The sequence below is a fragment of the Bacteroides sp. An269 genome, from assembly GCF_002159755.1.
Taxonomy (GTDB): domain Bacteria; phylum Bacteroidota; class Bacteroidia; order Bacteroidales; family Bacteroidaceae; genus Phocaeicola; species Phocaeicola intestinalis.
In genome coordinates this window covers 1-56917 of sequence record NZ_NFJG01000006.1, presented here as the reverse complement: position 1 = coordinate 56917, position 56917 = coordinate 1, and the positions used below count along the sequence as shown (strand labels likewise).

At 47.6% G+C, this 56917-nt stretch carries 60 protein-coding genes (1 of these 60 cut by a window edge); 22 read left to right on the top strand and 38 right to left on the bottom strand.

Features of this window, described 5'->3' with window-relative positions:
- Positions 1-132, top strand: partial view of a helix-turn-helix domain-containing protein gene (locus tag B5F71_RS02860; RefSeq protein WP_087207574.1) — the 3' portion only. It extends 102 nt beyond the left edge of the window; the window shows 132 of its 234 coding nt (coding positions 103-234); the start codon falls outside the window, past its left edge; its stop codon occupies positions 130-132.
- A 62-nt stretch (positions 133-194) separates the two neighbouring features.
- On the opposite strand, the gene B5F71_RS02855 is transcribed toward B5F71_RS02860, so the two are convergent.
- From B5F71_RS02855 to B5F71_RS02840, 4 genes are all read right to left on the bottom strand, one after another.
- Positions 195-563 carry a hypothetical protein gene (locus B5F71_RS02855; RefSeq protein WP_087207572.1) on the bottom strand — a complete coding sequence of 123 codons (369 nt, stop codon included), beginning with the start codon at positions 561-563 and terminating at the stop codon, positions 195-197.
- A gap of 62 nt (positions 564-625) precedes the next feature.
- Entirely contained in the window at positions 626-988 is a 363-nt protein-coding gene (locus B5F71_RS02850; protein WP_087207570.1) for a hypothetical protein, read from the bottom strand.
- Position 989: 1 nt separating this feature from the next.
- Entirely contained in the window at positions 990-1157 is a 168-nt protein-coding gene (locus tag B5F71_RS02845; RefSeq protein ID WP_022384503.1) for a hypothetical protein, read from the bottom strand.
- A gap of 12 nt (positions 1158-1169) precedes the next feature.
- Positions 1170-1364, bottom strand: a complete 195-nt coding sequence (locus B5F71_RS02840) for a hypothetical protein (protein WP_087207568.1) — start codon at positions 1362-1364, stop codon at positions 1170-1172.
- Between the two features lie 681 nt (positions 1365-2045).
- On the opposite strand from B5F71_RS02840, the gene B5F71_RS02835 reads away from it, so the two are divergent.
- From B5F71_RS02835 to B5F71_RS02755, 17 genes are all read left to right on the top strand, one after another.
- The gene (locus B5F71_RS02835; protein ID WP_087207566.1) at positions 2046-2261 is read left to right on the top strand and encodes a helix-turn-helix transcriptional regulator; all 216 of its coding nucleotides are present in this window, start codon (positions 2046-2048) and stop codon (positions 2259-2261) included.
- Positions 2262-2270: 9 nt separating this feature from the next.
- A complete protein-coding gene (locus tag B5F71_RS02830; RefSeq protein WP_087207564.1) occupies positions 2271-2630 on the top strand; it encodes a TerY-C metal binding domain-containing protein in 360 nt (119 codons plus the stop codon).
- 27 nt (positions 2631-2657) lie between these two features.
- The gene (locus B5F71_RS02825) at positions 2658-3941 is read left to right on the top strand and encodes a serine/threonine-protein kinase (protein ID WP_087207562.1); all 1284 of its coding nucleotides are present in this window, start codon (positions 2658-2660) and stop codon (positions 3939-3941) included.
- Between the two features lie 11 nt (positions 3942-3952).
- Positions 3953-4702 (top strand): VWA domain-containing protein, encoded by a 750-nt coding sequence (locus B5F71_RS02820; protein WP_087207560.1) that lies wholly within the window; start codon positions 3953-3955, stop codon positions 4700-4702.
- A gap of 19 nt (positions 4703-4721) precedes the next feature.
- On the top strand, positions 4722-6080 hold the full coding sequence (locus tag B5F71_RS02815) for a PP2C family serine/threonine-protein phosphatase (protein ID WP_087207558.1): 1359 nt from the start codon (positions 4722-4724) through the stop codon (positions 6078-6080).
- Positions 6077-7510, top strand: coding sequence for a hypothetical protein (locus tag B5F71_RS02810; RefSeq protein WP_087207557.1), 1434 nt, complete (start codon positions 6077-6079; stop codon positions 7508-7510). The genes B5F71_RS02815 and B5F71_RS02810 overlap by 4 nt, the downstream gene beginning before the upstream one ends.
- Positions 7507-8412 (top strand): peptidoglycan-binding protein, encoded by a 906-nt coding sequence (locus tag B5F71_RS02805; RefSeq protein ID WP_087207555.1) that lies wholly within the window; start codon positions 7507-7509, stop codon positions 8410-8412. Before B5F71_RS02810 ends, B5F71_RS02805 begins: the two co-directional genes overlap by 4 nt.
- A gap of 4 nt (positions 8413-8416) precedes the next feature.
- On the top strand, positions 8417-8707 hold the full coding sequence (gene hxsD / locus B5F71_RS02800; protein ID WP_087207554.1) for a His-Xaa-Ser system protein HxsD: 291 nt from the start codon (positions 8417-8419) through the stop codon (positions 8705-8707).
- Positions 8697-10097: a His-Xaa-Ser system radical SAM maturase HxsB gene (hxsB, locus tag B5F71_RS02795; RefSeq protein ID WP_087207552.1), complete on the top strand. Its 1401-nt coding sequence runs from the start codon at positions 8697-8699 to the stop codon at positions 10095-10097. Before hxsD ends, hxsB begins: the two co-directional genes overlap by 11 nt.
- Positions 10094-10978, top strand: a complete 885-nt coding sequence (gene hxsC / locus B5F71_RS02790; protein ID WP_087207551.1) for a His-Xaa-Ser system radical SAM maturase HxsC — start codon at positions 10094-10096, stop codon at positions 10976-10978. Before hxsB ends, hxsC begins: the two co-directional genes overlap by 4 nt.
- A complete protein-coding gene (locus B5F71_RS02785; RefSeq protein ID WP_087207549.1) occupies positions 10971-12071 on the top strand; it encodes a hypothetical protein in 1101 nt (366 codons plus the stop codon). The genes hxsC and B5F71_RS02785 overlap by 8 nt, the downstream gene beginning before the upstream one ends.
- Before the next feature lie 11 nt (positions 12072-12082).
- Positions 12083-13435, top strand: coding sequence for a hypothetical protein (locus B5F71_RS02780; protein ID WP_087207547.1), 1353 nt, complete (start codon positions 12083-12085; stop codon positions 13433-13435).
- A 309-nt stretch (positions 13436-13744) separates the two neighbouring features.
- A complete protein-coding gene (locus tag B5F71_RS02775) occupies positions 13745-15415 on the top strand; it encodes a GDSL-type esterase/lipase family protein (protein ID WP_241148539.1) in 1671 nt (556 codons plus the stop codon).
- Positions 15412-16626 carry an MBOAT family O-acyltransferase gene (locus B5F71_RS02770; protein ID WP_087207544.1) on the top strand — a complete coding sequence of 405 codons (1215 nt, stop codon included), beginning with the start codon at positions 15412-15414 and terminating at the stop codon, positions 16624-16626. Before B5F71_RS02775 ends, B5F71_RS02770 begins: the two co-directional genes overlap by 4 nt.
- Complete coding sequence (locus B5F71_RS02765; RefSeq protein WP_241148538.1) at positions 16616-18343, top strand: carbamoyltransferase; 1728 nt, start codon at positions 16616-16618, stop codon at positions 18341-18343. Before B5F71_RS02770 ends, B5F71_RS02765 begins: the two co-directional genes overlap by 11 nt.
- Positions 18280-18486, top strand: coding sequence for a DUF5989 family protein (locus tag B5F71_RS20930; RefSeq protein WP_343285787.1), 207 nt, complete (start codon positions 18280-18282; stop codon positions 18484-18486). The genes B5F71_RS02765 and B5F71_RS20930 overlap by 64 nt, the downstream gene beginning before the upstream one ends.
- Before the next feature lie 178 nt (positions 18487-18664).
- A complete protein-coding gene (locus tag B5F71_RS02755) occupies positions 18665-19498 on the top strand; it encodes a DNA/RNA non-specific endonuclease (protein WP_087207538.1) in 834 nt (277 codons plus the stop codon).
- 155 nt (positions 19499-19653) lie between these two features.
- Here B5F71_RS02755 and B5F71_RS02750 read toward each other — a convergent pair whose 3' ends face one another.
- Genes B5F71_RS02750 through B5F71_RS02700 form a run of 12 tightly spaced genes read right to left on the bottom strand, consistent with a single transcriptional unit; the run spans position 19654 to position 28822 of the window.
- The gene (locus tag B5F71_RS02750; protein WP_087207537.1) at positions 19654-20931 is read right to left on the bottom strand and encodes a PcfJ domain-containing protein; all 1278 of its coding nucleotides are present in this window, start codon (positions 20929-20931) and stop codon (positions 19654-19656) included.
- A gap of 2 nt (positions 20932-20933) precedes the next feature.
- The gene (locus B5F71_RS02745; RefSeq protein ID WP_087207535.1) at positions 20934-21359 is read right to left on the bottom strand and encodes a PcfK-like family protein; all 426 of its coding nucleotides are present in this window, start codon (positions 21357-21359) and stop codon (positions 20934-20936) included.
- A 35-nt stretch (positions 21360-21394) separates the two neighbouring features.
- The gene (locus B5F71_RS02740; RefSeq protein ID WP_087207595.1) at positions 21395-21700 is read right to left on the bottom strand and encodes a hypothetical protein; all 306 of its coding nucleotides are present in this window, start codon (positions 21698-21700) and stop codon (positions 21395-21397) included.
- A 20-nt stretch (positions 21701-21720) separates the two neighbouring features.
- Positions 21721-21996, bottom strand: coding sequence for a hypothetical protein (locus tag B5F71_RS20090; protein ID WP_158098025.1), 276 nt, complete (start codon positions 21994-21996; stop codon positions 21721-21723).
- Positions 21997-22047: 51 nt separating this feature from the next.
- Positions 22048-22590 (bottom strand): hypothetical protein, encoded by a 543-nt coding sequence (locus B5F71_RS02735; RefSeq protein ID WP_087207533.1) that lies wholly within the window; start codon positions 22588-22590, stop codon positions 22048-22050.
- Entirely contained in the window at positions 22587-23132 is a 546-nt protein-coding gene (locus tag B5F71_RS02730) for a topoisomerase C-terminal repeat-containing protein (protein ID WP_087207532.1), read from the bottom strand. Before B5F71_RS02730 ends, B5F71_RS02735 begins: the two co-directional genes overlap by 4 nt.
- Positions 23133-23171: 39 nt before the next feature.
- A complete protein-coding gene (locus tag B5F71_RS02725) occupies positions 23172-23909 on the bottom strand; it encodes a hypothetical protein (protein WP_087207530.1) in 738 nt (245 codons plus the stop codon).
- Positions 23910-23926: 17 nt separating this feature from the next.
- Positions 23927-25108 carry a DUF3991 and TOPRIM domain-containing protein gene (locus tag B5F71_RS02720; protein WP_087207529.1) on the bottom strand — a complete coding sequence of 394 codons (1182 nt, stop codon included), beginning with the start codon at positions 25106-25108 and terminating at the stop codon, positions 23927-23929.
- A gap of 20 nt (positions 25109-25128) precedes the next feature.
- The gene (locus B5F71_RS02715; protein WP_087207527.1) at positions 25129-26457 is read right to left on the bottom strand and encodes an ArdC-like ssDNA-binding domain-containing protein; all 1329 of its coding nucleotides are present in this window, start codon (positions 26455-26457) and stop codon (positions 25129-25131) included.
- Positions 26441-26671, bottom strand: coding sequence for a hypothetical protein (locus tag B5F71_RS02710; protein WP_087207525.1), 231 nt, complete (start codon positions 26669-26671; stop codon positions 26441-26443). The genes B5F71_RS02715 and B5F71_RS02710 overlap by 17 nt, the downstream gene beginning before the upstream one ends.
- Before the next feature lie 36 nt (positions 26672-26707).
- On the bottom strand, positions 26708-28033 hold the full coding sequence (locus tag B5F71_RS02705; protein ID WP_087207524.1) for a DNA mismatch repair protein MutS: 1326 nt from the start codon (positions 28031-28033) through the stop codon (positions 26708-26710).
- A 12-nt stretch (positions 28034-28045) separates the two neighbouring features.
- On the bottom strand, positions 28046-28822 hold the full coding sequence (locus B5F71_RS02700) for a DUF4099 domain-containing protein (RefSeq protein ID WP_087207523.1): 777 nt from the start codon (positions 28820-28822) through the stop codon (positions 28046-28048).
- 89 nt (positions 28823-28911) lie between these two features.
- On the opposite strand from B5F71_RS02700, the gene B5F71_RS02695 reads away from it, so the two are divergent.
- The 3 genes from B5F71_RS02695 (at position 28912) to B5F71_RS02685 (ending at position 32930) form a co-directional block, all read left to right on the top strand.
- Positions 28912-29505 (top strand): glucosaminidase domain-containing protein, encoded by a 594-nt coding sequence (locus B5F71_RS02695; protein ID WP_087207521.1) that lies wholly within the window; start codon positions 28912-28914, stop codon positions 29503-29505.
- A gap of 85 nt (positions 29506-29590) precedes the next feature.
- A complete protein-coding gene (locus B5F71_RS02690) occupies positions 29591-31642 on the top strand; it encodes an AAA family ATPase (protein WP_087207520.1) in 2052 nt (683 codons plus the stop codon).
- Between the two features lie 37 nt (positions 31643-31679).
- Positions 31680-32930 (top strand): TonB-dependent receptor, encoded by a 1251-nt coding sequence (locus B5F71_RS02685; protein ID WP_158098024.1) that lies wholly within the window; start codon positions 31680-31682, stop codon positions 32928-32930.
- Here the strand turns inward: B5F71_RS02685 and B5F71_RS02680 are convergent.
- From B5F71_RS02680 to B5F71_RS02585, 20 genes are all read right to left on the bottom strand, one after another.
- Positions 32915-33622: a TraX family protein gene (locus tag B5F71_RS02680; protein WP_087207516.1), complete on the bottom strand. Its 708-nt coding sequence runs from the start codon at positions 33620-33622 to the stop codon at positions 32915-32917. The two genes, B5F71_RS02685 and B5F71_RS02680, sit on opposite strands and share 16 nt — an antisense overlap.
- A 42-nt stretch (positions 33623-33664) precedes the next feature.
- On the bottom strand, positions 33665-35974 hold the full coding sequence (locus B5F71_RS02675; protein ID WP_087207515.1) for a type IV secretory system conjugative DNA transfer family protein: 2310 nt from the start codon (positions 35972-35974) through the stop codon (positions 33665-33667).
- 48 nt (positions 35975-36022) lie between these two features.
- On the bottom strand, positions 36023-36484 hold the full coding sequence (locus B5F71_RS02670) for a hypothetical protein (RefSeq protein WP_087207512.1): 462 nt from the start codon (positions 36482-36484) through the stop codon (positions 36023-36025).
- The gene (gene traN / locus B5F71_RS02665) at positions 36481-37368 is read right to left on the bottom strand and encodes a conjugative transposon protein TraN (RefSeq protein ID WP_087207510.1); all 888 of its coding nucleotides are present in this window, start codon (positions 37366-37368) and stop codon (positions 36481-36483) included. Before traN ends, B5F71_RS02670 begins: the two co-directional genes overlap by 4 nt.
- Before the next feature lie 30 nt (positions 37369-37398).
- On the bottom strand, positions 37399-38613 hold the full coding sequence (locus B5F71_RS02660; protein ID WP_087207508.1) for a conjugative transposon protein TraM: 1215 nt from the start codon (positions 38611-38613) through the stop codon (positions 37399-37401).
- Positions 38606-39100 (bottom strand): hypothetical protein, encoded by a 495-nt coding sequence (locus B5F71_RS02655; RefSeq protein WP_087207507.1) that lies wholly within the window; start codon positions 39098-39100, stop codon positions 38606-38608. Before B5F71_RS02655 ends, B5F71_RS02660 begins: the two co-directional genes overlap by 8 nt.
- 13 nt (positions 39101-39113) lie before the next feature.
- On the bottom strand, positions 39114-39710 hold the full coding sequence (gene traK, locus B5F71_RS02650) for a conjugative transposon protein TraK (protein ID WP_087207505.1): 597 nt from the start codon (positions 39708-39710) through the stop codon (positions 39114-39116).
- A gap of 18 nt (positions 39711-39728) precedes the next feature.
- Entirely contained in the window at positions 39729-40847 is a 1119-nt protein-coding gene (locus B5F71_RS02645) for a hypothetical protein (protein WP_087207503.1), read from the bottom strand.
- 36 nt (positions 40848-40883) lie between these two features.
- Positions 40884-41561: a DUF5045 domain-containing protein gene (locus tag B5F71_RS02640; RefSeq protein ID WP_087207501.1), complete on the bottom strand. Its 678-nt coding sequence runs from the start codon at positions 41559-41561 to the stop codon at positions 40884-40886.
- Positions 41551-42216, bottom strand: coding sequence for a hypothetical protein (locus tag B5F71_RS02635; protein ID WP_087207592.1), 666 nt, complete (start codon positions 42214-42216; stop codon positions 41551-41553). The genes B5F71_RS02640 and B5F71_RS02635 overlap by 11 nt, the downstream gene beginning before the upstream one ends.
- 74 nt (positions 42217-42290) lie before the next feature.
- Complete coding sequence (locus B5F71_RS02630; protein WP_087207498.1) at positions 42291-43031, bottom strand: hypothetical protein; 741 nt, start codon at positions 43029-43031, stop codon at positions 42291-42293.
- A complete protein-coding gene (locus B5F71_RS02625) occupies positions 43019-45859 on the bottom strand; it encodes a TraG family conjugative transposon ATPase (RefSeq protein WP_087207496.1) in 2841 nt (946 codons plus the stop codon). The genes B5F71_RS02630 and B5F71_RS02625 overlap by 13 nt, the downstream gene beginning before the upstream one ends.
- A 37-nt stretch (positions 45860-45896) precedes the next feature.
- Entirely contained in the window at positions 45897-46196 is a 300-nt protein-coding gene (locus B5F71_RS02620; RefSeq protein WP_087207494.1) for a DUF4133 domain-containing protein, read from the bottom strand.
- A 3-nt stretch (positions 46197-46199) separates the two neighbouring features.
- Positions 46200-46556, bottom strand: a complete 357-nt coding sequence (locus tag B5F71_RS02615; protein ID WP_087207590.1) for a DUF4134 domain-containing protein — start codon at positions 46554-46556, stop codon at positions 46200-46202.
- Positions 46557-46624: 68 nt separating this feature from the next.
- A complete protein-coding gene (locus B5F71_RS02610) occupies positions 46625-47017 on the bottom strand; it encodes a hypothetical protein (protein ID WP_087207492.1) in 393 nt (130 codons plus the stop codon).
- A gap of 2 nt (positions 47018-47019) precedes the next feature.
- Positions 47020-47607, bottom strand: a complete 588-nt coding sequence (locus tag B5F71_RS02605; protein ID WP_177607989.1) for a MarR family transcriptional regulator — start codon at positions 47605-47607, stop codon at positions 47020-47022.
- Complete coding sequence (locus B5F71_RS02600) at positions 47600-47962, bottom strand: hypothetical protein (RefSeq protein ID WP_087207491.1); 363 nt, start codon at positions 47960-47962, stop codon at positions 47600-47602. Before B5F71_RS02600 ends, B5F71_RS02605 begins: the two co-directional genes overlap by 8 nt.
- A 10-nt stretch (positions 47963-47972) precedes the next feature.
- On the bottom strand, positions 47973-48683 hold the full coding sequence (locus B5F71_RS02595) for a ParA family protein (RefSeq protein WP_087207586.1): 711 nt from the start codon (positions 48681-48683) through the stop codon (positions 47973-47975).
- Between the two features lie 182 nt (positions 48684-48865).
- Complete coding sequence (locus B5F71_RS02590) at positions 48866-50425, bottom strand: relaxase/mobilization nuclease domain-containing protein (RefSeq protein ID WP_087207488.1); 1560 nt, start codon at positions 50423-50425, stop codon at positions 48866-48868.
- 39 nt (positions 50426-50464) lie between these two features.
- Positions 50465-50851: a hypothetical protein gene (locus tag B5F71_RS02585; protein ID WP_087207486.1), complete on the bottom strand. Its 387-nt coding sequence runs from the start codon at positions 50849-50851 to the stop codon at positions 50465-50467.
- An 839-nt stretch (positions 50852-51690) separates the two neighbouring features.
- Between B5F71_RS02585 and B5F71_RS02575 the strand changes: the two genes are divergently transcribed.
- On the top strand, positions 51691-51903 hold the full coding sequence (locus B5F71_RS02575; protein ID WP_087207585.1) for a hypothetical protein: 213 nt from the start codon (positions 51691-51693) through the stop codon (positions 51901-51903).
- A gap of 114 nt (positions 51904-52017) precedes the next feature.
- Here the strand turns inward: B5F71_RS02575 and B5F71_RS02570 are convergent, their stop codons facing one another.
- Positions 52018-53511, bottom strand: coding sequence for a phage integrase SAM-like domain-containing protein (locus B5F71_RS02570; RefSeq protein ID WP_087207482.1), 1494 nt, complete (start codon positions 53509-53511; stop codon positions 52018-52020).
- Positions 53512-53709: 198 nt separating this feature from the next.
- Positions 53710-56436, bottom strand: a complete 2727-nt coding sequence (gene ppdK / locus B5F71_RS02565) for a pyruvate, phosphate dikinase (protein ID WP_087207481.1) — start codon at positions 56434-56436, stop codon at positions 53710-53712.
- Positions 56437-56917 lie beyond the last annotated feature (481 nt).

Below are 56917 nucleotides of genomic sequence, written 5' to 3'. Positions count from 1 at the left end.
TACATTACCCATACGGAAAGGCCGTTGCCGTTCTTCCGGATGCAGGGCAATTTGAAAATACAGTTCCGTGGCAACGACCTGATTGCCTACAAGACCGCTGGACTACCGAAAAAAGGTCGTAAACGGAGATAGGATGAAAATTTCATAGCCTGCCACACCAATGGAGATATGGCAGGCCATGTTTGTATTTGTGTTCAACTTGTCAAGTCCCTGACCGCTTCAAGCAGCTTACTGACCATACCTTCTGCCGCTTCCATGTCGGCCAGCACATCCTTCATTCGGTAGGGTGCGCCGTTTTTGCCGTGTCCGTTGCTGTCCAGCCACAGATAGGCTTCCGCATCTGCATCAAAACCCTCGTAATACTCTTCCATGTCGTCGACCAGACTTTCAAGGCTACGTCCTTGCATAGTGGCCGAAAAGAAGAAATCCTGTCCGGCAGGAGTGAATTGGGAAAACTCAAAGATGACGATATTCTTGTCCTGATGCTTCTCTGCATCCACATGCCATCCGTTTGTCTCTGCACATTGTATGACTTCCTTTATAATCTTGTTTCTCGTTCGCATGGTTATTGATGTTTATGTCAGCCGTGGCACTCGGTTGATTGCACCATGGCTGACGGGTTATTTTAATGTTCAAATCTGGCTAAGAACTGTTGCAGACGGAAGTCCTGCAAGTTCTTTAACGGCGTAGGAGTAAAATTCTCCTGTAGCCTTACTTGTAGCTTACCCAAGCCTTGTGCCGTAAGGTCAAGCTCCACTTCCGACAATTCGTTAAGAGAGATATAGCCGTATTCGTCCTCCGCAAGTCCTACCACGATGCCAAAGAGGATAGTGTCGTTCTCTTCTCTCTCACCTTCAAGGATGAACCAGCGTACCGCTCCAAGAGCGAAGATGGCACGGCAAACCGCTTCTTTTCCCTTGCCGTCCTGGGAATAAAGGGGATAGCCTTCCAAGGCTTCCTCCAACCGGGGTGTCATCAGTCTGCTCATATCAGTCAAATTCTATTTCGTCGTCATACACTTCTATTTCCGCTCCGCTGCTGAACTGCACGATAAAGCCTTTTGCAGTCCTGCCCACAATCGTTCCGCGATGGTAGCCACGCCACGGTGTGACCAGTTCGCATTGCTGCCCGTATTCGGGAAAATCTGTTTCATACATAATTGAAAAGTTTTAGATGGTTGCTTGATAGTAAATTCTCAGTTCAGCGGAAACATTGTAGATGTAGCTGCCACAACGTACCAACAGGCAGTCCTTGCCGTAGTACAGCCGTTTCATGCCCCTGACGCTTCCGCTTTTGTGGAAGTTGGGAAAGCGGTCTATGCCTACTCTCCGGCCTTGCTTGATAGTCATTCTTCTTGTCCGCATAAATCCTTGTTTTTAAGAGTTGGTGAAATCTGATACTTTTCCCTTTTGTGAAGCTCCTTTGAGCTTCTTGGCAGGGAAGACCGTTTTACGTGCAAATAGCCACTGCGGACACAAGGGAGAATAAGGCAAGTATGAGGCCGGAGAGTGCGGACGGAATACCCCAATTTTGGAGGAACGAGAAAATTTGCGGAAGGTTTCTGTCAAGCCCTCCAGCCGAAAGCCCGTGGCGGTACTTGACATTTCTCCCGTACACAGTAGTTTTGCACGGTAAAACGTACCCGGCTAAGATGCCCAAAGAGGACTAAGAAAAACTCCATTTATAGGATAGCATCCAAGCCCAATCTGTTTTTCAAAGACCGTTGCCATTGTGAGAACCTGTGAAATGGAGCGTAGCGGAATCTTGCAGGCTCTCTCTATGGCAATGTATTGGAATACCCACTTAGCGGCAATAGCATATCAGCAGAACTTACTTGGTGCTGTAAGCATAGAGTAAGCCTGATGGGTGTTTCTGTTTAATAAAATGATATAATTTGCAGCCTAGCTGAAGATGAGGCATAAGTGCGCCCACACCTATTCATTTTTTTACCTGATTCGCCAATATCTTGAAAAATAGGCTCAAATAAATTTGAAGATTTGAAGCAAAAATCTTAAATTTGCAGGCGTATAATAGCATATTTTAAAATGGCACCACAAGAGAAGAAAAGCATAAATCGCATCAAAGCCGTTTTAGCAGAAAAATGCAAAACGAACAAATGGTTGGCTGAACAATTGCATAAAGATCAAGCAACTGTCTCGAAATGGTGCACTAATAAGGCTCAACCAGGTCTTGAAACTTTGACAGATATAGCAAAATGTTTAGATGTCGATAGTCGAGAACTGATAGTCAGCACTAAATAACGTAGGGCTATGACAACTCTCAGTGATAAGGCATTTGCAATAATGGCTGTATGCGAAGAAACCAAACGGCCATTTGGAATAACCGTGGACTACATAAGTCCAAGGAAATATAAGTTTGTGTGGGCTTTTAAAATTGACAAAGATAAAGCTCGTCGAGAAGGGTATGATGATAATAGGGTTACAGGCAGCGTAGAACTTGCTCCTGATTATCCTGGATGTCCCTATTGTGGAAGCAAACAATTCTACATTTGTAGTTGTGGGAAAATTGTATGCTATCATGGTGAAAGAGTTGCGACATGCCCTACTTGTGGTCAAAGAGGTGAATTAACAGAAGTCAGTGAAATCAATCTTAAAGGCGGTGGATATTAGTCCGTTGCATCTAATAAATAATAAGGTATGACCGAATTAAGTAAAAACTCTATCGTGTCTTTGGTTGGAGGAGGTTCTGCAACCATAATCAAAGAGCTGGGTCGAGGTGGACAGGGAATTGTCTACCTCGTAGAGGTCTGTGGTGAGAAAAAGGCGTTAAAGTGGTATCTTAATGCACCAGATGATAAATTTTATCGCAATTTAGAACGAAACATTGTGTCCGGTGCTCCGTCTGATGCGTTCCTATGGCCCGAGTTTTTGACCGAGAAGCAGCAAGGAAGTTATGGATATATAATGAAACTGCGCCCTCAAAATTATTATGAGTTTGGCAATTTCCTTCTTGCCAAGGTCTCTTTCAAATCTTTTACTGCAATGTTGTCAGCTGCCATGAAGATTTGCAATGGTTTCATGATGCTCCATCGTTTCGGGTATAGTTACCAAGACTTGAATGACGGCAATTTCTTCATTGATCCTCAGACTGGAGATGTGCTAATTTGCGACAATGACAATGTAATGCCCCAAGGTGAGAAGTCTGGTATTATGGGAAAGGCTCGCTATATGGCACCTGAAATTGTAGCAGGTGGTATTCCTGACAAATATAGCGATCGTTTTTCTTTGTCTGTTATCTTATTTATGTTGTTTTACGCTAATCATCCTTTTGAGGGAGCGAAAGTTGTGGCATGCCCTTGTATGACAGAGTCGTTCGAAAAGAAATTTTATGGAAGTGAGGCCCTTTTTATCTATAATCCTAATGACAAATCCAACCTTCCTGTTCGTGGCATTCACCAAAATGTGATAAAGAGATGGCCTGTGTTCCCGAAATTACTTCGCGACACTTTCATTGATGAATTTAGTCAGGAAAAACTCAAGAATCCTAGCCAACGTATGATTGAGCAGAATTGGGAAAAGATCATCTCTGTCATACGAGATAGCTTGGTTGTGTGCAATCATTGCAAAGAAGAGACCTTCGTTACAATCTCCAACACTAAAGATAAGTGTATGAACTGTAACAAAGAAGTAGACTTGTCGAAAAGGCTAGTAATGCTTAATCGCTCACTGCCATTGACAAATAAAACCCCTATCTATATCGACAATGACAATACCCCTGATGGGATTGTAACGGTTGATAACAACGGATTTCTGCTAATTAAAAATGTTTCAACAGAAACGTGGACTGTAGAAACGCCAAGTGGAAAGGTGAAAACTGTAGCTCCACAAGAGATTTTGCCGGTCAAAGAAGGACTGAAAATTACATTCAGAGTCCATGCAGCACCGCATAAAGCAGAAATCAAATTTATGTCCAACAATTAAAAATTAAAAATATGTCACTTTTAGATGATGTGGTCAGTGTACCACGTAGAACAATGACCCTTTTCTTCTTGATCGATACGTCCGGAAGTATGGTGGGAAATAAAATCGGTGCCGTCAACGATGCCGTTGTAAACGTGTTACCTATGCTTGATGAAATCTCTGCATCTAATCCAGATGCAGAAATCAAAGTTGCAGCTTTGGAGTTTTCGAATGGCACTAATTGGTTATACGATGAACCTAAACTTGCAGCTGACTTCAAATGGCAAGATGTTCAGGCTAGCGGCTTAACTTCTTTAGGTGCAGCTTGCATGGAACTTAACAACAAATTGTCTCGAAATGGTTTCATGCAAGCAGCAAGTGGCTCGTTTGCACCTGCTATCATTCTATTGTCGGATGGTGGACCTACGGATGATTTCCAAAGTGGTCTGGCCAAATTGAAAAGTAACAATTGGTTTAAAGCCGCAATTAAAATAGCTATTGCTATTGGTGATGATGCAGACAAAGACGTTTTAAAAGACTTCACAGGGTCTATAGAGGCTGTCTTTACTGTTCACAATATAGAGGCTTTGAAACAAGTAATTCGTATTGTTGCTGTAACATCTTCCCAAATTGGAAGCAAAAGTTCTACTGCAGGAGATACCAGCAAACAGGAACAGGTTATCAAGGATGTTACAGAGAATGTGAAAGATATTGATGGGGCTCATTCAGAGGCTGCCGCACCTGAAGTCACTGCTGCTAACAACTACGATGATTGGGACTAAATAGGTTCAACATAAGACAATGAAAGATTTGCATCACTCATGCCAAGGCGAGAGCCATATCGCAACAAATAAAGTGTGTCAAGACGCATCTTATAGCGCAACTGATACAACTATGTCCATTGCAATAGTATGTGATGGACACGGAGGTGCGCGCTATTTTAGAAGTGATGTTGGGGCTAAATTTGCAGTAGATGCCACAAAAGAATGTGTTGACGAGTTTGTGTCAGAGATAGATAAGGGCATTTTTGTTGGAAAATCTTTTACACAAAAGAAATCAGTATCTTCTGAAGCCCAATCAAATATTTTATCCAAAGACACAACTACGGATAAGGCTCTTCGCCAATTATTTTCTTCCATAATATTTAAATGGAGAGAGAAAATCGTTCGCCATGCTCTTGAGACTCCATTAACCATCGAAGAAGAATCCAGCATCGAATCAAAATTCAAAGAAGATTTTATAAAAGGAGTTGGAGTCGAAAAAACTTATGGATGCACCCTTATGTGTTTTGTCTATACAGAACAATTCTGGTTTGCATTTCATATTGGCGATGGAAAATGTATCGCATTCAATGAGGATGGATCTTGGCATGAACCTATTCCTTGGGATGAGAAGTGTTTTCTGAATAAGACGACTTCGCTATGTGATTCATCTGCCATTGATGAGTTTCGTTATTGCTACTGTGGTGATGGTACATTTCCTTTAGCTGTATTCTTGGGGTCTGACGGTATTGACGACTCTTTTGGTGAGACTAAGAACATGGTCAATTTTTATATCCAAGTTCTGAAACTTATTAATAAAGAAGGGCATGATAATGCTTTGGCTAACATTAAGGACACTTTGCCTCAATTGAGTAAAATCGGCAGTAAGGATGATATGTCTCTTTCCTGTATCTACGATGATGGTGCGTTAGCTTATAAGATAAAATATCTTATAAGCTGGCAACGTCATAATGTTGAGCAATCCCTCTTTGATGTCAATAATCGTATATTGAAACTGAAAGAAGAAATTAAGTGTCTGGTTAATAGCGATTTGAGAAATCAGAAATCGATGATTAACTATCAATATGCCCAAAAGGATTTGACGAAAGCTTTTGACTTAAAAAAGACTTTGGCTAATAAATGGAATAAATTTTCAGAAGAACTGGTGGGCGATAGTTTCAGACATTATACTGATGAAATCGGTTTTGGGGAAATGCAGTCGCCAGAAAATTTGGAAACGCATAACGTACCAGACAACTCTACTCTAACAGAAGAAGTGGATCCAATATCGTTAGATGAAACAGCTGCGGACTACTCGATGGAGAAAACGTCAGCCAATTGCTGCCCTGCAGAAGATGATAAGAATACGGAAACGTCTAATGGGAAAAGCGAAAAATGAAACTACATGAAGCAATAAAGCAGTTGGTTACACAATTTGGTGAATCTGTTGTAACTGAAGTGAGGTTGGCTAATTTATTGGCTGACCTCAATGGGTATCAAGACTACCCAGCTATGAAAACTGTTTTCAAGGAAGTTTTAAAAGCAGGTTATGGGCAGGATTTTTATTCCGCATATAAGACCAATCCTCAGAAAGCTCTTAACGAAGAGTTCAGTCTGATAAAAAAGATTGCAACAGAAACGAGATTTAAAGAGGATTTGATTAGTTATTCTCTTGACTGTATTTTGTTTGCAATTGGTGGTATAACAATAATCAACGAACCCTTTTCAAAAGGTTTTGATCCATATTCAAGCGGTCCGAGTGATGTATTAAATAATCTTTCATCACAGCTGTCAGCATTGAAAAAACAGTATATTGACATGCTGGACAGATTACCTACACTTCCTAATAACATATTAAGGGATGCCCCAGGTTATTATTCCACAAAGGCATTAAATCAATTATATGCCATTGAAGCAAAGATTGTAGCGATATTGCAAGAAACAAATGCTTTCAATGAATTCAAGTGGTGTGAACAAAAACGTAAAGAGAAACTTGAGAGCTTCAAACGGGAAAAAACGGATGCTTTAGTAAAGAGTTTGAATCCTAAAAAGGATGAATACATCCAATCCTTAAAGATTTTACTTGTAATTCCACATAATTTTTTCATCAAGAAATCTGGATATTATAATCGAGACGGAGAGCAGAAGTTGAATGCCATAGAGGAGGATATAAAGCTCATATATTATAATATGGGGAAATCCTATAACAACTGGTGTGAGAATGAGAAGGCAAAACATCTGTCTAAATATAAAGTTAACACTGGAAATATTGCGCGACAAATTTTTCTTAAAATTATTCTTCCAATTATTATAATATTCGGTTCTGGAAACGCAATCATTAGTTATATGTCATCATCCAATGATATAGATCGGTTTGAACAATCGATTGCTGATGGTGAACAATTGGTTTCGGAGGGCGATTATGCGAAAGCCTTGCAAGTATTCAGTTCTGCGAGATTAAATTATAACGCCTCTTTTAGAACATCACATTATAAGAATATTGCGGGTAAATACATAGACTCAAGCATAGATAATGCAGTCAAAAAAAGTTTAAGTCTTACATCAAATGGAAAATTAGCAGAGTCCAACGATCTGTTGAATTCACTATCTCAAGAAATCGTGTCGGAAAATCCACAAAATTTGGATAAATACAATAAGGCAAAAACTGAATTATCAAAGGCTGTTGAAAATGGCCTTAATAATATCATTGGCAACATTTCTAACAACAATGGTAAATTGGATGCGAAAGGACGTGATGTACTTAATGAATTATTAAAGATTAATCCCAATGATTATTGGTTGAATTTCATCAAAAATAAAGAGAAATGAAAAGTAAAACTAAGAATATAATTCGTAACATCTTATTAGGTGCCATTGCGTCTCTATATAATACGAATGCACAAGCATCCGATTGTTCATCAGAACCTTTATTAGAAGGACTAAGTGATAAAGATAAGCAAGATGCTGTAGGCGCTTTAAAAAACAAGATTATTAGGAATGTCCTACAAATCAAGAAAAATGGAGATACGAAGATGATTGCTGGGCATCGTTCGCATATGTCTCATAGATCTGGAGGCGGAGGAGGTGGTGGGCATTATTCCCATGCCTCACATTATTCCAGCTACGGCAGTGGTGGCAATTCTAGACATAGTAGTCATTCGTCACATAGTTCAAGTACTACATACTCCGCCCCAAGGCCTGCTCCCAAAACGTACAAAACGTACAACTTGGGTGATAGGACTCTCAAATCAGGTTTATATGGGAATGATGTGTCTAAACTGACGGCATTGCTTGTATCGAAAAACTACCTAAATAGTTCATGGATTACGATGCAAAATGGTTATCCTATATACAATAGTGCTGTGGTTTCTGCTGTAAAAAGATTTCAAAAAGATGCAGGTAAAGCACAGGATGGAGTAATGACAGCTTCTTTGGCCAGCGAATTGGAAAGTTGGGACGCTAGTAAGTCTACATTAGTCTTAGGGATTAGAAACATACAATATAACAGTAGTATAGACTTGTCTGGCAATGATGTCAATGAGTTAATTGCTCTATTGCGCAGTGCTGGTTTTCCACCAGACCCTTCAAAATTAAAATATATTGGGAATAAAGCCATATTTACCGAAGATATTGAAACGGCAGTTAAGCTGTTTCAAGCCTACAATGGGTTAACTCCCGATGGGCTAGTTGATGAGACAACAATAAACAAGTTGAAAGCAAAAGCAAGGTGATAAAATGGAAATAATAGTAGATAGACGCATTTATTCAGATGAATGCATCTCAAAGGCTGTTTATAATCTGGCGAACCATTATGTAATCAGAAGGACGCTGGAGGGAGCTTTTGAGACGCTTCACATCACTCCGCTTCATGCCGAAAATGTTGCTTCAGATATACGGAAACATATAATGGAAGTTCTTAATGATTACAAGCTGAGACAAATCATTGAGAATGAGACACATGATATAAGAACGATCTTGTATATCAAGGCGTTTGGAGATATTGATGAGAATAACGATGAATTATAAGTTACTACCTTTTACTTTCAGCAGAATATCATCCAAAGAAGTTCTGGTAAATGAACTTGGTGATATGATGGCGGTACCAAAAGGTACCGTTAATGCTATGGTGACTCATTCTATAGATACAAAGAGTGAGTTATATAAGTCATTGGTTGCCAATTTCTTTTTAACAGAAAATACTATACCTGCACTTATAGACATATATGCAGAGCGATTAGTTGAGAAGAAAAGGTTTATGGACGATGGTACCTCATTGCACATTTTCGTGCTAACTCTTCGTTGCAATCAAAACTGCATCTATTGTCAGGCTTCCAGTCAAGATGAATGCTGTCATCACAAATCCATGACATTTGAAACAATGGAGCATTCTGTTGATTTAATGTTCAAGTCTCCTTCAAATTGGCTTACAATGGAATTCCAAGGTGGCGAACCGTCTCTTGAGCCCAGGTTGCTGCGTTATGGTATTGAATTGGCTGAAGAAAAGAATAAGACGGAACATAGGAATATGAGATACGTATTATGCACTAATAGTATAAATCTTACCGACGAGGTGCTTAATATATGCAAGTCCTATAATGTATTGATATCAACGTCTTTAGATGGGCCATCATGGTTGCATAATAAAAATAGAGGTAAAGCGGATAGCTACGAAAGAGTAGTCAAAGGCATAGACAAAGCAAGATCCGTATTGGGACATGCTCAGGTAGCTGCTCTTATGACTACCTCAGAGTTGGCATTGGATTATCCTGAAGATATAGTAGACGAATATGTCAACTTGAGTTTTAGTAGCATTTTCTTAAGAGCACTTAATCCATATGGGCTTGCAAGCGAAAACTCGAATTGGGACACATACACCGCACGTTTCATCGCTTTTTACAAGCAAGCATTTGAACATATACTCTTTATTAATAAACAGGGAACTCTCTTGATTGAAGAGTTTGCAGCTATTATCTTGCGTAAAATGCTTACACCATGGTGTACTGGATTTGTTGATCTACAGTCACCTGCAGGTATTGTGAATTCTGTACTAGTTTACAATTATGACGGTTATCTATATGCATCTGACGAATCAAGAATGCTTGCAGAACAAGGTGACTTCTCATTTAGAATAGGTCCCGTAACTGAATCGTATGAGAATCTGATATACAGCAAGAAGGTACGTGAATGGTCAAATGTATGGTCTAACGAATTGCTTGCAGGTTGCTCAGACTGCGGTGTCAGAGCATATTGCGGTGCAGACCCGGTTAGAAATCATACAACACAAGATGATAAGTATGGTTATCGTCCGACATCGTTATTATGCAAGAAGAATAAGGCAATCATAGAGTATCTCATATCGCTGATAATTGAGAGAAAAGATGAAGTGATGCCCATATTCAAAACATGGTTACAATGAAGCAGAGAGAATTTGACATACAGTCTAATGACAATACATTGTTTGTAACAGAGCAATGTAATAATCATTGTATTATGTGTTGTCAGCCTCCTAAAAATGTTGATGACATAAACTTGTTGTTTGCCGAAAACCTGGCACGAATAACGTCTGCTCCTAATGAACTTCCTGTTATAGGTATTACAGGCGGTGAACCAACTTTGTTGGGGGAAAAGTTATTGGAATTAATTCGTCAAATCAGGACTAAATTGCCAGATACAGATATACACTTGCTTACAAACGGTAGAAATTTCAAGGATATCCAATATACTAGAGATTTAATAGGAGCAGGAGGAGACAAACTGTTTCTCGGAATTCCTTTGCATTCCGACTATGTTAAAGACCATGATTTTATAGCAGGTGCCCGCAATGCATACAATGAAACTATGACGGGTCTCTATAACATAGCCATGTGTGGAGGATGTATAGAATTGCGCATTGTCATGAATAAGTTAAATTATAAACGATTCTTTCCATTGGCAGAGTTTATCCACAAGAATTTGTCTTTCGTGGCATGGACGGCCTTTATGGGAATGGAAAGGACTGGGCTAGTAGACAAATATTGTGATAAGATATGGATTGAACCCAAAGACTACATCAACCAGCTATCTGATGCTGTACACTATCTGGATTCATGGCACCACGAAGTGGCAATATATAATATTCCATTATGCCTGTTGCCAAGAGATTTACATAAGTTTGCCAAGAAGAGTATTTCTGATTGGAAGAACTACTATCCTGAAATATGTAGTGACTGTGCAATAAAAGAATCTTGCTGTGGATTATTTACCACATCAAGTTCAGTGCTTAATAACATTCAACCTCTAACATGTTTATATGAGTAAGTGTAAATATTGCGGTTTAAGCGCAGGTCTATTTTCTCATGCACATAAAGAATGTGAAGAGAAACATAAGCAAGGGGTTGCAGAACTACTTGCTTATATACATTCATATTTTTGTAGTACGGATATTATTGGAAATGTGATCTTAAAGATAAATCAGCTTAGGACTGAAAATTATCTAAATCAGGAAGATATTGTCCAATGTTGTCGTCAGGGAATCCGCCACTTTACAGATTCTATCCGCTTGCCTATTACCAAGTTTCATCTGCAAAAGATAGATGAGTTTATACATAATATCGGGATATCACAAACAACATTAAATAAAGATGGCGATATTGACAAACTTGGAATACGTCTTTATCAAGGTGTGCTTATGAGTTATTTTGTGGAAAAACAACCAATGGCTAAAGTCGCAAAGAGAACACAAATCATATCAGGATTGCTGCCTATCACAAGTTCAATGAAAGAAGACGCGGGTTTGGCTGTCCTTGATAAAGCTGCAACAAAATTCCTTAATGATGGATTGATTAGTGATAACGAACAAGCAATGCTTGATGATTTCTCTAATTATTTGAATCTTCCAACAAATAATCTTCCGACAAGATACCAAGGATCAAGCATTGAAAAGATTAAGCAATCTGAAATTTTGAGACAATTACAAAATGGTATAATACCAACGGCACGGTATTGCAATCTGCCAATAATATTGTCTCAAGGAGAACAAGTTATATGGACATATGATAATGTAACAATGTATCAGGAAAAGATAACTCGTGAATGGGTTGGAAGGCATAGTGGTATGTCATTTCGTATCATGAAGGGTGTTTACTATCGTACTGGGGGATCTAAAGGACATCCCGTAGAACGTTCTTCAATGGAAAATATGGGAGTAGGAATGCTCATTCTTACAAATAAAAATATTTGTTTCCATGCGAGTTCACGCTCTGTTAAGATTCCGTACAAGAAGCTCGCCGGAATGACTCCGTATTCAGATGGTATTGAAATCCATCAGGATGGTTCCAAAGCTCAAAGACAGGTCTTCCAAGGCTTTGATAGCTGGTTCATGATGAATCTCCTTTCATGTATTAATTTGTAAAATAAAGTATTATGAAAAAGGAACTGCATATTATTGCGACATTGCCTGAGACAATCAAGCCCTGTAAGCAACACTTTTCTGTATTATACCCTAAAAATGGTAAGGGATCTGTTGAACTTACTCCATTCGGTGATTATATTCTCAACACGGATTACAATATCACGGAAGGTGCTGCAAGGAGAACGGTTGAATATAAATCTGCCTATCAAAAAGTGACTATGGATATGCTTCACGCATTTGAAAATGAGACTCGTGCTTATACATCACTCCATAGGAACATGAAGACTGTAACTGCTATGTCAGAATATCAACAAGAGTTAATGTCTTTGGCACCGCAGAAATACGTACGCTCAACTTTTATCCTACGAAAGCCGACAAAGGACGACATTGAGAATGATTTGCGAAACGAGGTTGCATCCATCAATTTTGATAAAACGAATACGTCTAATCATGTTGAGGAACGAAAGTTCATAAAGAACAATCTCAGTTCTATGATTGAAATCCGACAAAATGCATGGCAAGAAGCATACAACCTATTCGAGTTGATAGAAGATGCTAAGGCAGAGAAGGCAAATGCGCAGTTTTTTGCTGAGTATAAGACTTTGTATGACCGAAAAAAAGAGTATATAGAAGGGAATGAGTCTGTTGTGTTACAGGAGATAGATACCATATGCCAACAGATGCAGGTACCCTATAATCTCTCCTTATCATATACATATAGTAAGAAAAATTGTTTGCTGAATGTAGATGTGTTGATAGAAAATGGAATTACTATTCCTACGTCTAAAGCCTCTATATTATCTTCGGGAAAAATCTCTATAAAGAACAAGCTGGTTAAGGAAATGATAACTGATAAGACCAATAGTGCTATCAGTCTTATTTATTATCTGGCTAGCTATCTCTATAGTGCTTCACCCAATATTCAATACTTGCGAATGTCTCTATTTGATAAAGATAAGCAAAATCCATTATTATGGGTAGAGTTTGATCGCGATAAATTCTCAAAAACAAAAAGTAAGACCGTGGAAGTAATTTCCGACATATTAAGATACCCTAACGTCCTGGAAATTAAGAACAGAGGCGATGCCATAGAACTTTGCAGTATCAGTCAACAAACTTTTACTCAGAACGTTGCCCTAGCCATACAGCAAGCAAATGAGATACATCCGAAATTTCAATCTGCTGCATATACGGATATGGGAAACGGAATGATTTCTATTTCTTTTGATGATGCTCAAAAACTATCAAGCATCCCGAATATAAGTAGTGATATACGAAAGGCGGTATCAACAGCAAAAGATAAAGGTTTGGCATATGTCATTATAGATAAAAAATACGTAAAAATATTGAGTGAGTTTAATTAGCGAATGAAGAGAACATGTATCATTAGTTTGTTGGTAGCAGTAATTTGTTGGAATCCGCTACTTCTAATTCTTCTGACCAGAAGCCTTGGCATAACCTGTATTGTGTTTGTCATTGCTTTGGCCTTCGCCTATTTCGTGTCATTATGCCAAAGCCTACGACTACGCGTGTGGGCTTTTAATTTGTGTGCCATATTCAGCATCTGCTTGCATTCCGAACTATTATTCAGAGAGTTTTGCAATAACAGAATCACCCCCAATTTGTATGACTTGCATTATAACTATTATTTCAACAAACCTTTTTTGGACAAAATGTTTCGAACGAATGAGTATGTAAGTAATTATAAAACTAATTGCCAAGGGTATCGGATTGATGAGTTATCTAATCCATACGATTCTATCAAGACTTGTGATTGGTTGTTTATAGGTGATTCCTTTACCCAAGGTGCACAGGTGAATTATGCTGATTTATATTCCACACAATTGTATAGAGAATTTCCAGATAAGGTAATTTTAAATGCAGGAATCAGTGGAGCTGGATTATATGATGAGCTGAATTACTTTAAAGACAAAGGGAAACTTTTGAAGCCTAAATATGTATTCCTGCAGATAGGTGTATTTAATGACTTTTTCAATATCAAAGAAAGGAGAAGTACATATCAGGATTATCTCATAGCATATTCAGATTTGTACCGTTATTTCGCTTATAATGTGTTTTCTACCGACTCGTTACCATTGGGCCGATGGACAGAACCGTTCTTTCCATCCAGACAAGAGAATACCGACTACAACATATTGTACAAAGAGGTATCCCCGACAAAGCAAGCTGACATTACAGCTTTTAAAACTTGTATAAAGCAATGGAAGATAGAGGTTGAGAAGAATGGAGGCAAACTGTTCTTATTGTTGCTTCCTTCTAAAGAGCAAGTTTCCACCAAACTTTTGATGGAAGTTATGCATAAGTATAATATTTCATTATCGGAGCTTGATATGGATGCTCCTAATAAGTTATTCGCATCAACAGCTGAGTCTTTAAATCTCGATTATCTTGATTTGACGGAAGTATTCAGGGAATCTTCTTCTTTCCCATTCTTCTATCAAGATGAGCATCTTAATGTATGTGGTCATAATTTAATAGCCAAAGCTATGAAAGAAAAATTGCAGGGCTTTTACTCTGATATAAAGATTACGGGAACATCTAATCATCATGAACGATATCCTTCTTTGTATCAACGAGATAGTATTTTACTTTATCAAAGTATGGATTCTGATGGTGGATACATGATTACAAGTGCATCATTAAAAGATGGACAAAAAAGTGTCATCGTAAAAAGCTACGAAGAACTCATTCATCCCGTATATTCTAAGGACAGACGTTATCTTGCCTATACAGAAGGTAGTCAAGAAAGTAGTGAAACCGATGTTATATTATATGACGTAATAGTTGGTACTTCTATTAAAGCAAACCAAGACAACACTTATGGCGCAATTCCGGCGTTTAACCATCATTGTAATCTATTAGCGTTTCCGAGTTGGAATAAAAACAAACAAGATGTAGCCAATATAGTTCTGTACGATATAAGAAAAAGAGCAGTCATAAAACGGATTCACTCAGAGCAGGAATGTTGGAGGCCTATTTTCGCATTAGATGACCAATCTATTCTGTACATTCAGAAAGACAAGCACTTTATAGTCAGGCAATATGACATATCGACTAGTACCACCAGCACCATTCTGGCTATGCCATTCGACATTTGGGACATTACCTTGTCGCCATCAGGCACTTACCTTGTGTTTGCTGGGAACAAGGATGGCAATTGGGACTTGTTCTCTTTTTCATTCAAGAGTAGGAAGGTCGAGCAATTGACCAATACATTAGGAGATGAATGGGATCCAGCATTCGGACCCACTGATAATGATTTGTGGTTTGCTGGCAGATTTGGCTTCAACGACGGTGTGTTTTATAAACAAGTAGATTTATGACCGTAAAGAAATACATACTTTTTCTTATTAGCATTGCGTGTTATGTCTATATCACGCAATGGGGAATTGTTTTGTATTGTCTTTTGGGAGTACTTGCAACAATAGCCAATGGACTCATTTCTACAAGGTATGGAAAACCTTTTTCATTTATGTCTGTTATGTTATTCATCCTTGGATTCGGACTTGTAAAGGCCAATTCTGCAATTCTTCCAATTATAGGTTATTCCGTCTTTGCATTTAGTGGGATTTCATTTATTGTCGACCAATTAAAGACAAAAACTCGTTATTCAGTAATAGACATTTGGCTCTTTCTCTTTTTTTTCCCAAAAATGCTTGCAGGGCCTATTGTCAGAATTGAAAATTTCATTTCTGTCAATAATTGGAACCGTATATCTGCCACACAAATGTATAGTGGAATAAAGATTCTCATATATGCCGCCTTTTTGAAATTTATCATAGCAGACATAGTCCTAGGTGTCAGTGTGAATGGTGTCGGCATTAATTTGCTTTTACTCTCTTTAATATGGGGCATTCGCTTCTATTTTGATTTCTATGCGTATTCATTGATTGCGGTAGGACTAGGGCAAATTTTAGGTATCCGTCTGCCGTACAATTTTAATAATCCGTACGGAGCCCTATCATTCAGGGATTTTTGGCAACGTTGGAACATGACATTGACTCTTTGGTTAAAGGACTATATCTATATCCCGTTTGGGGGCAACAAAATTTCTCGTCTGAGGACTTGGTTGAATACCATCATCACTTTTGCAATAAGTGGTTTATGGCATGGTTTGTCATTTCCGTTTATCATTTGGGGATTGACTCATGGAATATTAGTTTGCATGGAGCGCACTTTTATTGGTTCTTTGGACAAATTTCGATTGATACGAAAAGTATATGGCTTAACGGTGATTTTTATCGTCATGCTACTCTGGCAATTATTCCGTTTGAGAAATGTAGAAGAGTTGCGGGAGTATTGTATTTGTTTCTCAAGAATAACATACTTTGAGCCCAACCTATTCGTATGGCTGATATTTGCCATCGCCCTTCTTTGTTGTATAGAATCTAAAATGGTAAAGAAACTTATATTTAGCATGGGGGATTCTATGGGATATGTCTATGGCGAAGTAACGTTTCTGGCAATTATGCTCATGACATTAATATTATGTCCGGGCAGTTATACTTTCAACTTTTTTTATTTTGAGTTTTGATATGATTATATTGGGCATTTCTGCATATTATCACGATTCAGCAGCAGCACTAATAGTAGACGGTAAAGTGATAGCGGCCGTATGCGAAGAAAGGTTCAGCCGAAAGAAACATGATAAGTCCTTCCCTTCTGCATCTATTAAATACTGTCTAAAGGCAGCCAATTTCAATTGGTTTGCAATAGACCATGTGGTATTTTACGAAAAACCATTTCTGAAATTTGAAAGGATTTTGACTTCTCATATCCATTATGCGCCCAAAGGTTTTAAGGCATTCTCGAAAGCTATACCCATTTGGCTCAAAGAAAGATTGAATATGTTGTCAACAATAAAAAATGAACTTAACCGTCTATGGGGCTGTCATCGTGACTGGGACATACGTTTTATGTCTCATCATTACTCTCATGCAGCTATGGCATATTACACTTCACAGTATTCTGATGCTGCTGTTCTTGTTGTTGATGCCGTTGGTGAAAGAGCCACAACCTCAATCTTCAAGGCGGAAGGAAACCGTCTGTCATGTCTAAAACAACAGGAATTTCCTCATTCCATAGGCTTGTTGTATTCTGCATTTACATATTTCCTTGGTTTTAAGGTTAATTCTGACGAGTACAAGGTAATGGGATTGGCTCCTTATGGAAGGCTTGAAGATGAGCAAACAAGGGATTTCATTGAGATTATCTATCAAAAACTCGTTGATGTTGAAAACGATGGAAGCATTATCATCCAACGGGTATACTTTAAGTTTATGTATGGACTTGAAATGATTAACATTCCCCTTTGGGAAAAGTTGTTTGGACTGAAATCAAGGAAAGGTAATGAGCCGATATCCCAAGGCCATAAGAATCTTGCAGCTGCTATTCAGAAAGTAACAGAAGATTTGTTTCTGTTATTGGCGAGGCATGCTAAAAAAATTACTCATAGCGAAAATCTCTGCCTTTCTGGAGGCTGCGCATTAAATTGTGCAGCCATGGGAAAAATTAGGAATAGTGGCTTATTTTCAAACGTATATGTTCCGTTTGCTCCAGGAGATGACGGTTGTGCAATTGGGGCAGCTTTAGCCTTTTATGGTTTACTATACAAACATACCACAATTGAACCGGTATCCCCTTATCTAGGACCATCATATACTGATGAGTATATAGAGAGGATGTTGCAGCTCAAAGGTTATAACTATAATTACATAAGTGGAGCCAATCTTTACGAATATGTAGCTACTAAAATAAGTGAGGGCAATATAGTTGGTTGGTTTCAGAATCGAATGGAGTTTGGGCCTAGGGCCTTAGGCAATCGCAGTATCTTGGCTGATGCTCGCGATGCCCACATGAAAGATATAGTCAACTCGAAAATCAAGTTCAGAGAAGAGTTTAGACCTTTTGCTCCTGTTGTACTACAAACAAAGGTTCATGAATACTTTAATTGCCCAAACTCACCATATATGATGTTTACTACACAGGTTAACGCAAATGCTAAGATGATACCTGCAGTTACCCATGTAGATAATTCAGCCCGAGTTCAGACTGTCTCAAAAAGAGAAAATGAGCGCTTGTACAATTTGCTGATAGCGTACGAGCAAATTACAGGAATTCCTGTGTTGCTGAATACGAGCTTTAATGTTATGGGAGAGCCAATTGTGTGCACTCCAGATGATGCGATATGCACTTTCTTCTCATCGGGATTAGACATTTTAGTTATCAACGACTTTATTATATCAAAATGAAATTCATAAAAGAAGTATTATTGTTCATCATTAAAGAAAGAAAATGGTGGCTTGTGCCTTTAGTTTTTGTGTTAATCATAGTATCTCTGTTAGTCGTTTTTGCAGATTCAGCAGTTGCACCCTTTATTTACTCCTTATTCTGATGAAAGCAGTATTGAATTATTTAAAAAGAATTGCTAAACAGATTAATAAGACTATCATCTTTATGGCCTTACTGTTTACATATTCTATTATATGTATCTATCATTTGTTCGTAAAAGTCAAGTCTCAAAGATGGTACAAATACAATAAAAAAATAACTTTAGAATATACAAAACACTTATGGTAATCAATAAATTCAAATCAGTACTGTTGCTCTCAGTTATTGTTATAGCAACATTTGGAAGGACGGGAATTACTGGCTCCGGACTTTTGCATAAGGACGATAATGTATCGGTGAAGTCTACAGAAACAGAAGGTTTGGAGATTCCCAAAATCGTTTCAAAAAATGTACCCTCCATGTTATTGAAGCGTTATAGCTACACTGCTTCATACAACAATACAACACGAACTCCAAATTGGGTTGGTTGGGTGTTGACTAGTGAGCATACTGATGGCGATTATGTAAGGAAAGGACACACTTTTGTTGAGGATTTAGATGTGCCTTTACCCAGAGCTATACCCAATGATATTAAAGAGAGCGTATGTGGCTATCAACGTGGGCATATTTGTCCAGCAGGAGATAACAAATGGTCTTTTAAAGCTCAAAAGGATGCCTTTCTAATGACAAACATCTGTCCCCAGAATGGCAATTTGAATCAATATGATTGGAGACATTTGGAGGAACAATGCCGAGAATGGGCTATCAAGTACGGAAAGATCTATATTGTGGCTGGCCCTATCTTTTACACAAAAATATATAAGACTGTAGGAGAACATAAGGTGGCCGTTCCAGATGCATTCTTCAAGGTCATATTGACCATATCAAACAATTCGAGTAAAGAAATTAAGACTATAGGATTCATCTACCAAAATATAGCGCAAAGACATAAAATGGAATATTATGCTTGTTCTGTAGATGAAGTTGAGAAGGTAACCGGATTTGATTTTTTCTATCAGCTTCCCGATTCCATCGAAAATGTTATTGAAGCTAGTAGTAATTTTAATGAATGGTGAACAAATGAAAGACTGATTGTTCAATTTGCTAAATAAAATCGTATAGCTATTTCCTATAGAATAGTAATTCCGAGCAACACAATCCTTGTCTCAAGAAATGCATTACCCCGACCCACACCTCACGGCGCAGGTCGGGGTCTGAACATTTCAAGGAATTATGCCGGTGTCCTCGCCTCCAGGAAGCGGTAGGCGTTGGCGTTTACAAGTCCTACAATCCGGTCGTGGTATTCCGTGTTGGAGTTGCACAACCCACGGCTCTGCACCACCTTGCCTTGGCTCAACGAGAACTCCACGGTTTCGATGCGGTTGCCTTGGCGGTCATGTGCCGATAGGATAACGCTGTCCGCCTTGGCGTAATATTCGCATTGGAACACGCAATGGTGAAGGCTGCTTCCCTCGGCCTGAAAAGCCTCGATAGAGTCAAGCACGGATATTTCAATGTCATTGTCGCTGATGACAATCCCGAAGAAGCATGACTTTTCCCTGTAGAAGTCCGTCTCTTTCGCCTTGGCTCTCAACATCTGCTCCCTGTCTCTACGCTTCTCCTCCGCCTTGTTCCTTTTGTCCAGCCAATGGTCATGGGCGGCTTTGAGGTCTATAGGGCAGACATACTTAGCATTATGGATGTCCTTTTCGCATTGCTCCAACAAGCGGACGGTATCGCACCACAGGCCGTAGTCGGACGGACGGTAATGATGTCGTGCGGCCACCTTGTACGACTGCCAGCACGTGTCCAAATCCAGCGGACGGCTCACAAAGTAAGCCACGGCCTGCAAGTCCTTGGACTTCATCATCGTCTCTATCCGGCTGTCCGTCAGCAACGCCTTCATCAGCCTTGCCGGATGGCAATCATCGGGAAGCCTGCCTCTCATGCCGTTGCGCCTCAGTTCGGGAAGCACCTTGTAACGGGGGTAAACGTAGGTGTCGGAAATCACCCAATGCACCTCGGACAAAAGTTTCAAGTCAATATCTGTACACCAATTAAAGCTGTCCACATACCAGCCCAAAGTCCTCGCCCTTGATGTCACCGCAATTCTGCCCTCGGCATTGAGCCACAGGCGGCACACCTCCATGCAGGACGTTTTCAACATCATTCCTTTCCGGCATACGGCTCTCAGCAGGAACACACGCTGAACTTGCAAGCCGTCCACCACTTCAAGGGAAGAGAAATAGGCGGACTGCACTTCCTTGCGCTTCAACGTGTCCCTTACCTGCAAGCGGTGTCCGCAATGAGGGCAACATACCGTCTTGCCTTTCCCTTTATGGTCAAACTTCGCTCCGCAGTCACCGCACGTGCAGTTATGGCCGGACGTGCGGAATGCGATATGTACAATAACATTACTTACAGCCCATTCAACAGCTTTGGGGCTGAGGGCGGTCAGCTTCCCGTTGGAAGCCGCCACCGCCTTTTCAAATCTGTTCCTCGGTTTCATGCTCAAAAGTTGTCAAAGAGTGATAATGTCGGTTGGCTCTCCGGTTGCGGCTTGTGGGCTTTCGGCCTCGCATTGCGTGCCTGTATCTTGCGCAGCTCCTCGTCCTGATAGCGTTTGAGCGCGAGTGCCCTCTGTTCCGACTTTTCCTCCTCCGTCAGTTCAATATGATGGTTAACCACCACACTGCACTGCAACGGCTTGCCTATTTCAAGGTCAGGCTCGTCTATGGCGTGTACCGCCATTGAATATATCTCGCTGTCCGAGAAACCACAACAGCCGGAGTTTTTCACTTCGTGTAGGATAAAAGTCACCACATCGTCAATGGTGCGTGCCGTGGTTTCATACTTGGCACGGAAAAGCTCATCTTCCTTTGCCCTCTGGTCAAGATAACTCTTGATAATCTCCTTGAAATGTTCTGTTCCTTTCATATGTCCTTGTTTTTACGTTGATAAAATCCATACGGTTAAATCGGCAGTCCTGCCAGCAGTTCCAAAAATGGTATGGTGTTGATGTCCCTGTCGAAGCGCACCTGCCAGTCCGGCCTTGCCAGTAAGGACGGCATGAACTTCTTTACGACAAACCGCTCATTGTCGTTTGAATAACAATCTATTATAGCGAAGTTTGCTCCGTCCTTGCGGATGTGGGCGAAAAACGGCGGCATACCGCAGAAGCACTTGCGGACGCTTTCCCTGTCCCACAACAAGGTAAGCTCATAAATACAGCCCTTGTAGCTGACACTTTCCTCTCTGTCAATGAGTTTTATTGCCATAACGTCTGAATTTTGAAGTTCTAATCTTTTTCCCTTTTGTTTGAAGCCTTGCGGCTTCCGCTCCGGGATTTTACGGTACGGCATGACGGAAGGCGCAAGGGGCAAAAGGCGGACGTGACCAGTGGAAAGAGGCCGGAATACCCGATTTGGCACAAATCGCGGAAGGCTGCCGGACGCTTTCCACGCAGGCAAGAGGAGCGTCGTTCGCCGCCGCCACGGCCTTCCGTTGCTTTGTAGCGGAAAATCTGCCGGAGCGGAACGCCCATAGGTTCAAGAACAGGAAATCCCGATGCCATAACCGATGACACCGAGATTTCAATATATCCAGGAATAAAATTCTTAGCCTTCTACGGCAAGGGTATCTCAAACGACTTCACCACGCATTGCGCCTCCTTGTCCAGAATGAACCAGTATTCAGAATGATAGCCCTGTCCGTCCGCGTCCACGCCCTCGAAGTCAACCTTGACCTTCCAGCCGCTGAACGGTTGCGGACTCCCGTCAAGCGGGCCGCCGAAGTCCATCAGCCGCCTCAGGCCCGACATGGCTGACATCTGCCGCTCCATCAGGGCGGCCGTCTCCTTGTCGTCCGGGTCGAAGTCCTCCAGCCCGTCCGTCGCTTCCATCACCTTCCTGTTGATTTCCACCATGGCCATGGAAAGGGCCATCTTCTCCTCCTGCGTGATGTAGGTATGCCCGAACACGGAATCCGGCTTGCTGACAGCCAATATCCGTATGGATTCGGGATTGTCCACCGATGCCCTCAATGCCTTTTCGGCCATGTCCGCCGCACGGTCATTCAGATTGTCCGAACAGCAGACAAGACAAAACACGCCGCTCCAGAACAGCACGATGGAGGCGAGTATTATCCCAATCTTCATCCCCGGTCTCATATCTTCACGATTTGAAGTTTGTCCGGCGACACGCCGAGCCGTTTGCGGTAGATGCTGCCGTCCTCACGGTACATCTCCAGTTCCGAAGAAGTGATGCCCTTCTCGCAGATTTCCTTGGCTTCCTCCAGGGTGAGCAGGTGCCCACCGATGTTGCGCCAGATGGCGAAGGAGCAGGGCGCATTCTGATTGGCATAGTTGGAGCAGTTGAACGCCCGGCTTCCCACACGGATTTCTCCTCCGCAGTGCGGACACCTGCCGATGACCGGCTGCATCAGGATGTTGCCGTCATCGGCAAGCTCCAGCACGGTCGGGAACGTCTTGCCCTCCTTGCTGGCGAAGCCGTCCAGCAGGATGCGGCGTTTCTCCAACAGTACCGCCACCTCCGCGTCCGCCATCTTGCGGTTGCCGATGATGGCGTTGATGTTCAGTACGCAAGAGGGGCTGTCGCCGATGTTATGCTCACAGCGGTACCCTTTGCAGGTCTTGACCACGTTGCCGCCGCACAAGGGGCAGCGGCCGATGATTTTCTTTTCTGTTTCCATTGCTGTATGATTATGGTACACTATTTTGATGATAAAATCCTAATTGAATCCACGCTTCCAGTCGGCCACGATGCCTCCGATAATGTTCTTGCCGGACATCACATTGGCCCATCCTTCCGGGTCGAGCGAGAACCAGAGGTCGTTCCACGAGAGCGTGCGCACCTGCCAGGCCAGGATGAACAGGTCGGTGTTGATGGTTTCAAGCTTGGTCACCACCTCGTTGGCGATGTAATAGCGTTCTGAAGAGTCCAGCAGGTTGACCTTGTGCTTCTCGTTCTTCCCGTCAGCCCCTGTCACATCGTAACTGCCCGAAGTCACGAGCTGTTTCATGAACGGATAGAGCGCAGCCATCTGCGTGGCCGCGTCCGTCAGCTCGTCCGACACGATGGCCGCTATCGCCGTGCCCTTGAGGTTGCTTCCCACCGATTTGAGCAGCAGGTTGCAGTTCTGCGGTATCTCGGTCGTCACCAGTTCCCCTGCACGTTTGATCTGGTAAAGGTTCTGCACCGCACCCTGCGCATTGGAGAGGTATTCCAGCATCTTGTCCTCCACGCTGTGCACCCGGTCGAGGGCGACCGTCACGGCGGCTTCGGCGGCGATTATCTTCTCCTGCGTCTTTCTGCGCTTGTTGTGCAGGCTCTTCAGTTCCAGCGTCTGTGCCGTCACCGCGCCTGTCAGAGCCGGGTCTATCTGTTGGGCGAACGCCGGAACGGTATGGCCTCCGGCCAACCACAGGGCCAACGCCCCGGCGGCCATTTTCAGTCTGATTGCTTTCATATATGTTCCATGTTACGTTACATTTTGAGATTACCTTTTCTCCGCTCCGCCAGATTCCGGTCGCGTTCCTCCTTGCGTGGGACGAGAACCGGAGCCACCGGCTTGTTCAAGAGGCAGTCGTTCCAGTCCTTGAACGCCTTGGGCGGTAGCCATTGTCCGGTGCGATAATGGACGGGCAGATGTGCGGCAAGCTGTGAGGGCAACGCCTTTCCCGGATTGACGGTAAAATTCTTGCCTCCGGCTTCTACTTGCAGGTAGCCCTCCGTTTTGCTGATTTTCATCGGGATGCCCTCCAGCAAGCCAATCATGCGAAGACCGTAGATGCGCCCGGCAATGTCGTTGTCAAAACAGTCGAAAGCCTTGGCGTTAGGAAAACGATTCATCACACCGGTTATCTGGTTGTCGGAGAATGTCCCTCCGAGGGAGACCAATGCCACATCCGGGTGCAACTGGTTTCTGTTCATCTGGTGGAAAGCCATCGCATCGAAGGCGGACTCACAAAAGAATACGCACCTGACCGCTTCCGGATTACCGCCGGAAAAGTCGGCCACCCATGCCGCCGAAGAGGAATCCGTGCCTGCAGCCTTTGACTTGTAGCCGCCGTAACCGCGTACTTCATATCCTTTCACCTGATTATCCGTGTCGGTATAGGGAAAGCCGATGTTGTAGCCATCAAAATTCCCGTTCCGTCTGTCCCGTATGAGAAAAACGAATGGGGCAAATTGTCTGACCGTTTCATCGGATAGTCCGCGTTGGTGGAAGATCCGAGGAATGCGCTCCATGTCTATTTGCTTCACTTCATATCGTGAAATATCAAAAGCTGATGCAGCCCTGACAGACTTCACATATTCCCGGTCATCGTTGTATTCCGGTTCAGGCATGTTGGCGAAGCGTGCCATGACCTTGGCCACCTTCTGCCAATCGTCCTTGCCGGTGACGAGGAAAGCATCCATATTCTCGCGGATAAGCGTAAGCACATCCCCCTTGGAGCCGTCCCGGCGGAAGAACGTCTGGGAAGCCCTGTCGTTAGGATGGCTGACAATGAGAGTGTCACGCTTCTCCCGTCCGTCACCCAATACCAGCTCGATGTAACGTCCCACGCCGGCCTTGCGGTCAAGGCGGTAGCCGAGGGCGTAGGCCACATCGGTCACGCCGACACGCGCTTTGAGTTCCTTGAAGTTTACCTTGTAGTCCGGCATACGGTATTACTTTGTTTGGATTAGATACTCATCTTGGCGCTTACGGCCTGCGTCCTGCCCATCATGGCAATCTCCGGTCCGAAGGTCTTGCGTGCCGTCATGTTCAAGAAGGCCGCCTTGTCCTTGTAGTCCGTAAGCTGGAAGTAAGTCCTTGCCGTGCCTTTCGACACCTTCTTCAGACCCAGCTCCACGCCGTCATACGAGGCACGGATGGCATAGTCGCCGCCGCGTGTCTTGACGATGGCCGCGTTCCTGAAAGGCACTTCCTCGCCGGGGGCAAGCGGGGCGAGCGGGTCGTTCTTGGCCAGGTAGGGCTGCTCGTTCAGGGCCAGCCGCTGCCTGTCCACATGGTCGAGTATCATGTCCGAAGCCCTGTTCACGTCCGCCATGACCGAGACGATGAACTTCGGTTCCTGCTTCAACACGCCGATCCACGAGTCCAGATAGGCGGCGGAGTTGTCCGTCACCTTGGAGTCAAAGCCCATCGAATGGCTTATCATCGCAGCCGTCAGTTCGGCGACAAGCTCCTCCTTGGCGTACTTGGGGTCTCCGAACCTGCCCATGCCGTCGCGGTTGAGCCGCTGCGGTGTCATGGTGGAGTGGGCCATCTCATGCAGCATGGTGGAATAGAACTCCATGCCGCCACGGTAGATTTCATCGGGCGTGTTTCCGATGTTGAACTGCGCCTTCATGGGCAGCACCACGATGTCCTGTCTCGGCGAGTAATACGCCCCGTCCACACGCTTGTCCGCCTGTATCGGGCAGACCCAGCCCTGCGTTTCGACCATCCTGTCAAGCGCGGCGTGGGCGTACATGCCTTCCGTGTCGCGGAGTTCGGGCAGTCTGAACCTGTCCATGAGCTTCCGCATCCGTTCGGGCTGCACCTCGGCCAGGTTGGTCTGCGCCACGTTGTACACGGGAAACGCCTTGACGAACGGGATGACCTCCATGCCTTCTCTTTCTTCTTTGTTCATGGCGCGGTATTCCTCCGAGCTGACCTTCCTGCCGTCCTTGTCCTTCACGAGCATGTCCCAATAGATGACGGGAAAGGCTTTCTCGCCTTTGAGCACGTGGGCTTTCAGGTTGTGCGCCTGCTTGAAGGTGAGGAACACGGGCAGGTCGTAGCCGTTGGCCGCCGTATGGAGCTGCAGGAAGAAGGAGTTGGAGCCGGAGTAGTTGCGTCCGCCCACGTTCTGGGGCAGGCCCGCATATCCCGAAGCTCCGCCTATCCAGCCTTTCTTCCAGTCGGACGCCTTCATCTGTTCCATGCGCCCGATCATCATCTCGGCGAAGCGGTCTATGGCCGCCTGGCCGGAACCGGCGGATGCCGGGTTAGTTCCAGATGCCATAGTCCTCGTCGTCGATTAGCTGGCGTTCCATCTGTAGGATGTCCGTCTGTTCCACATAAAACTCGGCGGACTCGTCCGACGGGTCCGTGCCGTGCGCACGGCACCACTCCAGATAGTCCTGTTCGTTCTCGCCCTCCAGCACGAAGCGGAGATAGCCTATCTTGCCTTCCTGGAGGAGTTCAACCAGCTCCTCATGACTCATTGTTGCTGACATATTGTATCTTTCTTAAATGGTTATGGTTTGACATTTTTACATTTTCATGGAGTTTGATTTCTCCAGCCTGGTGGTCTGGGCCGACAACAGCCCGTTGATTTCCGGGGTGAGGTACTTGGCTGCAATCTGCTCGCGTGTGGCGGTACGGGTCTTGAAAAGCGAATAGCCGTCGTCAAAGGAGATTTCATGCCGGGCGGTCTTGCCCTTGTCGCCCATGTCCACGTACACTTTCCACTTGTTGTCGGTGTGGTCTTTCGCCACACGGACGCCCTTGGGGTCAACGCCTTCGGGAAGCCGGTACTTCTCGTAGGCGGACTTCAGGTGCAGCCGCTCGCCGAAGTTCTTCTCGATGAGCTGGTTCGGGGTCATCACCCGGTCGAAGTAGGCGTTCAAGTCCTGGCGCGAGGCCACGGCGGACATCCTTGCGCCGTCCACCTGGGCATAGAACTTGTACCGTCCGAAGTCGGGACGCTGCTCGTCCTTCTCCTTGTAGACATTGAACTTCTCGATGGCTACCGCACCTTCCGCGCCCTCCATCTGCCGGGGGAACCTGTAGGTGTCCTCCGGCACTTTCGGCATCAGCTTCGTCGGGTAGTAGCGTTCCATCAGTTGCGGCACGGTCAGCTCCTTCTTCTGGTAGGCGGCGAGGTCGGCGGCATCCATCTTCTGCGGCTTGAGCTGCTGACCGTCAATTTTTGCGGTGAAATACCAGTCCTCCGGGTTGTCCTTGCCTTGGTAGGCATGGCCGTGGGTCACCTTGCCGCCGTCGGCCGTCACCATCTGCGGCTCGCGCGGCTTGCGTTCCTTCTTCGCCTCGGCCTGCTGTTCCACATTGGCGTCCGCCTTCGCTTCAGCTTTCGGTTTCGTACCGGTCTTTTGTTCCGTATTTTTCTGACGGGCAGGTTTCTCCTTCACTTCATTGGAGTCAGTTTGGACAGGCTTGTCCTGCACGGCCTGGTCTTTCTTTTTCTTTGCCATATCAGTATTGTTGGGTATGATTTCTTCTTTTATCTTTAACTTTTCTCCGGCTTCTTGTATGGGCCGCTCATCCTTTTTCAGCTTGGGAGTTTCGAGTTGGTCACAGATGGCCACCCTCTGCCCGGAGCGTATCAGTTTAGGAAGATATACATCCAAGGCGTGATAGGGAAACAAGGTGTATTTGACGGGGTCTTTCTCACCGGGAAAGACCCTGCTGGTCAGCGTGATGGCCAGTACGGCGGCGGCCTTGACCGCATCCTCCCTGTACATCTCGTAGAAATCCCCCTTCCGGAAGAGGAGCATCGCGTCGGGATGCTTCTGTTTCAGCGTGTCGAACTGCCGCAACATGTCTGCGGCGTTTTCCTGTTCTTGCTTCTTTGCCATAAGCGGACGGATTTAGCGTTTGAGACTTTGGCTGACATTCTCTTTGGGAGAGTGCAGCTTCATGGCACGTTCCTGCGACTGCCTGTCCACGACCTTCCGGTATTCCCAACGGTTGCTGTCGGTCTGTACCAGTCCGAGGTATTCAGGGTGCAGCTCGTCGTAGCGCAGCTTCTGCTGGCGTTCCCATTCCTTCAGGTCGCCCTTGATGATCCTGAAGCCCTGCGGCTCCCTCAGGTCAACGCCGACCGACACCTTCTCGCCGCCGACATTGAGTTCCACGGGCTTGCCGTCGCGCACCTGCTGCTTCTGCTGCGTGCCCAGCTCGATGTCGTTCACCTTCTCCATGTCCTTCAGCTTCTGTTCCAGCCGAATTTCGGTCACACGGCGGTGGAGGACAGATTTAGTCTCAGGGTCAAGCTGGAGGTACTGCCGGGTCTTTTCGCCGTCCACATCCACGGCCTTCTGTATGACTTCGCCTTTTTTGAGGCGTTCCGCTTCCTGTTCAGTCAGGCCAAGAGCCTTGTTGCGTTCCGTTTCAAGAATTGCCCTGACGGGATAGGCCATCAGGGCCGGGTTGCCCAGCCGGTCTGACACCAGCTGGAGTTTGAGCGGCAGCGTGACGGCGTTGCCGTTCTGTGCGCGGATGGAGACCTGCATGAGGGGCGTGACCTCGCCGGAGAGCAGCTTTTCCTTCACCTCTTGCGGAAGAAGGTCTGCCTTCTCCTTGTCGATACCCAGCATCGCCAGCTTCCCGTAGGGCAGCGTTTCGGATAAATTTCTGTTGTCCATTTCGTTATACTTGTTTTTACGGGTTAATTTTGCGGCCGGAACCGCTTGAACACCCTGCAAAAGTATTTTCACCCAAACGAGAAAAAGAAATGCACAACACTATTCTGTCGTTCCTGATGCTGTTGCTGATGCCCCTTAGCGCATCGGCACAGTTCTATACCATCACCAAAGAGTCGGAGTTAATACCCGGCTCCGGAAACAGAATGATGAAAACGACTGGAAAAGAGAATGATACAATCAACAATGATGCGCAAAGTGTCAGAAATGACACCCTGCATATTCATGTGGCGACAAAAGAAAAGAAGAAGGGAATAGGCCAAAAAGGTGACAAAAGGACATCCCCAAAATCCATGCCTCCCGAATTGACTATCCCCAACCTCTATGCGGAAATCATGCGCAACGGCATACGACATCCGAAAATCGTATTGGCGCAGGCTATCCTTGAAACCGGATGGTTCACCTCCCCGGTATGCAGGAACAAGCATAACCTGTTCGGCCTGACCAATCCACGGACAGGAAAATATTTCGAGTTCGGGCACTGGACGGAAAGTGTCATGGCTTACTATACAAAGGTGCAGTACAAGTACAAGGGTGGCAACTACCTGCTCTGGCTGAGGAAAATCGGATATGCCGAAGACCCGAACTATACTCATTCTATCATTTCTATTTTGCGAATGCTATAACTTTGAATTCAAAAATAATTAGAAAATTATTATCTTTGCAATAGCATAAAGTAAAAGCTTATATGTCAATAAAATAGCACTATAAATGGAATTGAATGAAATTGATGCTTCAAGTATTAAGAATATTTGTGGTAACATAATGGCAGAATCAGATTTCTGGTATCAAAAGGCCATTGAGGCATGGACGCAATGGAAAGATATGTCTATAACAGACAATGAACTCCAAAATTTGCTCTCCATAAAATATGATGATTTTTGCAATTCGAATGATCAGAGGATTGCGGAGATTCGAAAAAATCTGTTTACCGCTGTGGCTTATTTTGATGCTAAATCAAAAGACAAGGATACATATAACTGCTATCCTGACAAACGAACTGTTGCCAGAACAGGCATTCGCCAGGACGATTGGGTTACGCGGTTGCTAAAATACAAACTTAACAATGCAGACATGACTCCAGGAATCAAAAACTTGGTGGACTATTTGGATAATCCTCGCGACAATTTTCCAATTATAAGTGAACCGCACAAAAGAAAAATTTATAATTATTTCATCGGCGAAAATGTAGTTCCCTATAGCGACAAGCAATTTAATTTGGCTATGCGCAATAAATTTCAAGGAGTAATAAAGTGCGTGAACCCCGACAACTATACTGCGGCAGTGACAAAGCTAATTTATTATTTGCGCTCCAAATGGGATGAAAAGCCCGTTGAAATCATTAAAGGCTTGTTCGTCCATGAAAGAGGTGACAATTGGAAACAAGAATTTCAAAAAGAAATAGGTAATGGAAAAGGATGTCTTTGGTGGCATACCTTACCAGTAAGCTATAGGAAAGAAATAATGGAACAACTGTCAAGCATTATTGATGATGGAGGCAGCTTTGATTTCTATTATGTCAAAGACAATAAAGCTAAATACAAGGCAAGAGTCATTGATTTTGCCACCGCCGAGAACTATGCCGAGAAGTATAACGAATGGAAGGCAGATAACCCCATTTGGATAGAGGAGGATTTGTCGGATTACAATGATGGCGACCACTCTGCAGCCATAGTGTTTTTTGTTGACAAATTTTGCGAACTGAAAGAACAAATTAGCCTTGACAATTTTGTAAGATATAAAAATATGAAATACAGCAATCGCACAGGAATTGCTGCGTTTACCCGAATAATAAACGAAGATATTAAAAACATGCAAGACGAATATAAGAAAGAGATAAAGGAAACGGTTAACCTGCTTCTCACTGAAAAGAATCTTATCCTGCAAGGTGCTCCAGGCACGGGAAAGACATATAACACGGCTGTAATCGCCGTAGGCTTGATTGATGCTTTGCCTGATGGTGAAGGGTTTGATTTGCCAATGAATGTATCTGACCACAGGCAAATAATGGAACGCTATAATGAGCTTCTCTCAAACAAGCAGATAGCATTTTCAACCTTCCACCAGTCAATGGATTACGAGGATTTTATAGAAGGATTGCGCCCAAAAGTCCTGAATGAACAGGTTATCTATGAAATACATGACGGCATATTCAAAAGGATTTGTAATGTGGCTGAAAGAAATCCCAAAAAGAATTTTGTCTTAATCATAGACGAGATCAACCGTGGCAATGTATCAAAGATATTTGGCGAACTGATAAGTCTGATAGAGAAAGACAAACGCAAGAGTGATGACAGCATCCACGGCCTGACAGCCATCTTGACATATTCCGGCGAGTCTTTTGGCGTTCCGGCAAATCTGTATATCCTGGGCACGATGAACACTACTGACAGAAGCACGGGCACGCTCGACTATGCCTTGCGTCGCCGTTTTGTGTTCAAGACAATGAAGGCCGATGAATATGTGGTGAAAGCCCAAGACAGGGAAATAGCAGACGTGGCCTCAAATCTCTTCACACAGGTAAAAGAGTTTATTGTGAAATATAACAGCGGCGACATGGAAATGGACGATTTGATGATAGGTCATAGTTATTTCCTTGCATCCAATATAGGACAATTGCGAAACAGCCTTGAATATAAAATCAAACCTCTCGTAAAGGAATATGTAAACGATGGGATATTGCGTTTGCCGAGGGGAAAAACCTTGAACGACACTTTCGCATCTTGGTCGAACTTGTTAGAAAATGGTGAAGATGCAGGCTAAAACTATAATAGAGCACGAATGCGTCAAATTCCCAGACATGGAATTTCCCCAATACGACGAAAAGCTGAAAGATGGATTTTGTCTTAATCCGTCGGCGGCACAATTCGACCGCAGGTATTTTCTCCAATTTAATCCGCTGGATAACACGCCTGGCTATGCAGCATCATACGTGGTTGGTGCCCAATGGGTTGAGACGGAGGCCTGTGGAAAATTACCAATTGCCGTGTTGCCGAAAATCCCGAATGTTGATTATCTTGAAATGTTCATGCAATGTTTCAATAATCCAGATGAATACGAATCATTCCATAAGATTTATGACATAGACTTTGAATCAGAAACTATGGAGTGTGAAACACTTGAAAGCATTTTATCACCTTTGCTAATAGTGCAATATGTTAATATTGTGCAGCAGCTTTTGCACAAAGGTTTGAGGAAAAGCTATGTGCCTAAATCGGAAAATCTTTACAAAGTTAGGGGGCGTATTGCCATGAGCGTAAATCTTAAAATCAATACTTTGAAAGGCAGACAGCACAAAATTTTCTGCAAATACCAAGAATATACGAATGATACAATAGAAAACCGCATAATCAAAAGGGCGTTAAATGTATCAAAAGACATTGTTGGCAGACTGCGCAGTTCATCAGTGGCCAAGCTTGACACAATAATCAATGCTTGCCTCTCCAAGATGTCTGATGTTTCTGACTGTGTGAGCCTTAGCGAACTGAAACAAGTTAAATACAACGTCATATATCGGGATTACAAGGAAGTAGTGAACATGGCTAAATACATCCTAAAACGGTATGACTACAATATGAGCGAAGAAAAGGGTCGTACAAATGCAAACATACCACCATTTTGGATTGATATGCCATTGCTGTTTGAACATTACATTGGTGGGATACTGGCCATATCATACCCTGATGACATAATTTACCAAGCAAAAGGTAAAACAGGTTATCCAGACTTTCTCAGCAAGACTACACAGGCGATACTTGATACGAAATATATGCCACAACTCGATGAAAAAGACCCTGAGACAGACATCATACGCCAATTGTCCGGATATAGTAGGGATTGTGAAATTTTGGATTTACTCGGTGCTGATTATAAGACAATCATTCCATGTGCTTTCATTTACCCCGATGCAAAATCAACAGAAAATGGTAATACAGTGTTTTCGCACCCTTTGACGGAATTATTGTCTCCTGGTTCGGTATATGCTGTTAATAAGCTCACTGATTTTTACCGTATAGGTGTAGGGCTTCCAAAAACTTATACAATTGAGTAGCTTATGATTACTAATATTAACAACATATGAATTGGGTAAAAGACATAGAAGGCATATTTTGCTAAGTTGCCCTTTACAAAGCCCCTTGTCCCGTCATAAAGTGAAATTACGGAGCAAGCCAGCAATGTTCCGATGATGCCATAATGCGCCATGAGCGGAAAGGTGAAAACGAGTTGCAACAGCCTTGTGTTTTGGTTGTATCTTTTGTTCCCGAACAGGTGGAACATGAGTATCACGACAATGCCACGCCACCCATAGTCCAAGCCTGAAACCTCCGCCGACAAAGCGGCAAGCAGGACTGAGGCGATGGCCAACGCCCTGCGTTCCCTCATCCATTCGAAAGCAGCCATCGCCGCCACGCCTAAGGATAGCGTGAACATCACGTTGTGCGTGCCGTCAGCTCCTCCAAGCAACTGCCACGGCACTTCGCTGACCACGGCGAAGCCAAGCAGCGTGAGGAAGTATCGCACCCTGTCGCGCGTGTGGGCATACCCCTCAGCCACCAAAAGGGCGAAAACCGGGAAGGCAACGCGCCCGAAACAACGCATCGCCCAGTAAACAAGTGTCCCGCTTTCAAGGAAATAGTAAGCGCAATGGTCGACCACCATCGACAGGACGGCAAGTACCTTCAACGCACTACCACTCAGCCAAAGCAGTTGGTGGATTAAAACCTTTTTCTGACAAACCAGCATATTGTTTTGCTTTCCAAAAATTACTGAAATGACACTGACTGTTTAACCCATCCCAAGTAATTCCTTGACCATGTCCTCGACCTCTTGGTTCACCCGTTTGAAGTTGCGGTTGAGCATTATCTCCTTTTCCCTGTCATTCTTGAACTCGTAGATTTTCGGAAGCGGCACGTAATGTTCCTCCTCCCGCTTTATCTTCTTCATGTCGAAATGCGTCTTGCAGAAATACTTGGTGGTCTTGAACTCCTCCGACTGTTCGATGTCGAACTTGTCCAGCATCCTCTCGTCCGTGGCGGTGAAGTCGCGCGCCGCCTGTCCTGCCAGCCATCCCGTGGCCATGTCCGCTATCTTGGCAGCCGGCACGAGGTAGTCCATCTTCTCGGATATGGTGGTGGAAACCTTCTGGTCGTTGATGGATATGGAGCGCGAGGTCTGCTTGGCCTTGCCGAACACGTCGTTCTGCGCCCATTCCAGCGTCTCCTTGTTGCGCGCCGCCCCCATGAAGATGTTGCCGCAGGTGGTGATGATTTTCTGCATCCCCACCTTTCCGTAGTCGGCCTCCAGTTGCGGAAGCTCTTGAAACCCTAATGTCACGGCCACCTTGTTGGAGCGCGCCGTGCCGATAAGGCGGTCTATCTTGTGGAAGTAGAGCGTGGGCAGCTCGTCCACGATGATGCTCACTGGGATGTTCCCCTTGGAGTTCACACGGGTTATCAGGCGGTTCAGCACCAATGCGTTGAGCGAGCCGATGACCTGCTCCTTCTCCGGGTCGTTGGCGATGACAAGGTAGCTGGGATGCTCCCTGTCGGAAATCTTCAGGTCGAAGTCGTCCCCGGTGAACACCCAATAGGCTTCAGGCGACACGAGTCTTGCCGCATTGACGCGCAACGTGCCCACCATGCCTTCCAGTTGGTCGTTGGCCTTGTTCTCGTAAGCACTCTTAAACGGCGCCATAAGCGAGGCTATCTTGTCATCCTGCATCAGGATATTGAACACCTGGTCGTATGGCCTGCCGAGAAACGAGAGGACATGCGGCATGTCGGAGTATTCCCCCGTGACGGTGTCCGGCTCCACCTCGTTGCCGTCCCTGTCCTCATACCAGCAGCGGTTGATGCGTACCAGCTTTCCCGTGCGGTCTTTATAGCTGTAACCGTTCAAATCCACGAACATCCTGTCCTCGTCCGTGGAGACATCGTTGCCCTTCTCGTCCACGAAGTCCAGCACTACATTGCCGTCCTTGTCTATGGCGTTGAAGTCGTCCCAATTCTTTATCACGATTTCCAGCTTCTTTCCCTCGTGTAGGATGAAGCGTCTGAGCTTCCTGCCGTCCTTGAAGCCCACGGGGTGGAAGTTCACGAAGAAGTAGATGATGGCCGCGAGGAAGTTCTCCGCCGAGTTGGTGAAGAACGCCTCCGAGCCGCCCTTTTTCTCTCCGCCTCCCTTGTTGAGCGAGGCCAGCAGGGTGGCCGCCGTCTCCGAGGCCGCCGCAAGGTCGGGGATGTACTTCCGCTGGATGGGGTTGATGCGGTCGGAATACTCCACGTCGGTAAAGTTGATGGTACGGAAGCCGCAGTTCACGGGCAACCTCCCGGCCTTCCTGTTCTTGCAGAACTGGTAGAAGAGCGTCTTGGCCAGCGTGGGGTACTTGAAGTCATATACCATCATGGCGAAGCCCTTGGCGGCGTGCTGCCGGATGAACGGGTCGATGACGCCGAACGACTTTCCCGAACCGGGCGTACCCAACACAATCGTCCCCCGGAACGGGTTGATGATGTTTATCCATCCCCTATGCATCCTCCGCTTCCAGTAGTATATCATGGGGATGTTCACCGAATAGTCGTTGGCGACCAACGTCTCCGACTGCTGGAACGACTCGTTCTCGAAGTTGAAGCGGTCTTCGCCCACCTTGTTGTTGTAATACTTGGCGATGCCGTCTAGCCCCTGGTGCACTAGCATGGTACCTACTACCGAACAGAGTGCGTACAGGATGCGGTTGGCCGGGAAGCCGAACCAGCTGACGCCGAAGTACATCCCATGGAACACGAAGCACAGCCCGACAAGGGTAAGCCCGGCCAGCACGGGATAGACCACCATCGTGCGCACGTTGAACTTCAACGCCTTCTTCGCCTTTGTCCCGATGCAGACGATGCAGATGCACACCAGCTCCACCACCTTGCAGCCCGACACCGAGTTGAACACCTTGAAGCGCGCCAGCAGGTCGAGAATGAACTGCGTGACGCGGTTGTCCGCCGTGACGGGCAGGTTCATCACAATCTCTATAATTAGGAAGATGTAAATGCAGCTGCGGAAGTAGTTGTACATCTGCTGTTGTTCCCGTGTTTCCTCAAACGCCATAAAACTGAAATTAAGAGTTAAGAATTAAGAGTTGGCTTCGTATAGAAATTAGAACGGTACTTTAATTCCCAAAAGCAATCCGTTACGGAACGTGTCCCCGTGCAAGAAATTCACGTTGTTCTTCTGTATCAGGGCGAACTCCCAGCCGTTCTGGAACACATAGCTGTATTCAAACCCTCCCTCCAATCCGATGAAGAACCGTTTTTGCACCGCGCCGAACTGCGGGCCGAAGCGGAAACGGAGCATCCCGTTCTTGTAGCGCACCAGCCGGTGCTTGTAGACGATGCCGCCGTCCCAATAGTAGCCTTTCCAGAAATCCTTTTCCTGCCAGTGGTTGCCGGCCTCTCCGTACAGTTCCACGGCATTCCCGTAAGACAGCGGATGCTCGTAACCTACGGTCGCGTTCAAGGTGGAGGGGAACAGGAAGCCGGCGTTTACCGCCAGCTTGCCCTGTGCGGACGCGCCAATGGCAACTACCGCACAGCATAAGATAATCAGGAGCTTCTTCATTGCTTGTCGGAATAAGAGATGTAATAATAAGGATAATAGGCGGCATCCTTCAGGATGTCGGCATCGAAGCCGTCCGCATGGAGGATGTCCTCGTACTCGATGGTCAGCACGATGACCCGTCCGCTGATCTGGTTCTCGGATATTTCAATGCGCAACACCTTCTCGTCGGGGAAGGTCAGCTTGGGCAGCACCATCACGTTGCGGTAGTCCTTCCTGAACTTCCTCGTGGAGTTGAGCGTAAACACGGGCGACAGCTCGATGGTCTGCGAGTTGGTCGCCTTGGTCTCCTTCTTGTCCGTGAGCTTCACGCGGATTTCCTCGATGTCGTAGGGAATCTTCGTTTTGTTGCGCAGCGAAAAGTCGATGAAGAAGTAATCCCCGACGGCGTAGATGTTGTTGACCGTGGCCTTCATCCCGTGCGCCCTCGTCACGATCTGGTTGTACTTGCGCCTGCTGCCGTACACCGCCCACGCATAGCGTGCCATCTCGGACATGGGCATGGTGACTTCAGGGTTGATGTAGGACTGCGTGTGGGTGTACGGCACCTCGAAGATGGCGGCCGCCTGTCCCGGCACTTCGGTATAGAGGACATCGTACTGTGCGATGTGCCTTTCCCCGATGAGCGTAATGGTGCCCAGCAGCTCGTTCTCTGTGTAGCCGCCGGACCGTATGGAATCGCCCTCATCGTGGTACGGCTTGATGCGGACGATGTTGTCCGTGCATTGGTTGCCTGCAATCTTCGGGGTGGAGATGTCCACCAGCTTGATGGGTTCGGGCATGACGATGTGCGTGGTCACGTCCCGGTTGACATAAATTTTCTCGTTGGCGTAGGCGGCCATGCCCACGGCACAGAGCAAAGTCAGTAAGATGGTTCTTGCTTTCATATAAATGCGTATTTGTCTTTCAAATTATGTTCACCTTGCATCGTCCGAGTTGATGAGATAGACGATGGTGTTGTACTTGATTCTCGCCTTGTTCTTCCGGATGTTGGAAGACAGGGCGGAAGTAGCGGAGTTGTACATGTTCTGCAGGGCCTGCAAGGCAACGGCCTCGCCGGATATGCCGGAACCGTAGCCGCCGTCGGACTCGATGTTGATGTCCTGCTGCACCACGTTGGAGCTAGCGTCCTTCACGAAATCGCGGAACGAGGATTCGGGCACGTAGAAGCCCTCCATGCCGTCGTTGTCGAATACGGACAGCTTGACCTTGATGAACTTGTCCCCGGCAAGTATGCTGGTGATGGTAGCCTTCACGCGCTGGCTGGAGAATCCCGTCACCGTGCCGTAGAGGTAAGTGCCTTTCCTCAACTTTGTGCCGCTCACCGTCACATCGTCAAGCAGCTTGAAGCGCAGGCGCGTGCCTTCCTTGGCCTTGGTTGTCTGGTCAATCATGGCGCGTATCAGCCTGGCTTCCGCCGCACCGTCGGGAGCGGCCACCGTATGGAACTTGTCCGCATTGGTGTCGGCAGACTTGATGACAAGGTTCGGGCGGTTTCGTTCCGCCTCTTCCTTGCGGACTTTCGCCAATGAGTCGGCACGTTGCCTTTTGGCCGCCTCTTCCGCTTCCGGGTCGCCGAACCCAAGGCCGCGCCCGATGGCCTTCTGCCTCTCGTAGCTGCGGCGTTGGATTTCCTCCAGGTCACGGGCGAAGTCGTCCTGCGAAGTGTAGCCCATGCCACTGCTTCCATCAGACATACGGTCCGAAGGTGTATTATTACCGTAGGCGTATGAATTGATGTGCCGCCTGGACTCCGCCAGCGAGCGTTCCAGTTCCTCCATTTCCTGCTGCTGCCGGATTCGCTCCGCTTCCGCTGCGTCCAGCTCGTCCAGTTCCTCCTCGCTGTAGCCGTGTCCCGGCTCCTCTTTCTCCTCCTTTTCCTCGCCAATGCCTCCCACGGCGGTAAAGGCGTCCTCGTCGCCGAAGCGGCGCGACATCTCGTACATTTTGTCCCCGGCTTCCTCGGCGTGTGCTTCGGGCAGTTCCGTGTTGATGCGGTCGGTGGCCACGGCCTGTTCCGGCTCTCCGCCGCCCCCAAAAGTCTGCATCACGAAATACACCAGGGCGCACAGCGGTATGAAGATGACCGCCGGGAAGATGTACTTGGGTTGTTTGAAATTGACTTTAATCATGTTCTCCGTTGTTATTGATGAATTTTACAATGTTCTCCAGCCGCTTGTACTGCCTGACAATCCGCAGGGAGTCACCGTGCGTTTTCCGAGGCATGGCTATCAGGGAGTCAAGTTCCCGTCGGATGGCCCGTCCGCTGTCCGCCAGCTCCTGTATCGTGGCACGGTGCAGGCCTTTGTTCGACTGTATGGTGCGGAAGCCTTGGAACAGGGGTTCCATGCTGGCAATGGCGCCGATGCCGTGTGCGTTGTCCGTCCCGTCCGGCTTGCTATTGTTCATGACAAGGGAGCATACCAGCAAGAGCGACAATGTTCCCGTAACACAGGCAAAAGTCCTTTTCGGATGCTTCCGGGCCCAGATGTTCGCCAGACGGATGCGACCGGCCAACCGGAGTCTTTCCCCGGCCTTTCCCAGTTTGGGTTGCAGCCATGCGCGGATTTGCAGGTGCGTCCTTAGCCTGCTTTCCCGAAGTTTCTTTCTGATTCTCATATCCAAATCGCATTTAGTAGTCCAAATCCTTGTTTTCAAGCGTCCTCCAGTTGGTAATCAGCAGCCCGTGGGGATTGTTCCGCGTCCTTGGCACGGACTCAACATATCCGGTCGTGACCAAAGAACGCTTCAGGTCACGGGTGCGCCGCTTGATGAGCTGCGTACCGTAGTAGGTGAACTTCCGTTCCTGTTCGTCGAAGTCGATGGAGTCGCACATGACGGTGCAGACCGCCGACGAGGAGATGATGTCGGAGTAAAAGCCGTTCTCGTCCATCGCCTGCTTCTGTTTCAACGCCGTGCCGTCCGCCATGTACATGGCCTTGCCGAGTGTCCACTTGATGTAGTCGTTGTCGGGCGGCAGGTTGAAGAAATACTGATGGAAGAGCTGGATGTGCGCCTTGGCCTCCATCGTGAAGTTGGCCTCCAGCTGCGCGCGCTCGGCGAGGAACGGGATGTTGCCATCCAATATGTATATCTGGTCCCTTTCCTTGTTCACCAAGGAAATGCAGCACCATACGGTGAAACCGCAGATGACGGCGCAACCGCCTATGGTGGCCAGCACCGTTATCATGGCGAGCCTTGTTTTCTGTGCCAGTGATTCTATGAGCATATTCTTGAAATATTAGGTTTATCTTCCTGATTTGGGCTTGACCATGGAAATCGCGCCCCCGGCCACCGAACCGGCCGCGCCTCCTGCCATGGAAGCGATGCCCGTAGCCGTGGAGCCTGCCGCCGTGGCCGCGCCCGAACTTACGCCGCCGGGGATGAGCCACGAGGCCACTTCCGGGACGAAACGTATAATGTACGCGCCGACCAGCATTCCCATGGCGTACATGCAGTTGGAGCCGATGCCCTGCAGCCCCAACGCGCCTATCTGCGACCATGAGTTGACCGAACCGTGAAGCAGGTGCTCGTAGGCCACCAAATCCTGTTGCAGGTTGTAAAGCAGGATGAAGTCAACGTAGTACAGGCACATGTAGGTCACGAAGCCCCACAGCGAGAGGGAAAGGAACTTGGACATCCACTGGCTCCACGCCGAGTTCCACGGCGGGGCGAGGGACAGGGCGAACATGATGGGGCAGAATATCATCATGATGGCCATGAAGATGCGCTGCGCCACGAGGATGCCGTAGTAGGACATCTGGAAAATCAGCTCTCCCACGAAGCGGATGACATCGTTTATCCATTCGCTGACCTTGGTCTCCGTGGCCACCACCGCCCGTTGGGCGTAGTTGTTGATGGTGTTGCCAAGGTTCTCCACGTTGTAGATGAGTTTGTCCCACCATGCGGCGTCCTGTCCGATGGCGGCCACCTGCTGCGCGGTCGCGATGGAATCCTGTACGGTGCGCAGCCGGTCCAGGTACTCGCTTTGTTTTTGAGCCACCTTCAGCTCGAAGGCGGCCACCTCCTTGTTCTTGGCCTGCGCCATCGCCTTGCTCGCGCTTTCAAGTCCCTTGCCGGGCACCTGCAGGGCGTCACATATCCACGAGGAGGAAGAGATGCAGATGGAGATGCCGACGATGCGGAGGAGCTTCATTACGTCCATGCCGCGCCGTCCGAGCATCATCATCCAGCACTCGTAGGAACCCACGCAGAGGGCGAGCAGCAGCCCGATGATACGGGCCAGTCCCACCGCGTCGCCCAGCACGGCCACGTTGGGGAACGTTTCCATGGCGACAAGGAGCTTGTCCAGGCTCTCGTCGATGGCCGGAAGGCCTATGGTCAATAAAACAGCAGACAGTTGCATAATCGTATTCTTATCTTCATGTAATACATTTTAATTCTAATAATGTGTGGCGGCCACGGCGCAGAGGTTGGCGGTCTGTTTCACGAGTGCCTCCATCTTTCCTTTGGCTTCTTCGTAGGCTTGCTGCCGCTTGGCGTTCTCCAGTCCGTAGCCCACGCCCGTCTTGCGGATATAGGCAATACCTGCGCAAAGGATTTCATTCTGCCTGCCCAGTTCGTCCACCTGCGGCTTCAACTTTCCGCCGCTTTTCGTCATGCAATAGAGCAGGCCGTCGGTGATGCAGTCCTGCATCCGGTTGAACTCGTCCTTGTAGGCCGGATAGACCAGGTCAACGGCGCGGTCGGCCTCCCGGACAAGCTCCTCCTTGTACAGCTCTTCCACATATTTGCGTTCTTCCTCCACCTTCTCCAGCTTCTGCCGCTGGGTCTCCTCGGATATGACCCGTGTGGGCATGATGCGTTTGATGTTCGACTTGGATTCCTTGAAGCGGACACGGAAGCCGGACTTGAAGCCCGCCCATTTCCAATACATTTCCGCGCCGGAGTAACCCTTGTGCAGGAAATAATAGTACCAGTCGGGCGCGAAGTCCCACGGCCCGTTCTCCATGGACTGCCACTGTTTCTTCTTCTCGTTGTCACGGACGGGCACTTGTGCTTCCGCCACAACCGGGGCGAAGACTACACACAGCAATAATATGGCCTCTTTAACTTTCATATCCTTTGTTCCATTTGTCTATTATCGTTTTCGCTATCTCGTCCTTGACCTCGGAGTTCAGTATCTCCCAGATGTAATCCGGCTTCCATCCGCAGTCGGTAATGAGGTAGCAGTACAGGTTCGCGTTGTCGATGATGTACCTCGCCCTGTCGATGGTGGTTTTCAGCCTCATCACCAGGTTCAGCTTCTCGTCCATGGAAGCCTTCATCAGGTTGATGCCGGAAGCGGCCACCGACGCATAAAGCTTGTAGCAGTGCTTCACTTCCCTCGATATGGCCAGGTTGGCGTCGGCATAGTACCACGCCACGAAGGGCTTCTTGCTGACATGGCCGAACGTGTTGGAGGTGAAGTCCTTGTATTCCTTCACCAACCGGTACAGCGCGTTGGCCGTGGAAGAGATGGCGCCTGCCAGCACTAAGTAGGAATGGGCATTGTCCAGCTTGGTGTTCAGGGTGGTGCGCACGTCGTTGAACTTGCCGGCCCCCTTGGTGAGGAGCGACTGCTCGCCGAAGCTGGCGGCCACACGCTGCATGGCCTTGTCCTCGTCCTTCTTGACGGCCTTGTGCAAGGCAATCAGGGCCTCGATGGTAGGGAGGTCTTTGGGGATGACTCCGGCCGATACCCTGACGGGAAGCGACAGGACGGCGATTGCCATAAAGGCGGCAACAAAAAACGCCCTGTAATTTCCTATACCTTTTATATTATAGTCCATGGCTCTTGTTGTCTGGTTCAGTAATTGGAAGCTACAAGCCCGTTCCATGACTGGACAAGGCTACCGACACGGTTCTTCATGGTCACCACGTTTGCCCAGCCCTCCGGGTCGATGGCAAAGAAGAGGTCGTCCGCTGTGGCATACTGTGCCATGAGCATCATTCCCTCCACCTTGTAGCGTATCTTCGTAAGGTTAGTATATATGCGATTGGCCAGGGTCAGCCGCTCGTAGCGGTCGAGCAGGTTGTACCCGTCGCTTTTCCTCTCCGCCGTGGCTTCCCCTTTGAGCGGGTTCTGCACCCTGGCGTTGTTCACGATGTTCACGAAGTCGCCCACCAGTTGTTGGGTCTCGGCTACGAGGTTGCCGAGTTCATTGAGGCAAAGCAGCTTGTTCGTAAACTTCGCCCTGCCCACCGTTTCAATAAGTTCCGGCACGTCTTTGAGGATATCGAAGGCGCAACTTCCGATTTCCTTGTAGTAAAGACTCTCCGTACCGAAACCGGAGATGTTTTCCATCGAGAGCTTGTACAGCTCCTTGATGGTGGCCATGCTCACGGTGTAGAGTTCCACCTTCTGCTTCTTGGAGGCGATGGAGTCCAGCCGTTGGTTGTGCTGCCCCTCGATGAGCTTCTGCGAGGCCAGGTTGGCGCCCACCGTTGCGATGCAGTTACGGTCTATGACGATGCGCCATCCGGCAAACGTGGGGGCGGACGCGGCAAACAGGAATGTTCCTAACAATATGTTTTTCAGCTTTCCCATAATGACATTACTTTTTGATGTTGGTTGACTTGTCTGGCGAACTCCAGGTACTTGGGGCTGCCCGCTTTTTTACGGTCGGCCTCGATGCGCGTGATGGCCTCCTGCACCGTGCCGTAGTGCCGCAGGTATGTTTTCAACGCCTCTTTTTCCGTCCGCTCGGTGGTGTAGGCCCAGTAACATTCGGGGGCTTCCTCCACGCCGTAGACGTCGGAATGCTGTCCCCGGCATATCCACACCTCCTTGAAGTAGCTGCGCCCCTCGTGGTTGTCAAGCGCGTTGATGGTGAATATCTGCTGACGCTGAACGGGGGTCAGCCCCAGTATGGCGGCTATCTGTTCGTACCTGTCCTTGAACTTGGACTGGTCAAGCAGTATCTTCACATCGGAATTATTAATGATGGCCTCCTTCACGATGGGCGAGTCTATCACGTCGTTCAGCTCCTGCGTGACCACCCCGGCGATGCCGTGGAACTTGCGGACGGTCTTGTACAGGTACTTGATGTACTCCGCCATCGTGGGCGAGGCGATGGCCTTCCACGCCTCTTCGATTATCAGGGCCTTGCGCCCTTTCTTGATGCGCATTTTCTGGAGGAACACGTCCATGATGATGAGCACCACGATGGGGAAAAGTACAGGGTCATCTTTTATCTTGTCGATTTCGAATACGATGAAACGCTCGTTGAAGAGGTCAACATCCAGGTCGGCGTTCAGCGTCGTCTCCAGCTCGCCGCCCCGGTAGAACTGCTTGAGGATGGCTGCGAAGTTGTGTATGTCGAATGTTATTTTCTCCAGGGAAGTGATTTGCGGGATGCGCTCCACGGCGAACTCGTAGTAGGAGTTGAAGGAAAGTTCCCTGACCTTCAACCGCCGTTTCTGCTCCTCCATGCGGTCTATCTGCTTGTCTATCTTGACCAGCATGGTATTCTCGTACAGCTCCTTGCGGTATTTCTCCACGATATGTGCGGCGTGTTCCCTTTCGGACTCCGAGGCGGCCTTGTCGCGCATGAGGACCATAAGCGAACGGCACTGGCGGACGAGCTTCATGCGCCTAACTTCCGAGGGGAGCAGCAGGGCGCGGCTTTCCGGCACCTCCGGCGAATCCTTGGCGTTTATCAGGCGGTCAATATCTTCCATCTCATGGTTGTACTTCTCGTAATCGTCATCCATTTTGGCGTCTACAAGTAGCTTCTGCCGCAACTCCGCACGCTGCTTCTCCGTGAATTTCTCGAAAGGATGGAAATAGGCATCGTAATACTCCACGAGGGTTTGGTTGACTATCATGTCCTCTATCTTGCTCGGAAATGCGCTGCCCTTGAATATGAGGAACACCAGCGATTTGAGGAAGTTTTTCTTCTCGCCGAAGTTCAGCCTGTATTCCTCCGCCGTGACCTTGAAGGGGTTCATGGAGATAGGTTTCTCCTTGGAATAGGAGATGTACGTGCCGCCGTAGTAGCCACAGATGCCCTCGTAGGAGTCGCCCGTGTCCACCATGACCACATCCGTCTGCTGTTCCAACAACTGGCGGACGACTGAGTTCATATGAAACGACTTGCCGCTTCCGCTTGGCCCGATACAGAAGAAGTTGGCGTTGTCGGTCATCTTCACCTTGCCCTCCTTGCCCGTGATGTCGATGCAGACGGGCAGCCCCTGCCGGTCGGTGTAGTACGTGGTCAGGGGCGTGTCCTCCGATTCCTTCAGGTGTTCCTTGAAGAAGAAGCACAGGGCGGCGTCCGACAGGGTAAGGAACAGGTCGTAGTCGGGATTGAAGGCGTAGGCATTGCCGGGGAAGCTGTCGGTGAACAGCTCCAGCTGGTTGTAGGCCGTGCGCGAGGGCATGATGCCGCACCCGTACAGCTTGGTTTCCAGGTAGGAAGTGACGGGAGTGACCTTGTCCGCCGGGCAGCTCACTAGGATGTTGAAGTTGGCGTAGACCAGCAGCGAACTGTCCACGGCAAGCTTTTCCAAGACCTCCTCGATGTCTGCCTTGGCTATCCGGTTGCTCGGGTCGGGCATGGAGCCGTGACGCTTGGCCTTGGCCTGGAGCTTGCGGAGCAGCTTGCGCTGTCCGGGTATCTGCACCACCTGGTTGTACACCACGCAATCCGCATGGGGAACGCTTGTCAGAAACGAGAAAAGGTCTGTGGCGATGCCGTAGCCGTTGACGCCGGCCTGCGTGTAGGGCCTGATGCGTGAGGGCAGGTTTATCTCGTCGATGTCCACCAGCGGATAGGAGCGCACCACGCGGCCGCCCACCTTCAGGTACTCGTCCGAAGCCTTGAAGTTACTCATGGAGAACGGGCCGTGGCGGAAGCGGAAGGCCATGAAGCGGTGGCAGTATTCGTCCACCTCGTCCCTTGTCAGCCGCCTGTGGCGGATGTGCCTCTCGCTCAGGATGTCCTCCGCCTTGGCCACCTTGGAATGGAACTCCGCCCACTTCTTCGGGTCGTACTGCACGAACTGGCCGCGCTGCGCCTCCTGCGTGATGACAAGGTAGGTGCGTATCTCGGTGAACTCCCTTCCCTCGAAGTAGCGGAAGTAGCTCCGCGTCAGGAACTCCGCATCCTCCGGCACGTCGTGGTGGTAGGCCTGTCTGCAGAAGATGTCCTGCTTCTGCAGGGCGTAGCCCTCGCCGAGTGTCTGTACGAGGTTGGAGAGCACGTCTTGGAAGCGCAGGTACTGCTCCGCGTCCGTGCATAGCTGCTGCACGGGGTTGGCCGTCTCGAATATGACCGAAGGCTCGCCCCTGGCGGAGAAGAGGACGGCATGGCCGTCCGTCTCTTCCAGCTGGGCGTAAAGCCCCTCGAATGCCCGTTTCCTGTTCTGTGCCATAGGATGCTTTCTGTTTTTATCAGTTCTTCAATTCTCTTTAATCCGTTTTCCGGATGTTCTTATAGACGTAGATGCCCTTCGCCCGTTTCTTGTTGTGCAGTCCGCTGCGTTGCTTGACGAAGATGGTGGCCAGCCCTGCGGCGGCCATCACCAGCATGGCGATGAACCCGGCAAGTTTTCCAAGGGCGATGGAGAAGACGATGAATCCCACGAAGGACACGCCTATGGCCACCGCCGCCAGTGTGAGGAAGCGGCCGCGGATGCCCATGAACTCTAAAGGCTTCTGGAGTCCCTTGAACACGGGAAAACCGTCTTGATTACTCTTATTCTCTTCCATGATTTACGTGAAGAAAAGTGGCAAAGCCTCTGACAATGCGATGAACGCGATACAACCGCCGATGGTCAGCATGATGGTCTTCTTGACGTCCTGGTCGCCGTTCTGCATCTTGAAATAGACATTGAACGCACCTACGAGGACGATGACCGCCGCAATGGCTTTCATGAGGTTGGAGACGGGAGTCTGGTAGGAGCTTACTTCCTGCGTGGCCTTGGTGAAGCCTGCCGCTCCCTTGCTTCCGGCCATTGCATCGCCGGCGGCGAGGGTGAGCGCCACGAGGGCGAGCGTGCCCTTCCGGGCGAACGCTGACTGTTTGAAACGGACGAATGCACGTAGGCATTTTCTTTTTAGTGTCTGCATTTCTTTAATCATTAAATAGTTGTTTCATCGCCAAAGGAACAGGAGTCGCTAAAGGAACGTGTATTTGCTCACCTTGCGTTCTCGCAGGTGTATATGACAATGCCGAGGTCGCTTGTGCCGGTTTCCGCCAGCCTGTCGATTTCATGGATGAGGTCGTCCACAAGGATGCCGTCGGTCATGATGGCCTCACGGTAGCCGGGGCGGCGGAAGTCTTTTCCTTGTCGAGGGTCTGGTTCGGATTGCCCGTGGTTAACCGCTTCTTCTTTCTTCTCCTCGTCCCTGCTGACTCTGGTCGGACGGAAGCTCCTTGCCTCGTCCGATATGTCTATCTCTTCTTCCGTATGGTTCTCCTGTTCCGCGTTCCGGGCCGCCTGCGCTTTCCTGATGTCCGTGAAGATGAGGAAGGCGTAATAGCAGGCCATTGCCACGAAAAGGATAAAAACGATTTGTCCGTACTGCATGGCTATATGGCATTGGATAATGGTGTATTGTCTTCGGGAAAAGGCAGGAAGGATAGTCCAAGTCTAGTGGCCTTGGCTTCCAGCCGGGCTTTCCGGCATGTGGCTTCGGTGAAGTACAGTATGTTCCTGTGTACGCCGGTGATGTATCCGTTGGCTTTCAGCCGGGAGCGTATCCTGACCTTGGCGCGGTGTGAGATAACCTTGAGGCGTGTGAGGGGGTCAAGACCGAATACAGCCCTGCGCCGTTCGCGGCGTACCAGCTCATTGCGGACACGGGACGACATCGCGTAACCCTTTGCCTTGCTCCGGCTCAGCCCCAGCTTGCGTGCCATGCGGCTGACTGTGGTGCGGCTGACGCCCAGGTCGCCGGCCATCTCGGCGTAGGAACGGTTGTCGAAGTGGCGGCTGATATGTCCGGCACGTTCCAGCCACCGGCTCTTGGCCAGCTTCTCCAGTCCGAGTTCGCGAGCTTTTTCCTTCACGGCCGTTACGCCTATCTGGAGCATATAGGCAGTATGTGCGGTGGTCTCCACGGGATAAAGCTCGGCAAGCCGGGAGAGCATGGTTTCTGTCCAGTCGATTCTACGCATGGGATTCAGGATTATAGTTGTTGAACAATGATTTCTTCTCGCGGCGGTATTGCGCCAGTAGGGAAAGGTGGTTCTCGAAGAACGAGCGGATGATGGCGTTCACGAGGTCGGAACGGCAGCGGCCACGGATGTCGCAGTCGTCAAGCGAGTCGGCCAGGTCGCGGTCGAGTTTGCATACCAGACGGTCTGCCTTGCCGTTCCCGTCCGTCGGCGCTTCAAGGTAGGCCATGAAGTCCTGCCAGCACTTGTCACCGGGATGTGCGGTGCCTTGCTCCGCTTGTCCTTCTCCCTTGAATGCAGGTTCGTCGTCATTGATGCCTCTGGTGAGGTCGTCTATTTGTAATTCCTTGTTCATTACGCTATGGTCATTGATGGTTTATGTCTTTGGGGGTGCCGTCAACGAAAATTCCGGCGTATATTTTGTCGAACACCGGACTGACGATGCCGGCCTGCATATCCAGTTCCGCCACCGTGCTGAAACGTTCCATGTCGGCCCGCTTGGGAATCTTGTCCGTCACCAGCCCATAGTTGGCGAAGGTCTTCCCCGTGTTCTCCCACAGTTCCAGCTCGGAGCGTTTGCCCACCCGTCCGTCATGGAGGTTGGGGACGATGAAGAGCCGGGCTTTCATCCGTCCGCCCACGGCCTTGCGCAGACGGTCGATGAACAGGAGGAAGCTCGCGGTGGAGGGGACGGTCACCAGGTCGTAATGGAACGGCACGACGATGATATCCGAGTTGACGAACATGGGTATCAGCCCCTCCGCCTTCAGGCTGCCGGGCGAGTCCATGAGCACCACGTCTATGCTGGGGTCGTTGTGCAGCTTCTCCATGAGCGCGGTCATGGCCTGCTTGTCGTTGGCCTCGTAGGCCAGCACGTCGTAGGGTACGGCTTCCTCGCCGTATTTCTTGATGTCGGCCTTGCGGCACTTCATGATGGAGTGCTGGAAATCGCAGTCGACGACCACGGCACGCACGCCCTTCGTCACAAGGTAGTTGGCGAAGGTGACGCAGAGGGTCGTCTTGCCGACTCCCCCTTTCTGGTTGGCGAATGTCACGATGACGGGTGTCTGTATCATTTTGTCCACGGTCGTTTGGTTCGGTGCAAAAGTATGCACCGGATAGGACGGTAACGAAATGCACAACACTTTTGTGTTTCAGGTCAGCCTGACCGAAGTATTTTATGCAGCGGATTAAAAGGTATGACGGCTTATGCGGCCAGACAGGTGACAAAAGGGAGTCTCCGTTTTTTCCTCATGGTCTACCGTTTAAGGTTGCGTCCGTCGTCAATGTCATCGTAGCCTCCCTTGCCGCCGACTTCCCACTCACGCTTTTCGGCATGGCTTCCGGCACCGGAATCCTTCAATCCGTGTATGTGTATCTTCTTTCCGCCGTTTCCGGTGGAATGTGTCTGCTTGGCCTGTTGCTTCCGTGGCCGGGGTTTCAGCCGTTCCGTGTCAAGCCCTTCCGCCGCAAGGTCTATCACGATGTGTCTTTTAAAGTTGACGGCATATGCCGCGCCCGCTTCCTCGCGGATGATGAAGCCTTCCTCATGAAGGGCACTTTTCACGGAAAAGACGTTCTCGTCATTGAAGATTTCATGCAGGCGGCTGACGGCATCCGTATGGGACTGCGGCCTTTCGCCTGACAGGTCCACCAGATCAGGACGGTTCACCTTGAAGATTTTGCAGAGCAGATCGCGTTCAGCTTCTGTGGCCGGGTGGAACATCTCGATGAAACGGATGCGGTTGTTCCGGTCGATGGCTTCCGCCATGAACGGCTTTAACGGGCGTGTCTGTCCGTCAAAGTGGATGACGCCTTTCTTGATATAGGCACGCTGCTTCCTCAGCTTCTGGAAAATCTCGCCCTGCGTGATTTTCGGGTTGAGGGTGAGCAGCCGGTCTATGTAGTCCTCTATGCGTGCGAAGCGTTGTTCCGGGGTGGCGAAGTCCAGAAGCTGTTCCGTGGCCAGCACCCTTGCCCCGTTGATGACGGTACGGTGGGCGTGGTCGACAATCATGTAGCCGTAGGGCGCATCCTTCCTGCCGAAGAACACGAGGTCGATGCCGAACTTCTCCTTCAGCTCTTTCTGCAGCTCTTCCTTGCCGCCGCTCACGTCCCGGTATTTTTTGAGGATGCTCCGCAGCTGGCGGCAACGGGCGCGTTCCCTATAGCCGCTTTTGAAAAGCTGTTCGACTTCGGCCAACGGAATTTGCCGCTGCACCTTGCCGCCATGCTTGATAAATACGTTTTCATCTTTCTTATATACCTCATATCCCATAGAAACCATGATTGCCTTGAACTGGGCGAAAGAGGAGAAGGTATATTGCCTGGCCGCGTCCATGTCGTCGGCAATCTTCTTTTGCCTGTCCGTGCCGAGAATCCTGTCTATGACTTCCTGGGAACGCCTGCGCTCGTGACTATAGGCTATCTTCCTGCCGTCGGGGGCGACACGCGAGGTGATGATGTGCAGGTGGGTGTTGTCGGTGTCATGGTGGGCGTAGATGAGCCAAGGTTGTCCGGGTTCGGCATATCCCATTTCCTTGAGGTATCGGTGCGCGAAATCCAGCAGTTCGGATTCCGTCATCTCACGGCCTTTGCAGCTGACGGCCACATGGAACTGCGGTTTCCGGATGCGGCTGTTGGTGGAACTGTATTTTTTGAGATAGCCGGTAAGCTCCTCCGTGGTGGGTCTGCCTGCCAGACCGATTGTCCCGAAGTTCCGCATCTCGATGAGCCGGGCAAGCCCTTTCGATACCTTGTGTTCGTTGTAACCAACGGCATGGAAGTCCGCGCTTCCGGGTAATATGGTCGCTATCATCTTGGGGTGGTGTTATCTGGATTGGTGATATGTCTGGTTCTAAGGCTTGTTTATTCTTGATGTGAGGATGTCAAGTTGTCTTTTTATCCCGTTGACGGTTTCCTGTGTGTCCCGGATGAGCGGCAACAGAACTTCCCGGATATAGCTTGGCGGCAGCAACCCTGCAACCGCCAGCTCGTTGGCACGCTTCATCGCCTGGTTGATGTTCCCGCCGATATGGGACAGTTCGCTTTGGTATCTGCGGTAAAACGAACCGAGTTCCTGCATGAGTTCAAGCTGCCGCCTGACGCTTACGTTTGAATACTCTTCGAGTGCCTTGCGCACGTAGTGGCTTACGGTCTTGTATTCAGCCGATTTCTCCTTGAACTCCCGGACTTCTTCCGGGGTCATCCTTACCTTGATGTACTTGTTCCTATGTTCCTTCATGTTCCGGTTTGTTTGCAACCGGGATTGTCTTACCTTATTTCGCAGGGCGAAACAGCGGCGGTGCCGCTCCGGTGCATGGCATCCGGCAAGTCACTTTTGGGGGAACAAACGGAGTTTTGTGGCCACAAAAGTACAACTTGCTTGGAAAATCCTGCAACGCAGGGCAATGTCATCCCGGGTTCTTTTTTGCGTCAAAATTACCGTGGAAAGGGGCTTCCGGACAAAATGCACAACACTATTCTTCAAAGGAACATATCAATTTGACCGGGGTATCGAGAGCATCCGATTGTCGGGTTTGTCAGACAGGATTTATCTTGGACTGTGTGTATCGGGTCATTCAGTTATCTTATAATCCAAGATGGGGAATAGGGCTGACCTTGGTTCCAAGTGGTCGGTTATGTTGGTTCATCTATCCGTAATTTATCGGAAACATTGTCCGCTTGTCCAATAACAGGAGGGAAAAAGAAACATTGGCTTTCGTTTTTCAGGTGCTAATGAGCTGGGATATTTCAGCATGATGCAATAATGTAGTAATGTAATGACCGACCAAGGCTAAGACGACCTTGACATTACTTTATAGTCACTCATCAGACCAGAGAAAACTAGTTTTTTGCACCTGATGATTTCGGATTTTGGAAATACAGGCACTTGTCACCAGTATATTTCAAACGATATGTATAAAGCTATCTTGATATGGAAGCACAATGGGCAATCGTTTGTCAATCAAGGGTTTTGTTGGAAAATTGCAACCGAAATATTTTCGTATGTCGCTGATTTTTAGTATATTTATGGTGAAAAATAGCCTCGTATGGCTTATGGTTTCACTTAATTTTGAGTATATGTTTGAACTGTTACTGATAATATACCTGGTACCTGTCATCATCGTGCTTTCGCTTCTGCTACGGTTGGTATTATGGCTGGCAAGGAACGTGCTTCGGCTTGCCGGATGGCTGTTGAAGAAGGTGTGCGTCCTTGTATGGAAGGGATTATTGCTGTTGGTCGGCATCTTCCTGGGGCAGTGTTGTGCCAACCGTCCGCCGGATTCAAGATAAAGGCGAAACAGCAAAGCCGCACCTGTCTCGGACGGTCAGGTACGGCTTCGTGCTGTGTTCGGATGGAATGGTGTTTTTCCCTCATGTCAGGTTTTGGACTTACAGACAAACGGGCTAAAATCCTTTGCCTTTGCTTCTCTCATAGACAACTTCCTTTTGGGTGTCGCAGTTTGTGATGCGGAACTGTACGGTGCATCCGGTCGGTATGTCACTCGGAAGTTCTTTTGCCAGCCTGGCAATCACCTGGTCAACATTGCTGAAACCGATGTCTGTAAATTCGGATAGCACTTTTCCCTTGAAATAGGCCCGTCCGCGAATCATCATCTTCTTGGATATGCGGAACAGCTTGTCTGCCGGGGCTTCAATGTCACGCGCTTTGCCTTGCTTGCTCTTCTCGTCACTGAAAAAGATGAAGTCGATGACCTTGGCGTTCAGCCTCCATGCCGGGGTGAAGTCTATCTTGACATAGCCACGGGTGACATTCAGGCCGTGGCTGTGGTTCATGCCGAACGCCACTTCATAAAGGTTGGCATCACAGTCATTTTGGGCGATGGTCGCCCACGTGTGCCGGAACGTGTAATAACAGTAGTAGTCCTCCTTTTTCATGCCCATGTCGGCGCATATCTTGCGTATTCCGATATTCACGTTGGCATTGAAACTGTCGGAGTTGCTGTAACGGCTGTGGAATACGAACAGGTATTCATCATCCTCGCCGGACAAATACTTCTCAAAAGTGGACTGGATAAATGGTTCGATACGCATTTCCATGTATGCCTCGTCTTTCCGGCTGTTGCGGGTCTTGGCTCTTTTATAGCCGATAATGCCATTGTTGTAGTCCTTCTTTTTGAGTTCGTAAAGGTCAACGGTATTGATGCCACCAATGCACAACGAAAGAAGAGCCACATCCCGGCCAAGCTCCGGAAGGGGAGACAGCATCTTTGTTTTTGGAAGCGGACGGTTGAAGAACTCACGGCAAGCTTCCGCACTGATTGCCCTTTGCACTGTGCTATCTGATTTTGGAATCTTTATTTTCAGCCAAGGGTTGAACTTTATACGCATGATGCCACGTTCTTCATCGTTTAACTCGATAATGGCTTTTTTGAAAATCTGTCTCACACAAGTAGGATACATTTCTTTGGCTCGGTTTGTTTTTGCCAGACTGTCTATCCATTTTTTCAAAACAACAGAGGTAAGTGTGCTGAACATAATTTGTGTCGTTCCCAAATATCGCTCAAGATGATTAACGGCAAGCTGATAATTTTTTGCATTTCGAGCATGACCACCATTTATCATTTGAGCAATGAAATTAGCTGCGAACTCACTAAAGTTTACATCACCATCCGAGTGCTGAAGAAATTCTATCAACTCAGAGACTGAATAGTTTGATACCTCATGACGATTAATCATATCAGAGTAACGTAATATTTCACGCGAACAAAATTCATTCACTACCGCATCCTTAATTTCACCAGCTTTGGTAAGTTGCTTATCGGTGATAAACTTGTCTGTCTTTATATATCCCATTTTTGAGCGGTGAACGACACGGATATAGACTTGGTAGAAGCCATCGGCTCTCTTGTACCTTACGATTGCTTTAAATGTTGCCATAAATTGTTGGTTTGTAATGAATTACTTTTGTATGTCCTTTTGTATGCGCAGCATCAGAATTTCGTATGTAATTTGTATGCAAGAGCCGTTTATTTGGCTCAATTTATGCGGTCAAATGAACGAACCGTATAAAAACAGTTTAGGCTGTAATGCCTGTCATACAGGACATTACAGCCTAAATCAATGCCTAAGATATTTTTAGAGAGTATCCTCTACTGCAGCCTGCGCCGCAGCCAAACGTGCGATAGGCACGCGGAATGGAGAACAGCTGACATAGTTCAATCCTACTTTATCGCAGAACTTCACTGATGAAGGCTCGCCTCCATGTTCGCCACAGATACCGCATTTCAAATCAGGACGTACTGAACGGCCTTTCTCTACTGCCATTTGGATAAGCTGGCCTACACCGTTCTGGTCAAGTACCTGGAACGGGTCTACTTTCAGAATCTTCTTCTCTAAATAAACCGGTAAGAAGGAAGCGATATCATCGCGCGAATAGCCAAATGTCATCTGCGTCAAGTCATTCGTTCCAAATGAGAAATATTCAGCATGCGAAGCGATGCGGTTAGCGGTCAGAGCCGCACGTGGAATTTCAATCATCGTACCTACCTTGAACGGAACTTCTATACCTTCTTGTTCGAAAACTCTCTTAGCCGTAGCGCGGATGATGTTTTCCTGTGCTTCGAATTCGTACAAGATACCAATCAACGGAACCATGATTTCAGGATGCGGGTCGTAACCTTCTTTCTTCAGCTCACAAGCGGCACCCAAAATAGCCTCCGTCTGCATTTCGGTAATTTCGGGATAAGTATTTCCCAAGCGGCATCCGCGATGACCTAACATCGGGTTGTGCTCGCACAGGCTTTCTACACGCTGGTGGATATAATCTACCGTAACACCCATCGCTTTCGCCATTTCCTCCTGGCCTTTCTGGTCGTGCGGAACGAATTCATGCAAAGGCGGGTCGAGCAAACGTACATTTACAGGATAACCGTCCATTGCTTTGAATATGCCCTTGAAGTCATTCTTCTGGTAAGGCAACAACTTAGCAAGCGCCTTCTTGCGTCCTTCTTCATCCGGTGCCAGAATCATTTCACGCATAGCGATAATCTTCTGATTGTCAAAGAACATGTGTTCCGTACGGCAAAGTCCGATACCTACGGCACCAAACTTACGGGCTACTTCCGCATCGTGGGGAGTATCGGCATTGGTACGTACCTGCAAGCGGGTATATTTGTTACACAAGTCCATCAGTTTTGCAAAGTTTCCTGATACTTCAGCTGCCTTGGTAGGCACCTCGCCCTGATAAACTTCGCCTGTACTACCGTTCAAGGAAATATAGTCACCTTCTTTCAGCACGACACCATCGATTTCTACCGTGCGGGCTTTATAGTCTACATTGATAGCTCCTGCACCCGACACACAGCATTTACCCATACCGCGAGCCACTACGGCAGCATGTGAAGTCATACCGCCGCGTGCGGTCAAGATACCTTCAGCAACGGTCATTCCAGCCAAGTCTTCGGGAGAAGTTTCGATACGTACCATAACCACCCGATGACCATCGGCACGCCATTTAGCCGCATCTTCTGCAAAGAATACAATTTGACCTGTAGCAGCACCCGGAGAAGCGGGAAGTCCGCGAGTCAAGACCTTAGCGTTACGGAGTTCTTCTTTATCGAATACAGGGTGAAGCAGTTCATCCAACTTATTCGGTTCGCAACGCAAGACAGCTGTCTTTTCATCGATTAAGCCCTGTTCCAGCATCTCCATGGCGATACGCACCATGGCAGCACCTGTACGCTTTCCGTTACGGGTCTGCAAGAACCAAAGTTTTCCTTCCTGTACGGTGAATTCCATATCCTGCATGTCATGATAGTGGTTTTCCAGTTTGGTCTGCAGCTCGTCAAGTTCTTTATAGATTTCCGGCATGGCCTCTTCCATCGAAGGATATTTGCTGGCACGTTCTTCTTCTGAAATGCCTTGCAGTTGCGCCCAGCGTTGAGAACCGATTTTAGTAATCTGTTGCGGCGTGCGGATACCTGCTACTACGTCTTCGCCTTGGGCGTTAATCAGGTATTCACCGTTAAAGAGGTCTTCGCCTGTAGCGGCATCACGAGAGAAGCAAACGCCGGTAGCAGAAGTGTCACCCATGTTTCCGAATACCATTGCCTGCACGTTTACGGCAGTACCCCATTCAGCCGGTATGCCTTCCATTTTCCGGTAAAGGATAGCACGTTCGTTCATCCACGAATCAAATACGGCACAGATAGCTCCCCACAATTGTTCGTAAGCATTGGCAGGGAATTCTTTACCGGTTTGAGTCTTAACAGCTTCCTTGAAGCGTCTTACCAGTTCTTTCAGGTCGTCCACTTCCAGTTCATTGTCCAAGCGGACCCCTTTCTTTTTCTTCACGTCTTCGATAATCGCCTCGAACGGGTCGATATCATCTTTATTGGCAGGCTTCATGCCCAATACAACATCGCCATACATCTGCACGAAACGGCGGTATGAATCCCATGCGAAACGTTCGTTGCCTGTCTTGCGTGCCAATCCGGCAACCACTTCGTCATTCAGCCCCAAGTTCAGGATAGTGTCCATCATGCCTGGCATAGACGCGCGTGCACCCGAACGTACAGATACGAGCAACGGATTTTCTACATCACCGAACTTTGATTTCATGAGTGTTTCGACTCCCGCAATAGACTTTTCGACGTCATCTTTCAACAGAGCTACTACATCGTCTTTGCCTTTTTCGAAATATTCGTTACAAACTTCTGTAGTAATGGTGAAACCGGGAGGAACAGGTACGCCAATCAGGTTCATTTCAGCAAGGTTAGCGCCTTTACCGCCCAGCAGGTTTCTCATGTCTGCTTTTCCTTCGGCATGTCCGTTTCCGAAGGTGTAAACTCTTTTTGTTTCCATTTCTTTTGGTAAGATTTATTAGGTTATTATGTTTCTCATAAGTAGAGTGTCTGCAAAGCTATGGAAAATTTGCAACATATCAAATACAAATAAGGTGTTTTTGGGCATGTTTTGACAAACAGACTTGCCAAAAGCGGCTCTCAGGCTTTTTCATACCATTATGATTGGCTGGCCATATAGATAGCTTCGTCTGGTGTAAGATTAATAATCTTGCAACGTATGCACCTATATGCGCTTGCCTCCGCACCTGTATCCGCGGGCTTCCGCAACCGGCTGCGTCTCGCAATGATACCATCCGGGAAGGCGATTGTCAAGAGTTTGGGGGAAATTATGCAGGGATGTGAAAAATAAATGCGGATAAATTCGGACTTCCTTTAAGAAGCTGTTTTGAATTTATCGTGCGATGATTTGGGATGAGTTTTTGAGGCATTTTCGCTTCTGTGATGAGGAAGATAGCGGGCTATCTGACGAAGAACAGGAG

Coding starts and splice junctions, on each gene's coding strand:
- B5F71_RS02775 (WP_241148539.1), top strand. CDS start 13,745: ATGTTTCGAACGAATGAGTATGTAAGTAATTATAAAACTAATTGCCAA.
- B5F71_RS02830 (WP_087207564.1), top strand. CDS start 2,271: ATGACAACTCTCAGTGATAAGGCATTTGCAATAATGGCTGTATGCGAA.
- B5F71_RS02850 (WP_087207570.1), bottom strand. CDS start 988: ATGAGCAGACTGATGACACCCCGGTTGGAGGAAGCCTTGGAAGGCTAT.
- B5F71_RS02815 (WP_087207558.1), top strand. CDS start 4,722: ATGAAAGATTTGCATCACTCATGCCAAGGCGAGAGCCATATCGCAACA.
- B5F71_RS20930 (WP_343285787.1), top strand. CDS start 18,280: ATGCACTTTCTTCTCATCGGGATTAGACATTTTAGTTATCAACGACTT.
- B5F71_RS20090 (WP_158098025.1), bottom strand. CDS start 21,996: ATGGCATCGGGATTTCCTGTTCTTGAACCTATGGGCGTTCCGCTCCGG.
- B5F71_RS02730 (WP_087207532.1), bottom strand. CDS start 23,132: ATGGAAACAGAAAAGAAAATCATCGGCCGCTGCCCCTTGTGCGGCGGC.
- B5F71_RS02655 (WP_087207507.1), bottom strand. CDS start 39,100: ATGAGAATCAGAAAGAAACTTCGGGAAAGCAGGCTAAGGACGCACCTG.
- B5F71_RS02825 (WP_087207562.1), top strand. CDS start 2,658: ATGACCGAATTAAGTAAAAACTCTATCGTGTCTTTGGTTGGAGGAGGT.
- B5F71_RS02805 (WP_087207555.1), top strand. CDS start 7,507: ATGAAAAGTAAAACTAAGAATATAATTCGTAACATCTTATTAGGTGCC.
- B5F71_RS02685 (WP_158098024.1), top strand. CDS start 31,680: ATGGAATTTCCCCAATACGACGAAAAGCTGAAAGATGGATTTTGTCTT.
- B5F71_RS02745 (WP_087207535.1), bottom strand. CDS start 21,359: ATGAAAGGAACAGAACATTTCAAGGAGATTATCAAGAGTTATCTTGAC.
- B5F71_RS02740 (WP_087207595.1), bottom strand. CDS start 21,700: ATGGCAATAAAACTCATTGACAGAGAGGAAAGTGTCAGCTACAAGGGC.
- B5F71_RS02705 (WP_087207524.1), bottom strand. CDS start 28,033: ATGGCAAAGAAGCAAGAACAGGAAAACGCCGCAGACATGTTGCGGCAG.
- B5F71_RS02630 (WP_087207498.1), bottom strand. CDS start 43,031: ATGGGAAAGCTGAAAAACATATTGTTAGGAACATTCCTGTTTGCCGCG.
- B5F71_RS02675 (WP_087207515.1), bottom strand. CDS start 35,974: ATGGCGTTTGAGGAAACACGGGAACAACAGCAGATGTACAACTACTTC.
- B5F71_RS02755 (WP_087207538.1), top strand. CDS start 18,665: ATGGTAATCAATAAATTCAAATCAGTACTGTTGCTCTCAGTTATTGTT.
- B5F71_RS02725 (WP_087207530.1), bottom strand. CDS start 23,909: ATGAAAGCAATCAGACTGAAAATGGCCGCCGGGGCGTTGGCCCTGTGG.
- hxsD (WP_087207554.1), top strand. CDS start 8,417: ATGGAAATAATAGTAGATAGACGCATTTATTCAGATGAATGCATCTCA.
- B5F71_RS02590 (WP_087207488.1), bottom strand. CDS start 50,425: ATGATAGCGACCATATTACCCGGAAGCGCGGACTTCCATGCCGTTGGT.
- B5F71_RS02635 (WP_087207592.1), bottom strand. CDS start 42,216: ATGGCAATCGCCGTCCTGTCGCTTCCCGTCAGGGTATCGGCCGGAGTC.
- hxsB (WP_087207552.1), top strand. CDS start 8,697: ATGAATTATAAGTTACTACCTTTTACTTTCAGCAGAATATCATCCAAA.
- B5F71_RS02645 (WP_087207503.1), bottom strand. CDS start 40,847: ATGCAACTGTCTGCTGTTTTATTGACCATAGGCCTTCCGGCCATCGAC.
- B5F71_RS02615 (WP_087207590.1), bottom strand. CDS start 46,556: ATGCAGACACTAAAAAGAAAATGCCTACGTGCATTCGTCCGTTTCAAA.
- B5F71_RS02670 (WP_087207512.1), bottom strand. CDS start 36,484: ATGAAGAAGCTCCTGATTATCTTATGCTGTGCGGTAGTTGCCATTGGC.
- ppdK (WP_087207481.1), bottom strand. CDS start 56,436: ATGGAAACAAAAAGAGTTTACACCTTCGGAAACGGACATGCCGAAGGA.
- B5F71_RS02680 (WP_087207516.1), bottom strand. CDS start 33,622: ATGCTGGTTTGTCAGAAAAAGGTTTTAATCCACCAACTGCTTTGGCTG.
- B5F71_RS02695 (WP_087207521.1), top strand. CDS start 28,912: ATGCACAACACTATTCTGTCGTTCCTGATGCTGTTGCTGATGCCCCTT.
- B5F71_RS02750 (WP_087207537.1), bottom strand. CDS start 20,931: ATGAAACCGAGGAACAGATTTGAAAAGGCGGTGGCGGCTTCCAACGGG.
- B5F71_RS02575 (WP_087207585.1), top strand. CDS start 51,691: ATGTTTGAACTGTTACTGATAATATACCTGGTACCTGTCATCATCGTG.
- B5F71_RS02610 (WP_087207492.1), bottom strand. CDS start 47,017: ATGCAGTACGGACAAATCGTTTTTATCCTTTTCGTGGCAATGGCCTGC.
- B5F71_RS02585 (WP_087207486.1), bottom strand. CDS start 50,851: ATGAAGGAACATAGGAACAAGTACATCAAGGTAAGGATGACCCCGGAA.
- B5F71_RS02785 (WP_087207549.1), top strand. CDS start 10,971: ATGAGTAAGTGTAAATATTGCGGTTTAAGCGCAGGTCTATTTTCTCAT.
- B5F71_RS02840 (WP_087207568.1), bottom strand. CDS start 1,364: ATGCGGACAAGAAGAATGACTATCAAGCAAGGCCGGAGAGTAGGCATA.
- B5F71_RS02855 (WP_087207572.1), bottom strand. CDS start 563: ATGCGAACGAGAAACAAGATTATAAAGGAAGTCATACAATGTGCAGAG.
- B5F71_RS02700 (WP_087207523.1), bottom strand. CDS start 28,822: ATGGACAACAGAAATTTATCCGAAACGCTGCCCTACGGGAAGCTGGCG.
- B5F71_RS02570 (WP_087207482.1), bottom strand. CDS start 53,511: ATGGCAACATTTAAAGCAATCGTAAGGTACAAGAGAGCCGATGGCTTC.
- B5F71_RS02810 (WP_087207557.1), top strand. CDS start 6,077: ATGAAACTACATGAAGCAATAAAGCAGTTGGTTACACAATTTGGTGAA.
- B5F71_RS02770 (WP_087207544.1), top strand. CDS start 15,412: ATGACCGTAAAGAAATACATACTTTTTCTTATTAGCATTGCGTGTTAT.
- B5F71_RS02710 (WP_087207525.1), bottom strand. CDS start 26,671: ATGTCAGCAACAATGAGTCATGAGGAGCTGGTTGAACTCCTCCAGGAA.
- B5F71_RS02845 (WP_022384503.1), bottom strand. CDS start 1,157: ATGTATGAAACAGATTTTCCCGAATACGGGCAGCAATGCGAACTGGTC.
- B5F71_RS02820 (WP_087207560.1), top strand. CDS start 3,953: ATGTCACTTTTAGATGATGTGGTCAGTGTACCACGTAGAACAATGACC.
- B5F71_RS02640 (WP_087207501.1), bottom strand. CDS start 41,561: ATGAAAGTTAAAGAGGCCATATTATTGCTGTGTGTAGTCTTCGCCCCG.
- B5F71_RS02595 (WP_087207586.1), bottom strand. CDS start 48,683: ATGATACAGACACCCGTCATCGTGACATTCGCCAACCAGAAAGGGGGA.
- B5F71_RS02620 (WP_087207494.1), bottom strand. CDS start 46,196: ATGGAAGAGAATAAGAGTAATCAAGACGGTTTTCCCGTGTTCAAGGGA.
- traN (WP_087207510.1), bottom strand. CDS start 37,368: ATGAAAGCAAGAACCATCTTACTGACTTTGCTCTGTGCCGTGGGCATG.
- B5F71_RS02715 (WP_087207527.1), bottom strand. CDS start 26,457: ATGGCATCTGGAACTAACCCGGCATCCGCCGGTTCCGGCCAGGCGGCC.
- B5F71_RS02605 (WP_177607989.1), bottom strand. CDS start 47,607: ATGCGTAGAATCGACTGGACAGAAACCATGCTCTCCCGGCTTGCCGAG.
- B5F71_RS02660 (WP_087207508.1), bottom strand. CDS start 38,613: ATGATTAAAGTCAATTTCAAACAACCCAAGTACATCTTCCCGGCGGTC.
- B5F71_RS02780 (WP_087207547.1), top strand. CDS start 12,083: ATGAAAAAGGAACTGCATATTATTGCGACATTGCCTGAGACAATCAAG.
- B5F71_RS02625 (WP_087207496.1), bottom strand. CDS start 45,859: ATGGCACAGAACAGGAAACGGGCATTCGAGGGGCTTTACGCCCAGCTG.
- B5F71_RS02690 (WP_087207520.1), top strand. CDS start 29,591: ATGGAATTGAATGAAATTGATGCTTCAAGTATTAAGAATATTTGTGGT.
- B5F71_RS02835 (WP_087207566.1), top strand. CDS start 2,046: ATGGCACCACAAGAGAAGAAAAGCATAAATCGCATCAAAGCCGTTTTA.
- hxsC (WP_087207551.1), top strand. CDS start 10,094: ATGAAGCAGAGAGAATTTGACATACAGTCTAATGACAATACATTGTTT.
- B5F71_RS02735 (WP_087207533.1), bottom strand. CDS start 22,590: ATGAGACCGGGGATGAAGATTGGGATAATACTCGCCTCCATCGTGCTG.
- B5F71_RS02720 (WP_087207529.1), bottom strand. CDS start 25,108: ATGCCGGACTACAAGGTAAACTTCAAGGAACTCAAAGCGCGTGTCGGC.
- traK (WP_087207505.1), bottom strand. CDS start 39,710: ATGCTCATAGAATCACTGGCACAGAAAACAAGGCTCGCCATGATAACG.
- B5F71_RS02600 (WP_087207491.1), bottom strand. CDS start 47,962: ATGAACAAGGAATTACAAATAGACGACCTCACCAGAGGCATCAATGAC.